The 57,204-nt window shown below is 60.5% G+C and carries 52 protein-coding genes (2 of these 52 running past the window's edge); 27 read left to right on the top strand and 25 right to left on the bottom strand.

Annotated features, from left to right (window positions below):
• The 3 genes from VE934_RS01595 to VE934_RS01585 form a co-directional block, all read right to left on the bottom strand.
• Nucleotides 1-506, bottom strand: partial view of an ABC transporter ATP-binding protein gene (locus VE934_RS01595; protein ID WP_324883640.1) — the 5' portion only. It extends 604 nt beyond the left edge of the window; 506 of the gene's 1,110 nt are visible here — the first part of the coding sequence; it begins with the start codon at nt 504-506; its stop codon lies off the left edge, out of view.
• A gap of 21 nt (nt 507-527) precedes the next feature.
• The gene (locus tag VE934_RS01590) at nt 528-1,700 is read right to left on the bottom strand and encodes an extracellular solute-binding protein (protein WP_414693791.1); all 1,173 of its coding nucleotides are present in this window, start codon (nt 1,698-1,700) and stop codon (nt 528-530) included.
• Nucleotides 1,701-1,779: 79 nt separating this feature from the next.
• Nucleotides 1,780-2,523: a FadR/GntR family transcriptional regulator gene (locus tag VE934_RS01585; RefSeq protein ID WP_414693795.1), complete on the bottom strand. Its 744-nt coding sequence runs from the start codon at nt 2,521-2,523 to the stop codon at nt 1,780-1,782.
• A 196-nt stretch (nt 2,524-2,719) separates the two neighbouring features.
• Between VE934_RS01585 and manD the strand changes: the two genes are divergently transcribed.
• Nucleotides 2,720-3,931 (top strand): D-mannonate dehydratase ManD, encoded by a 1,212-nt coding sequence (gene manD, locus VE934_RS01580; RefSeq protein WP_324883636.1) that lies wholly within the window; start codon nt 2,720-2,722, stop codon nt 3,929-3,931.
• Between the two features lie 70 nt (nt 3,932-4,001).
• Complete coding sequence (locus VE934_RS01575; protein WP_324883634.1) at nt 4,002-5,180, top strand: extracellular solute-binding protein; 1,179 nt, start codon at nt 4,002-4,004, stop codon at nt 5,178-5,180.
• Nucleotides 5,181-5,223: 43 nt separating this feature from the next.
• Here VE934_RS01575 and ssb read toward each other — a convergent pair whose 3' ends face one another.
• Both ssb and VE934_RS01565 read right to left on the bottom strand, forming a co-directional pair.
• On the bottom strand, nt 5,224-5,727 hold the full coding sequence (ssb, locus tag VE934_RS01570; RefSeq protein ID WP_324883632.1) for a single-stranded DNA-binding protein: 504 nt from the start codon (nt 5,725-5,727) through the stop codon (nt 5,224-5,226).
• Nucleotides 5,728-5,753: 26 nt separating this feature from the next.
• Nucleotides 5,754-6,944, bottom strand: coding sequence for an MFS transporter (locus VE934_RS01565; RefSeq protein ID WP_324883703.1), 1,191 nt, complete (start codon nt 6,942-6,944; stop codon nt 5,754-5,756).
• A gap of 160 nt (nt 6,945-7,104) precedes the next feature.
• Here VE934_RS01565 and uvrA point away from each other — a divergent pair, with 160 nt between their 5' ends.
• The 4 genes from uvrA (at nt 7,105) to VE934_RS01545 (ending at nt 14,351) form a co-directional block, all read left to right on the top strand.
• Entirely contained in the window at nt 7,105-10,203 is a 3,099-nt protein-coding gene (uvrA, locus tag VE934_RS01560; protein WP_324883701.1) for an excinuclease ABC subunit UvrA, read from the top strand.
• 169 nt (nt 10,204-10,372) lie between these two features.
• A complete protein-coding gene (locus tag VE934_RS01555; RefSeq protein ID WP_324883630.1) occupies nt 10,373-11,431 on the top strand; it encodes an alkane 1-monooxygenase in 1,059 nt (352 codons plus the stop codon).
• 106 nt (nt 11,432-11,537) lie between these two features.
• Nucleotides 11,538-11,978: an acyl-CoA thioesterase gene (locus tag VE934_RS01550; RefSeq protein WP_324883628.1), complete on the top strand. Its 441-nt coding sequence runs from the start codon at nt 11,538-11,540 to the stop codon at nt 11,976-11,978.
• Nucleotides 11,979-12,203: 225 nt separating this feature from the next.
• Nucleotides 12,204-14,351 carry a hypothetical protein gene (locus VE934_RS01545; RefSeq protein ID WP_324883626.1) on the top strand — a complete coding sequence of 716 codons (2,148 nt, stop codon included), beginning with the start codon at nt 12,204-12,206 and terminating at the stop codon, nt 14,349-14,351.
• Here VE934_RS01545 and VE934_RS01540 read toward each other — a convergent pair.
• A complete protein-coding gene (locus VE934_RS01540) occupies nt 14,323-15,261 on the bottom strand; it encodes a LysR substrate-binding domain-containing protein (protein WP_324883624.1) in 939 nt (312 codons plus the stop codon). The two genes, VE934_RS01545 and VE934_RS01540, sit on opposite strands and share 29 nt — an antisense overlap.
• 100 nt (nt 15,262-15,361) lie before the next feature.
• Here VE934_RS01540 and VE934_RS01535 point away from each other — a divergent pair, with 100 nt between their 5' ends.
• A complete protein-coding gene (locus VE934_RS01535; RefSeq protein ID WP_324883622.1) occupies nt 15,362-16,006 on the top strand; it encodes an NAD(P)-dependent oxidoreductase in 645 nt (214 codons plus the stop codon).
• 512 nt (nt 16,007-16,518) lie between these two features.
• Here VE934_RS01535 and pyrF read toward each other — a convergent pair.
• The gene (pyrF, locus tag VE934_RS01530) at nt 16,519-17,343 is read right to left on the bottom strand and encodes an orotidine-5'-phosphate decarboxylase (protein WP_324883620.1); all 825 of its coding nucleotides are present in this window, start codon (nt 17,341-17,343) and stop codon (nt 16,519-16,521) included.
• Nucleotides 17,344-17,426: 83 nt separating this feature from the next.
• On the opposite strand from pyrF, the gene VE934_RS01525 reads away from it, so the two are divergent.
• A complete protein-coding gene (locus VE934_RS01525; RefSeq protein ID WP_324883618.1) occupies nt 17,427-18,311 on the top strand; it encodes a DMT family transporter in 885 nt (294 codons plus the stop codon).
• A gap of 93 nt (nt 18,312-18,404) precedes the next feature.
• On the opposite strand, the gene VE934_RS01520 is transcribed toward VE934_RS01525, so the two are convergent.
• Genes VE934_RS01520 through tsaB form a run of 3 tightly spaced genes read right to left on the bottom strand, consistent with a single transcriptional unit; the run spans nt 18,405 to nt 20,515 of the window.
• Complete coding sequence (locus VE934_RS01520; protein ID WP_414693790.1) at nt 18,405-19,295, bottom strand: uracil-DNA glycosylase; 891 nt, start codon at nt 19,293-19,295, stop codon at nt 18,405-18,407.
• Nucleotides 19,296-19,305: 10 nt separating this feature from the next.
• Nucleotides 19,306-19,785 carry a ribosomal protein S18-alanine N-acetyltransferase gene (gene rimI, locus VE934_RS01515; protein ID WP_324883616.1) on the bottom strand — a complete coding sequence of 160 codons (480 nt, stop codon included), beginning with the start codon at nt 19,783-19,785 and terminating at the stop codon, nt 19,306-19,308.
• A 13-nt stretch (nt 19,786-19,798) separates the two neighbouring features.
• Nucleotides 19,799-20,515 (bottom strand): tRNA (adenosine(37)-N6)-threonylcarbamoyltransferase complex dimerization subunit type 1 TsaB, encoded by a 717-nt coding sequence (gene tsaB / locus VE934_RS01510; protein ID WP_324883614.1) that lies wholly within the window; start codon nt 20,513-20,515, stop codon nt 19,799-19,801.
• A 109-nt stretch (nt 20,516-20,624) separates the two neighbouring features.
• Between tsaB and dacB the strand changes: the two genes are divergently transcribed.
• Nucleotides 20,625-22,100: a D-alanyl-D-alanine carboxypeptidase/D-alanyl-D-alanine endopeptidase gene (gene dacB / locus VE934_RS01505; protein ID WP_324883612.1), complete on the top strand. Its 1,476-nt coding sequence runs from the start codon at nt 20,625-20,627 to the stop codon at nt 22,098-22,100.
• 40 nt (nt 22,101-22,140) lie between these two features.
• Nucleotides 22,141-22,416: a SemiSWEET family sugar transporter gene (locus VE934_RS01500; RefSeq protein WP_414693794.1), complete on the top strand. Its 276-nt coding sequence runs from the start codon at nt 22,141-22,143 to the stop codon at nt 22,414-22,416.
• Here the strand turns inward: VE934_RS01500 and VE934_RS01495 are convergent.
• The 4 genes from VE934_RS01495 to purE form a co-directional block, all read right to left on the bottom strand.
• Complete coding sequence (locus tag VE934_RS01495; protein ID WP_324883610.1) at nt 22,389-23,162, bottom strand: sensor histidine kinase; 774 nt, start codon at nt 23,160-23,162, stop codon at nt 22,389-22,391. The genes VE934_RS01500 and VE934_RS01495 overlap by 28 nt on opposite strands.
• Nucleotides 23,163-23,267: 105 nt before the next feature.
• Nucleotides 23,268-24,254, bottom strand: a complete 987-nt coding sequence (locus VE934_RS01490; protein WP_324883609.1) for an L-threonylcarbamoyladenylate synthase — start codon at nt 24,252-24,254, stop codon at nt 23,268-23,270.
• Nucleotides 24,254-25,468: a 5-(carboxyamino)imidazole ribonucleotide synthase gene (locus tag VE934_RS01485; RefSeq protein WP_324883607.1), complete on the bottom strand. Its 1,215-nt coding sequence runs from the start codon at nt 25,466-25,468 to the stop codon at nt 24,254-24,256. The genes VE934_RS01490 and VE934_RS01485 overlap by 1 nt, the downstream gene beginning before the upstream one ends.
• A complete protein-coding gene (gene purE / locus VE934_RS01480; RefSeq protein WP_324883605.1) occupies nt 25,465-25,971 on the bottom strand; it encodes a 5-(carboxyamino)imidazole ribonucleotide mutase in 507 nt (168 codons plus the stop codon). Before purE ends, VE934_RS01485 begins: the two co-directional genes overlap by 4 nt.
• A gap of 113 nt (nt 25,972-26,084) precedes the next feature.
• Here purE and trxA point away from each other — a divergent pair, with 113 nt between their 5' ends.
• On the top strand, nt 26,085-26,984 hold the full coding sequence (gene trxA / locus VE934_RS01475; RefSeq protein WP_324883603.1) for a thioredoxin: 900 nt from the start codon (nt 26,085-26,087) through the stop codon (nt 26,982-26,984).
• A 773-nt stretch (nt 26,985-27,757) separates the two neighbouring features.
• Here trxA and VE934_RS01470 read toward each other — a convergent pair.
• The gene (locus VE934_RS01470; protein ID WP_324883601.1) at nt 27,758-28,804 is read right to left on the bottom strand and encodes a homocysteine S-methyltransferase family protein; all 1,047 of its coding nucleotides are present in this window, start codon (nt 28,802-28,804) and stop codon (nt 27,758-27,760) included.
• Between the two features lie 218 nt (nt 28,805-29,022).
• On the opposite strand from VE934_RS01470, the gene VE934_RS01465 reads away from it, so the two are divergent.
• The 3 genes from VE934_RS01465 to VE934_RS01455 all read left to right on the top strand — a co-directional run bounded on the left by VE934_RS01465 (nt 29,023) and on the right by VE934_RS01455 (nt 33,204).
• On the top strand, nt 29,023-29,415 hold the full coding sequence (locus VE934_RS01465) for a rhodanese-like domain-containing protein (RefSeq protein ID WP_324883599.1): 393 nt from the start codon (nt 29,023-29,025) through the stop codon (nt 29,413-29,415).
• Nucleotides 29,400-31,292 (top strand): DNA helicase RecQ, encoded by a 1,893-nt coding sequence (gene recQ / locus VE934_RS01460; protein WP_324883597.1) that lies wholly within the window; start codon nt 29,400-29,402, stop codon nt 31,290-31,292. The genes VE934_RS01465 and recQ overlap by 16 nt, the downstream gene beginning before the upstream one ends.
• A 172-nt stretch (nt 31,293-31,464) precedes the next feature.
• Nucleotides 31,465-33,204, top strand: coding sequence for a diguanylate cyclase (locus VE934_RS01455; protein WP_324883595.1), 1,740 nt, complete (start codon nt 31,465-31,467; stop codon nt 33,202-33,204).
• A 36-nt stretch (nt 33,205-33,240) separates the two neighbouring features.
• Here VE934_RS01455 and VE934_RS01450 read toward each other — a convergent pair whose 3' ends face one another.
• The gene (locus tag VE934_RS01450; protein WP_324883593.1) at nt 33,241-35,598 is read right to left on the bottom strand and encodes an ATP-binding protein; all 2,358 of its coding nucleotides are present in this window, start codon (nt 35,596-35,598) and stop codon (nt 33,241-33,243) included.
• Nucleotides 35,599-35,772: 174 nt separating this feature from the next.
• Between VE934_RS01450 and VE934_RS01445 the strand changes: the two genes are divergently transcribed.
• Entirely contained in the window at nt 35,773-36,975 is a 1,203-nt protein-coding gene (locus tag VE934_RS01445; protein ID WP_324883592.1) for a threonine ammonia-lyase, read from the top strand.
• Nucleotides 36,972-37,376 (top strand): PaaI family thioesterase, encoded by a 405-nt coding sequence (locus tag VE934_RS01440; protein WP_324883590.1) that lies wholly within the window; start codon nt 36,972-36,974, stop codon nt 37,374-37,376. Before VE934_RS01445 ends, VE934_RS01440 begins: the two co-directional genes overlap by 4 nt.
• 4 nt (nt 37,377-37,380) lie before the next feature.
• Here VE934_RS01440 and VE934_RS01435 read toward each other — a convergent pair whose 3' ends face one another.
• Together VE934_RS01435 and VE934_RS01430 are read right to left on the bottom strand one after the other, a co-directional pair.
• Nucleotides 37,381-37,980, bottom strand: coding sequence for an MOSC domain-containing protein (locus VE934_RS01435; RefSeq protein ID WP_324883588.1), 600 nt, complete (start codon nt 37,978-37,980; stop codon nt 37,381-37,383).
• Entirely contained in the window at nt 37,971-38,459 is a 489-nt protein-coding gene (locus VE934_RS01430) for a glycine zipper family protein (protein ID WP_324883586.1), read from the bottom strand. The genes VE934_RS01435 and VE934_RS01430 overlap by 10 nt, the downstream gene beginning before the upstream one ends.
• Before the next feature lie 28 nt (nt 38,460-38,487).
• Between VE934_RS01430 and VE934_RS01425 the strand changes: the two genes are divergently transcribed.
• Nucleotides 38,488-38,655 (top strand): hypothetical protein, encoded by a 168-nt coding sequence (locus VE934_RS01425; protein ID WP_324883584.1) that lies wholly within the window; start codon nt 38,488-38,490, stop codon nt 38,653-38,655.
• A 19-nt stretch (nt 38,656-38,674) separates the two neighbouring features.
• On the opposite strand, the gene VE934_RS01420 is transcribed toward VE934_RS01425, so the two are convergent.
• Complete coding sequence (locus VE934_RS01420; RefSeq protein WP_324883582.1) at nt 38,675-39,958, bottom strand: O-antigen ligase family protein; 1,284 nt, start codon at nt 39,956-39,958, stop codon at nt 38,675-38,677.
• A 33-nt stretch (nt 39,959-39,991) separates the two neighbouring features.
• A complete protein-coding gene (locus tag VE934_RS01415) occupies nt 39,992-40,741 on the bottom strand; it encodes a glycosyltransferase family 25 protein (RefSeq protein WP_324883580.1) in 750 nt (249 codons plus the stop codon).
• Nucleotides 40,742-40,962: 221 nt separating this feature from the next.
• Between VE934_RS01415 and VE934_RS01410 the strand changes: the two genes are divergently transcribed.
• From VE934_RS01410 to VE934_RS01400, 3 genes are all read left to right on the top strand, one after another.
• On the top strand, nt 40,963-42,318 hold the full coding sequence (locus tag VE934_RS01410; protein WP_324883578.1) for a hypothetical protein: 1,356 nt from the start codon (nt 40,963-40,965) through the stop codon (nt 42,316-42,318).
• 11 nt (nt 42,319-42,329) lie between these two features.
• Nucleotides 42,330-43,910, top strand: a complete 1,581-nt coding sequence (locus VE934_RS01405) for a FecR family protein (protein WP_324883576.1) — start codon at nt 42,330-42,332, stop codon at nt 43,908-43,910.
• Between the two features lie 719 nt (nt 43,911-44,629).
• On the top strand, nt 44,630-46,501 hold the full coding sequence (locus VE934_RS01400; protein ID WP_324883574.1) for a phosphoenolpyruvate carboxykinase (GTP): 1,872 nt from the start codon (nt 44,630-44,632) through the stop codon (nt 46,499-46,501).
• 116 nt (nt 46,502-46,617) lie between these two features.
• Here the strand turns inward: VE934_RS01400 and VE934_RS01395 are convergent, their stop codons facing one another.
• Entirely contained in the window at nt 46,618-47,145 is a 528-nt protein-coding gene (locus tag VE934_RS01395; protein ID WP_324883572.1) for a hypothetical protein, read from the bottom strand.
• A gap of 137 nt (nt 47,146-47,282) precedes the next feature.
• On the opposite strand from VE934_RS01395, the gene VE934_RS01390 reads away from it, so the two are divergent.
• A complete protein-coding gene (locus VE934_RS01390) occupies nt 47,283-48,239 on the top strand; it encodes a LysR family transcriptional regulator (RefSeq protein ID WP_324883570.1) in 957 nt (318 codons plus the stop codon).
• Between the two features lie 15 nt (nt 48,240-48,254).
• Here the strand turns inward: VE934_RS01390 and VE934_RS01385 are convergent, their stop codons facing one another.
• Nucleotides 48,255-48,425, bottom strand: a complete 171-nt coding sequence (locus VE934_RS01385) for a hypothetical protein (RefSeq protein WP_324883568.1) — start codon at nt 48,423-48,425, stop codon at nt 48,255-48,257.
• Between the two features lie 174 nt (nt 48,426-48,599).
• On the opposite strand from VE934_RS01385, the gene VE934_RS01380 reads away from it, so the two are divergent.
• Nucleotides 48,600-49,454: a metallophosphoesterase gene (locus VE934_RS01380; protein ID WP_324883566.1), complete on the top strand. Its 855-nt coding sequence runs from the start codon at nt 48,600-48,602 to the stop codon at nt 49,452-49,454.
• Nucleotides 49,455-49,490: 36 nt separating this feature from the next.
• On the opposite strand, the gene VE934_RS01375 is transcribed toward VE934_RS01380, so the two are convergent.
• Complete coding sequence (locus tag VE934_RS01375; protein ID WP_324883696.1) at nt 49,491-50,072, bottom strand: helix-turn-helix domain-containing protein; 582 nt, start codon at nt 50,070-50,072, stop codon at nt 49,491-49,493.
• Nucleotides 50,073-50,407: 335 nt separating this feature from the next.
• The gene (locus VE934_RS01370) at nt 50,408-52,960 is read right to left on the bottom strand and encodes a GAF domain-containing protein (protein WP_324883563.1); all 2,553 of its coding nucleotides are present in this window, start codon (nt 52,958-52,960) and stop codon (nt 50,408-50,410) included.
• Nucleotides 52,961-53,167: 207 nt separating this feature from the next.
• Here VE934_RS01370 and VE934_RS01365 point away from each other — a divergent pair, with 207 nt between their 5' ends.
• Complete coding sequence (locus VE934_RS01365) at nt 53,168-53,494, top strand: hypothetical protein (RefSeq protein ID WP_324883562.1); 327 nt, start codon at nt 53,168-53,170, stop codon at nt 53,492-53,494.
• Between the two features lie 113 nt (nt 53,495-53,607).
• Here the strand turns inward: VE934_RS01365 and VE934_RS01360 are convergent, their stop codons facing one another.
• A complete protein-coding gene (locus tag VE934_RS01360) occupies nt 53,608-54,456 on the bottom strand; it encodes a M14 family zinc carboxypeptidase (protein WP_324883560.1) in 849 nt (282 codons plus the stop codon).
• Nucleotides 54,457-54,535: 79 nt separating this feature from the next.
• Here VE934_RS01360 and VE934_RS01355 point away from each other — a divergent pair, with 79 nt between their 5' ends.
• From VE934_RS01355 to VE934_RS01340, 4 genes are all read left to right on the top strand, one after another.
• On the top strand, nt 54,536-55,054 hold the full coding sequence (locus VE934_RS01355) for a flavin reductase family protein (RefSeq protein ID WP_324883558.1): 519 nt from the start codon (nt 54,536-54,538) through the stop codon (nt 55,052-55,054).
• A gap of 39 nt (nt 55,055-55,093) precedes the next feature.
• Complete coding sequence (locus VE934_RS01350; protein ID WP_324883556.1) at nt 55,094-55,606, top strand: BON domain-containing protein; 513 nt, start codon at nt 55,094-55,096, stop codon at nt 55,604-55,606.
• 3 nt (nt 55,607-55,609) lie between these two features.
• Nucleotides 55,610-56,506 (top strand): DMT family transporter, encoded by an 897-nt coding sequence (locus tag VE934_RS01345; RefSeq protein WP_324883554.1) that lies wholly within the window; start codon nt 55,610-55,612, stop codon nt 56,504-56,506.
• Nucleotides 56,507-56,713: 207 nt separating this feature from the next.
• Nucleotides 56,714-57,204, top strand: partial view of a helix-turn-helix domain-containing protein gene (locus VE934_RS01340; protein WP_324883552.1) — the 5' portion only. It continues 112 nt past the right edge of the window; the window shows 491 of its 603 coding nt (coding positions 1-491); it begins with the start codon at nt 56,714-56,716; the stop codon falls past the right edge of the window.

The following is a 57,204-nucleotide window of genomic DNA, read 5'->3' as shown; positions in this document are numbered from 1 at the left end:
GGCGGTTCGATCACGATGGCCCTGGCGATTGCCACCCGCTGCTGCTGCCCGCCCGAAAGCTGGCCTGGCAACTTGTGGCTGTGCATCCCCAGCTGGACCAGGTCCAGCGCTTTCTCCACTTTCTGGTCAATCTCGCGCTGCGGCGTGCCGCGCATCAGTAAACCGAACCCCACATTTTTCGCCACCGTCATGTGCGGAAACAGGGCGTAGTTCTGGAAAATCATTCCAAAACCACGCTGTTCCGGCGGCAGCAAGTCCAGCCGCACATCATCGAGCAGGATCTGGCCTTCAGAGAGAGCCATCAAGCCGGCGATGCAATTGAGCGCAGTGGATTTCCCACAGCCGGAGGGACCGAGCAAGGCGATGAATTCACCCCGCGCGATATCCAGTGTCAGGCCATCCAGGGCGGCGTGCAGGGGCACGCCGCCTTTTTTTCCTGCGCCAGGCCCACCGCCAAATCGGCGGGTGACCTTTTGCAGCTTCAGGGTACTAAAGTTCGGGTTCATTTGTTTACTGTGATCTCAAGGTCATTTGAATTTTTGCGCGCCCACTTCGAGGTCCCAGATCTTGAAAGCCTTCACCATGGCTTCTGCATCCAGGGGCTGGGCGTGTGGTCGCTTGGCGGTCCAGTCGGCATACTCGCTGCGGCCAAATTCCTTGATCACGTCCTGGCTCTCTTTGGGCGCCATCGTGAGGGGCACGTTTTTCACAGCGGGGCCGGGATAGAAGTAGCCTTTGTCCCAGGTCAGGGCTTGCTGCGCGGGCTTGAGCAAATGAGCCATCAGGTCCAGGACCACCGGCATCTTGTCGGCTGACACGCCCTTGGGGACCATCATGTACTGGGTATCGTTGATCCAGGTGAAGTCCTTGAAGGCGGCGACCTGGTAGTTCTTCGGAACAATGCCGAGGGCACGCGGATTGATGTCCCATCCGGTCACGCTAACCGTCATGTCACGCGAGCCTTGCCCGAGTTCTTTCATCACTGCACCGGTGCCGGTCGGGTAGTACTCGATGCAGGTGTTGAGTGCCTTGAGGAACACCCATGTTTTTTCCCAGCCATTGACCGGGTCCTTGGGGTTCTTGTCCCCCAGAAGATAGGGCAGCCCCATGATGAAGGTGCGCCCAGGACCCGAGTTGGCAGGTCGCGCATAAATCAGCCTGTTTGGATTCGCCTTGCACCATGAGAGCAATTCCTGCGGCGAGGTCGGCGGCTGTTTCACCTTGTCGGGGTTGTACTGAAGAAAGGGCCCACCGGTCATGAAGACCACAGCAAGTGCTTCCCCCTGGGTGAGGTCCTGCATTTTTCTGGCTGGAGGAATGTAGTTGTCCAGCACGCCGGGAAATTTCGCGTTCTGCTCTGGCAGCATGCGGTTCCACAGCTTCTGCTGGATGCCCGCAGCCAGAATGTCGGTGCCACCCAGTACGAGGTCAATGTCCGTGCGGTTGGCTGCCTGCATGGCCTTGAGCTTGCCCGGAAGCTCGGGGGCTGGCGCTTTGGTGAAAGTGAACTTCACGTTGGGGTTCACCGTCTTGTAGGACTCGATGGCGTCCTGCAACAGGGCCAGCGCGCCGCCCACGTCCACGACATTGATGGTTTGCGCCTGTGCTGGCAAGCTGGTCAACGCAGTGACTGTCACCAGCCCGGCGGCGCCCATAAAGCGGGTGGCTACCCGCGACAGATTCAATAAAGCTGACTTCATGTTTTATGTCTCCTTAAATATCAAGGCCAAGCGGGCCATGCGCTGAAAAAAATCGGAAATTGCGCCACGCATCAATGCTTCAGGCCCAACCCTTTACAAACTCGCCAACCACCCTGTCGATATGCGCATGCATGGCGTTGCGCGCACCCGCTGCATCGCGTGCGACCAGGGCGCTGAATACTTTTTGGTGATCCTGCAGACTGGCCTCTCGCAGATCGGGGGTATGAAAGTGCTCTTCGAGGCGCGCCCAGATAGGGCCGCGCAACTGGTCCCACAAGGCCGTGACCATGCTGACCAGCACGGCATTGCCGGTTGCTTCAGCAATGCGCACATGAAACATGCGGTCAGCATCTTCGTTGGCACGCTTGTCGTCGCAGTTGTCGCGCATGGCTGCCAGCGCTGAGTAAATCCGGTCCACATCAATGTCTTTGCGCAATTCCGCCGCTTGGGCCGCAATCTCACCCTCCAGCAGGCGCCGTGCGCGCAGCAGCTCGAAAGGGCCAGGACCGTCGGGCACATAGACCGGCTTGACGCTATCGGCAGGGCGGCACACGTAAATGCCTGAGCCTCCACGCACCTCCACCATTTCTTGCACTTCCAGCGCAATCACCGCTTCGCGCACCGATGTGCGACTCACCTGAAAGCGGTCGGCCAGATTGCGTTCAGACGGGAGGCGCTTGCCAACCGGGAATTCGCCAGAGGCTATGAGGGACAGGATTTGCTCAGCCAGCCGTTGATAGGTTTTTTCGTTGGCCAGCTCCGAAAGGGGCCCCGCCCCCTCTTCCTGAACCGATGGGGCGGACTCTGCAATCGCGATGGGCATGGAGGATGACATAAGCTTGTGGAATCAAAAAGTGGTAGACCAGTTTATAGACCAATTTGCTGAAATTGCGGATTTTGGTTTACCACTAGTGCGTTTTTTCCCGCAAAACTTCCATAATGCGTCCTCAAATGCCGAAAAGGCAGACTGAAATCTCCGAATTCCTTAAATTGGTCTAACCACTTAAACAATTGCTCGCATGAAAATCACCGCCGCTCGCGTCATCGTTTGTTGCCCAGGTCGCAACTTCGTCACATTGAAAATAGAAACCGACGAGGGCCTGACCGGCATCGGCGACGCCACGCTGAATGGGCGAGAGATGTCCGTTGTCAGCTATCTGACTGAACACGTCATTCCCTGCCTGATCGGCCGCGACGCGCACCAGATTGAAGACATCTGGCAATACCTCTACAAAGGCGCCTACTGGCGCCGCGGGCCGGTGACCATGAGCGCCATCGCAGCCGTCGACACAGCACTGTGGGACATCAAATCCAAGGCGGCAGGGCTTCCGCTGTACCAGATGCTGGGTGGCCGCAGCCGCAATGGCGTGATGGTTTACGGCCATGCCAATGGCAGCGACATCTCGCACACCGTGGAGGAGGTCCTGCGCTACAAGGAACTGGGCTACCAGGCCATTCGTGCGCAAAGCGGTGTGCCGGGGCTGGAAAAAGTTTACGGCGTAGGGCGCGGCAGCATGTTTTATGAGCCGGCTGATGCCGACTTGCCGAGCGAACACGACTGGAGCTCGGAAAAATACATGCTCCATGCGCCGCAGTTGTTTGACGCGGTTCGCCAGGCCGTGGGGCCAGACATTCACCTCCTGCATGACGTGCATCACCGCCTGACCCCCATCGAGGCGGGCCGGTTGGGCAAATCGCTTGAGCCCTTCCACCTGTTCTGGATCGAGGACGCGACGCCTGTTGAAAACCAGGACGCCTTCCGCCTCATCCGCCAACACACAACAACGCCGCTGGCAGTGGGCGAGATTTTCAACAGTATCTGGGACTGCAAGGACCTGATCCAGAACCAGCTCATCGACTACATACGCGCCACAGTGGTCCATGCCGGGGGCATCACGCATCTGCGGCGTATTGCGGATTTCGCCGCCATGTACCAGGTGCGCACCGGCTGCCACGGCGCCACCGATCTGTCACCGGTGTGCATGGGCGCGGCACTGCACTTCGACACCTGGGTTCCCAACTTTGGTGTGCAGGAGTACATGCGCCACACCGAAGAAACCGATGCAGTGTTTCCGCACAGCTACAGCTTTGACAAGGGCTATATGCATTGCGGCGAAACGCCCGGTCACGGCGTGGACATCGACGAAAAACTTGCCGCGAAGTACCCCTACAAACGCGCCTATCTGCCTGTGAACCGCCTGCAACACGACGGCACCTTGTGGAACTGGTAGCCACACGGCAGGAGAGCCAGTGACGGCATCACTTTCGGTTGATTTTTTTACAGAAACAGGAAAGGCTTTTATGACCATCACAACGGCTCTCAAAAAAAACCTCCACGGACACTCGCCCTTGCGCAGGGCTTGTCTTGCCGCACTTGTTCTGGCTTCAACCTGCCAGATTGCCAACGCTCAAGCCATCACCATCAAGGTGGTTGACGTTGGCGGGGCCTACAACCTGCTTCAAGGCGCGATTGAGTCCTACCGCGACAAACACCCCGAGGTGACTTTCAACCTGGCCAAAGCGCTCGCGCCCGAACTACCGGCCATGCTGCGCACCGCGCAGTTGGCGGGCAAGCCAGATGCCGATCTGGTGCTGGGTGGAGGTGATATTTTGGCCTCGGGTATCGAGCAAAGCCTTTGGGTCCCGCTGCTACCTGCGCACGCGGCAAAGTTTCCCAGCGCCATGGACAACTATTTCAAGGAATCGCGCAAGATGCAGGAGCTGGCTTCCAGCCAGGGTCTTGCCGTGGTGTACGCACTTGGCGGCCCTCTCCTTGAATACAACCCCGACAAGGTCTCCCAGATCCCGACCACACCATCCGAACTGCTTGTCTGGTGCCGGGCCCATCCTGGAAAGTTTTCATATGCCCGGCCAGCCAATTCAGGCCCGGGCCGCGCATTCATCATGGGTCTGCCCTACCTGCTGGGCGACAAGGATCCCAAAGACCCCGTGGATGGCTGGGCAAACACCTGGGCCTATCTGAAAGACCTCGACAAGTGCATCGATGCGTATTCGTCAACCACAGGCGCGTTGATGAAAGACCTGGGCGCTGGCGGCAAACACATGACTGTCACCACCACCGGCTGGGACATCCACCCCCGGGCGATGGGCGTGGTGCCCAAGCACTTCAAGGTTGCCGCTTTCAAGGGCATGACATGGATCAACGACGCGCAGTACATGATGGTCCCCAAGGGTCTGCCCCCTGAGCGCATGAACGTCGTGCTTGATCTGATGGCGCATTTGTTGACCCGTGAGCAGCAGGCCAAGGCCTATGACAAAGGGTATTTTTATCCCGGTCCAGCCATCAAAAATGTGCCCTTCAGTCTCGCGCCTCCCGAGAGCCAAAAAGTCATCAAGGAATTTGGCCGAGTGGAATACACCCTCTGGGGCCTGAACCAGCCGCACGCCCAGCCGCTCAGCGCACAGGCGATGGTCAAGGCATTCAAGATCTGGGATGAGCAGGTGGCCAAGCGCCCATAGACAAGGGCCGTTTGCATAGCCGCCGGATCATCCGGCGTGCAGGTCAGAACGGAATATCGTCGTCCATGTCGTCAAAGCCGCTGGCGGCTTTGGTGGGCGCTGCCGCCCTTGGCGCCAGCGCCGGTGCTGGGGCGCGGGGCGCTGCCGCCGGGCGCGAATACTGGCGCTCACCGCCGCCATCACCGTCGCTGTCTCCGCCCGGGCCGCCCATGCCTTCGCGGCTGCCCAGCATTTGCATTTCGCTCGCAATGATGTCAGTCGCGTATTTTTCAACGCCGTCCTTGTCGGTGTACTTGCGGGTTTTGAGCCGGCCTTCGATGTAGACCGAGCGGCCTTTTTTCAGGTACTCGCCTACGATTTCTGCCTGGCGGCCAAAAAAGCTGATGCGGTGCCACTCGGTCTCTTCGACCATTTCACCGGCTTTGTTTTTGTACTTGCTGCTGGTGGCCAGCGCAATATTGGCCACGGCATCGCCGCTGGGCATGTAGCGCACTTCTGGGTCGCGGCCCAGGTTGCCGACGAGGATGACTTTATTGACGGATGCCATGGCGTGTTCTCCTAATTTTTCACAGTTTAACTGGCTGGGCCTGACTGCCGCCCCGGCGCCTGCATTGGCCAGGCCACGACGAGCCACACGATCATCAAGCCGCCGCATGCCGCAAACAAGACCTCCGGGCCAGCGACTTTAACTAGTAAACCGCCCAGCGCGCCGCCCGCAAAAAACCCCAGCGACTGCAAGGTGTTGAAAACCCCAAGCGCTGCCCCGCGTGAATGCGCTGGCGCTATCCGTGAGGCCAGGCTGGGTTGGGTGGCTTCGAGCACATTGAAGCCGCAGAAAAACAGAAACAGCAGCACGCCCAAACCGGCGAGACTGGGCCCCCCGGAGGCGCCGGCCAGAACCATCAAACCAACTTGCACTAATGCAATCAGTCCGACGGCAGCCAGGAAAACCGCTCGCAAATAACCCCGCTTCTCCAAAGGGAAGAGGCTGAACCCCATCACGACAAATGACAGCAACACTGCGGGCAGGTAGACCTGCCAATGAAGGCTTTTTTCCAGGCCCGCCTGAACCAGCAGCGCGGGAAGAGCGACCCACATGGCGAGTTGTACCGCGTGCAGGACAAATACGCCGAAATCCAGCCGCAGCAGGGGGCCGTGCCGAATCACCTCTGCCAAACTGCCGCGCGAGCGGTGTGCCAGCTGCAACGGTTCGGGCGGCACCCACCAGATCACCGCCCCGATGCCTAGCAGGGCCAATGCGCCCGTGAATGCGAACAGGCCGCCCAGACCGATGCGCGCAGCCAGGGCCGGAGCCAGCACCAGCGACAGGGCAAACATCAGGGCAATGCTGGCGCCCACCATCGCCATGGCTTTGGTACGTACTTCATCCCGCGTGCTGTCGGCCAGCAGCGCCGTCACCGCCGCTGATATCGCGCCGGCGCCCTGCAGGGAGCGGCCAAGGATCAGCCAGTTCAGGTCCGGCGCCCAGGTAGCCACAAAACTGCCCAGCGCAAAAACGAGCAGGCCGAAAACAATCACTTTCTTGCGGCCCAGACGATCCGAGGCCATGCCAAAGGGGATTTGGAACAAGGCCTGCGTCAGGCCGTAAATGCCCATGGCCAGCCCCACCCGCGCGGGATCATCACCACCCGGGTAGCGCGCGGCCTCCAGCGCAAACACCGGCAGCACCAAAAACAGACCCAGCATCCGCAGCGCAAAAATCGAGGCAAGCGCCACGCTGGCGCGCCGCTCGGTGGCGGTCATGGGGTAGGAAGGCGGGGCGGAAGAGACGGAAGACACGGTCAACAAATAGGACAGGGGTGAGACGCGGCATAAAGCGCCTGAGGGTCACTATTGTCTTTGAATTGGCCCTTGCATCCGGCAAGTAGACGGGCGGGCACCAAAAACCACTCATCCGTCTATGATGGTGGGTTTTGCGGCGCCCCAAACAGTGAACTCTTCTACCGACGGCAAATACCTGCTGCCCGCCAGCGACGGCAAGCAGGCGAACGACCTAGACGCGGGCCGTTATCTGGCGCAGGCCCTGGCTGCGCAGCGGATCAGCATTCGCGGTGCGCGTACCCACAACCTCAAGAACATTGACCTGGATATTCCGCGCAACCAGCTGGTGGTGATCACGGGCCTGAGCGGCTCCGGCAAGTCCAGTCTGGCCTTTGACACCCTCTACGCCGAAGGTCAGCGCCGTTATGTGGAGAGTCTGAGCACTTACGCGCGGCAGTTTTTACAGCTGATGGACAAGCCCGATGTGGACATGATCGAAGGCCTGTCGCCAGCGATCTCCATTGAGCAGAAGGCGACCTCACACAACCCGCGCTCTACTGTCGGTACAGTCACCGAGATTCATGACTACCTGCGCCTTCTGTTTGCGCGCGCTGGCACGCCCTACTGCCCAGCCCACGACTTGCCGCTGCAGGCTCAAAGCGTGAGCGAGATGGTGGACCATGTGCTGGCGCTGCCGGAAGACACCAAGCTGATGATCCTGGCGCCCGTTGCGCGTGAGCGCAAAGGCGAATTTGTCGAGCTGTTTGCCGAAATGCAGGCCCAGGGTTATGTGCGTTTTCGCGTGGACGGTCAGGCGTATGAATTTGACGAACTGCCCAAGCTGAAGAAAGCGGAGAAACACAATATTGATGTGGTGATTGACCGCCTCAAGGTGCGGCCCGACATGCAGCAGCGCCTGGCTGAAAGTTTTGAAGCGGCGCTACGCCTGGCCGACGGAAAGGCTCTTGCGCTGGAAATGGATTCAGGCAAAGAGCACCTCTTCAGCGCCAAGTTCTCCTGCCCGGTGTGCAGCTATTCACTCAGCGAGATGGAGCCGCGGCTGTTTTCGTTCAACTCGCCGGTGGGCGCCTGCCCGAGCTGCGACGGCCTGGGCCACATGGAGTTTTTTGACCCGACACGGGTGGTGGCCTTCCCGTCGTTAAGTCTTGCCAGCGGGGCCGTCAAGGGTTGGGACCGCCGCAACGGCTACTACTTCTCGATGCTGGAAAGCCTGGCCAAACATTACAAGTTCGACCTGGACACGGCTTTCGAAAACCTGCCCGCTGACGTACAACAAGTCGTACTGCATGGCTCGGGCGAAGAAGAAATCAAGTTTAGCTATGTGATGGACTCCGGCAACTTTGCCGGCAAGAAGATCAACAAAAAGCACCCTTTTGAGGGCGTAATCACCAACTTTGAACGGCGCTACCGCGAGACCGATTCGGCCGCAGTGCGTGAAGAGCTGTCGCGTTACCGCAGCGTGCAGCCCTGCCCGGAGTGCGAAGGCACGCGCCTGCGCAGCGAAGCGCGCCACGTGTACCTGGTCAGTTCTGCCCCTGCTGACGGCACCGCGCCGGCCCGCAAGGCCATCTTTGAGATCAGCCGCGCCACGCTCCGCGAAAGCTTTGACTACTTCAACGCCTTGCGGATGGAAGGCGCCAAAGCCGAAATTGCGGGCAAGGTTGTGCGCGAGATTGGCCTGCGCCTGAAATTCCTCAACGACGTGGGTTTGAATTACCTGAGCCTGGACCGCAGCGCCGAAACGCTGTCGGGCGGTGAGTCGCAGCGCATCCGCCTGGCCTCACAAATCGGCTCCGGCCTGACCGGCGTGATGTATGTGCTGGACGAGCCCAGCATAGGCCTGCACCAGCGTGACAATGACCGGCTGATCGGCACCCTGAAACACCTGCGCGACATTGGCAACAGTGTGCTGGTGGTCGAGCATGACGAAGACATGATCCGCGCGGCCGACCATGTGATTGACATGGGCCCGGGCGCGGGTGTTCACGGCGGCCGCGTGATGGCACAGGGCAGCTATGCCGATGTGGTGGCTAACACCAACTCGTTGACCGGTAAATACCTCGCAGGAACCCTCGCGATTGCCGTACCCAAGCGCCGTACGCCCTGGCTGACGACGGTGGAGAAAGCGCCCTTCCGCGACCCAAAGAAGCCATCAAAGTTTGCCCCCAGCGCCGCAGGCTTGAAACGCGCAGCGCGCGAGGCAGCGCATCTGCTGACCCAGGGCGACATGCAGGCCATCCGCATCGTCGGCGCCAGCGGCCACAACCTCAAAAATGTCAGCGTTGATTTTCCAGTCGGACTGCTGACCTGCGTCACAGGCGTGTCCGGATCGGGCAAATCAACACTGGTGAACGACACCTTGTACGCCGCGGTGGCGCGCACGCTGTACCGGGCACACGACGAACCCGCCGCGCATGAAGCGGTGGAAGGTATCGAGCATTTCGACAAGGTCATCAATGTGGACCAGTCGCCGATTGGCCGCACACCACGCAGCAACCCGGCCACCTACACCGGCCTGTTCACGCCGATCCGCGAACTGATGGCCGAGATGAACACGGCGCGGGAGCGCGGTTACGGCGCCGGCCGCTTCAGTTTCAACGTGGCCGGGGGCCGCTGTGAAGCCTGCCAGGGCGACGGCGTTGTCAAGGTGGAGATGCACTTCCTGCCGGACGTCTATGTGCCCTGCGACGTCTGCAAGGGCATGCGTTACAACCGCGAAACGCTGGAGGTCCAGTACAAGGGCAAAAACATCGCCCAGATTCTGGACCTAACGGTCGAGGTGGCGGCCGAGTTCTTCAAGGCGGTGCCAACCATCTCGCGCAAGCTGCACACGCTGCTGGATGTCGGCCTGTCTTACATCAAGCTTGGCCAGGCCGCGACCACGCTGTCAGGAGGCGAGGCGCAGCGCGTCAAGCTGGCACTGGAGCTGTCCAAACGCGACACCGGCCGCACGCTGTACATCCTGGACGAACCCACCACCGGCCTGCATTTCGCCGACATCGATTTGCTGCTCAAGGTGCTGCATCAGCTGCGCGATGCGGGGAACACGATTGTGGTGATCGAGCACAACCTGGATGTCATCAAAACCGCCGACTGGCTGATCGACATGGGGCCCGAAGGCGGCGATGGCGGTGGCACCGTGGTCGGCGTGGGCACGCCAGAAGATATTGCCGCGAACCCGGCCAGCCACACCGGGCGTTACCTGCAGCGTTTGCTCTAAAAAGGGTCGCTCGCGCGCCTGACGCGAAGGTTTTGGCACTTCGCCCTTTAACCACGGGCAAAGTTTGCTACGTATTTCATAGCATCGCATCGCGGACTGCCGGCCGGCTTTGCCCCAGCACCCGCAAGAAAATTTGCCAGCCCCGGCGCGACGTGAGAAAGTCGCCCCCATGCGCCCTTCCGACCTGCGTTTCCTCCTGGCCTGGCTGCTGCCGCTGCTGACTATCGTCGGCATTTTTACGCACCCAGCACAGTCCGCTCTTTTGACCCTGGCCGTGTGGTGGGGCATTGCCCTGCTGGATGCTTTTGCGCCCGGCGCTCAACGTTCGCCCGCCCCCATGCCCTCCGGCGCGAGCCTCGTGTATTTTCAAACGGTGTTGCGTCTGTACGTGCTGCTGCAAATAGCGCTGATTGCAACGGGTGCTTATGCCGCCGTGCACGGCGACTGGCTGACCGTGATGGGCGTGGCGTTCAGCGTGGGTTTTGTCACTGGCTCGCAAGGCATCACCTTTGCGCACGAGCTGGGCCACAGCAAATCACGGGTTGACCGTTTTTGCGGCTGGCTGCTGATGAGCAGCGTTTGTTATGGCCATTTCATGGTGGAGCATTACAGGGGCCACCACCCGCGCGCCGCCACGCAGGATGACCCGGCGTCTGCCCGCCTTGGTGAAAGCCTGTACCGGTTTTTACCGCGCACGCTCTGGGGCAGTCTCGCCAGTGGCTGGCAACTGGAAGCCCAGCGTATTGCCCAGTTCAAATCCAGCTGGCTGCGCAGCCCGCTGGCCTGGAGCGCGCTTGGATCCTTGATGCTTTTTGTGCTTCCTGCCCTTTATCTACCTGCGCACACAGCTATTAAATTCATAGCATTTTTCGCGCTGCAATCTACGGTTGCCTTTTTGTTGCTGGAAGTCGTGAACTACATCGAGCACTACGGCCTGCGCCGCAGCAGCGAAGGCGGGCGTAGGGAGGCGTTTGGCGTGATGCACGCCTGGAATGCCGATCATGTGGTCAGCAACTCGCTGCTGGCCAACCTGCAACGCCACTCTGACCACCACATGCATGCCTGGAAACCGTATGCAACGCTGCAGGCCCTGCCCGGCCCACAACTCCCCACGGGTTACGCCGGCTGCCTGCTGCTGGCCATGCTCCCCCCGCTGTGGTTTTTCCTGATGCACAAGCGCATTGCCGCTCTGCCGGACGCTCCCGCTCGCCTCGCAGTGCATAGCTGACGCCCCAAACTGTTTGGCGAGCCAGGCCCTTATAGAGGGGCCGGGATCGGACAAAGCACGCTCCTAAAGTCCGGATAATGAGGGACTTATTTTTCAGGCAATTCCCATGTCCTCCATCACCCTGCGCTTTCTGGCCGAACCCAGCACCGTCAACTTTGGCGGAAAAGTCCATGGCGGCACCGTCATGAAGTGGATTGACGAGGCCGGTTATGCCTGCGCCACAAGCTGGGCCAAGCTTTATTGCGTCACCGTATCGGTGGGCAGCATCCGCTTTCAGCGCCCCATCATGATCGGTGACCTGGTAGAAGTGCAGGCTCGACTGGCCTACACAGGTCGCACCAGCATGAATATTGCGGTGGAGGTACGCGCCGGGGACATGAAAACCGGCGAGATGCATGTCATCACCGAATGCCTGGTGGTCTTTGTTGCTGTTGACCCTGACGGCCAGGCCATTCCTGTAACACCATGGCGGCCAGACACACCTGGGGACATTGCGCTGGCGCAACGGGTGAAAGCGCACCTGGATGCTGCGCGCAGCATGTCATAGCTCCAGGTCAAGGCCGGACGGCGTGCTGTCCTACAGGCGTGGCCGGTCATACCGCCGGGGGGCAGGTAAAGCTGCGGTTAGGCTTTACCGGTATCGCGTTGATGAGTGCCTCCATTGCCATTGCGCGCCCGGAATCCATGACTTCGCTTGCCCCTAATGCCTCTGTCGCTTTTACCCATCCGCCGATTTTTATCGTTTAACGCCCTCCTGAACTCTTTCATCTCAGTGCTGCTGATCGCAGCGTTGAGCGGCTGCGCGGAGCATCAGCCCACGGCCAGTGCACCAGAACGTGCAGACGCCCCTGTTGCCGACACGCCCCTGGCCGGGCCTGACCCGGGCCTGCTGATGCTCCTGGTGCCAGATGGCCAGAAGCTGTCTTCGCCCCACGTCACGGCCTGGATCGACGCGGCTTCTGAAGGCGGCGTGCGTCTGCAAGCGGTGACCGACCGCCAGTTCCTGACGCTTGGGCCAGAAGCCTTGAAATATGCCGGGCTGGTGTTGCCCGACGTGCTGCACCCCATCGCCAGTGAGGCCTTGCTCACGGCCATCCGGAACTACACCAACGCCGGTGGCAACACGCTGCTGGTGCACGACTTCGGCATCTTTGCGCTGGACGGCAATCAGAAGCCCACCTACCCCATTCCGCGGGCCAGGTTGAGCGACATGGCTGGCGTGGACTACGGGCTGTACGACGTGTTGCGCGAAAAAAGCACGGTCGTAGGGCCGGTGAGTGCCATGCGAAGCACGATGCGCGCCCTGCAGGTCCCGCCCGGCAAGTCAATCCCGCACGTGGCTGAAACCGCGCCTGAGGGGGCCGCGCCTGCCCCGTCGGCCGCAGCGTCCGCTCCCGAGCCGGCAGCCGGGACTGCGGCCGCCCCCCCGCTTGAAGCAGCCACGGCTTATATCCCGCAGAGCACGCCCCCCTCTTCGGCACCCGCCGACGAGCGCCAACCCGTGGCGTCCATGCCCGGCGATGTGCTGGAAACCTTCAGCGGTTACCTGCTCGGCGGGCTAAGTTATTCCAGCTTTGTCACGCGCGGTGCCTATTCAGGCAAAACGCTGGCAACATCGCCGCAGGCCGGGCTGGTTGCCGGCGTGAACAAGGTCGGCCGCGGGCAGGTGCTGTTTGTCAACTTGCCACTGACGTACCTCAAGGTGGTGCGTACCGACGGGCTGCCCTTGCACGGCTTTTTGCACTACTTTGCAAACAATGTTTTGCAACTGCCGCAGCTTTCAGCCGTGCCCAATGGCGTGGCCGGGCTCACGCTGGACTGGCATCTGGACTCGTTCACTGCGCAGCAACCAACCTTGACGCTGGAAAAACTCGGCATCTTTGACGACGGGCCTTTCTCCATTGACATGACGGCCGGCCCGGATGCGGTGACGGATGGTGACGGCAAAGGCTGGAACCTGGACAACAACCCCATCGCCCAGGACATCTTGCGGCGCTTTGCCAAAAAAGGCCACGCCATCGGCAGCCATGGCGGATGGAACCACGACTACTACGGCCTGAGTGCCGACGAATCCAACCGCGCCACCTTTCTGCCCTATCTGGAAAAAAACGTGGCCTCCATCCGAAACACAGTGAGCCATGGCTTGCGCCCGTATCTGGGCTTCACATCGGCAGTCCCGCCGGCGATTCCCACCATCCTGCTGCCTGTCGTTGAAAAAATCAGGAATTTCATCAACTGGGCCTTTGGTCCACCCATGCGGCAGTATTCCCCGCCAGTAGGTAACAACCCCACCTGGGCCATGGACTGGCTGGAGCAGCAAGGTGTGGTGGCGGTGTACTTTGGCGGCCACACCGGGCTGGGGCCTACCCGCCAATACCGCGAAGGCCAGTTGCGCAACCCGGGTTTGTGGGTTTTCCCGGTCACACCCGCGGGACGCTACGCCACCTTTGAAGAATTTCAGACCAACAAGGTGCCCAAGGAAGAGGTTATCAACTGGTATCGCGAGTCCGTGGACTTTGCGGTTAATCACAACACCACCCGCATGATCTACATGCACCCGAACGGCGCCAATGTCTGGCCTGATGTGCTGCAAGACCTGCTGGCTTATGCCAAAGCCAAGGGTCCGGAACAGTTTCGCTGGTACACCATGACGCGGCTGGCCGATTTCATGACCACCCGGCAAGCCGTTGCCTGGACCGAGCAGCGTGATGCGGCCGGTGTTTCCCGCTTTGAAGCAAGTCACCCCCACAGCCTGGACGAAATGGTCTGGCTGCTGCCCAAGTCACGTTATGTCGGCGAGCCTGTGAGCACGCAGGGCCACGTCAAGGTATCGGACCGGGGCACGCACTGGGCCGTCAAGGCCGGCAACACGCGCCGCGTGGCTTTCACCGCTACGGCGCTGGGCGGGGCGCCGCTGTAGAACTGCGGCTGAAGTAGCCGGTCAGCAGCTCGAGTGTGTGCCGCACTTTGGCGGGCTGATCACCCCGTCGCGGAGTAACGGCATAAACCGGGACATCCGTCAGGCGCCAGCCCGGCAGAATGGGCAACAGGCGCCCATCAACCAGCGCCTTGTGGTCCTCATCACTCACGGCCATCCCGACACCCCAGCCCGCTACACAAAGCGCATGTAATGCCGTGACTTGCGAAGCCTGCGCACGCGCCTCCAGTCTGAAGGTTTGACGTTGACCATTGGGACCTTCAAGCTCAAGTACATCGCCGCTGGCCCCTGACGACTTACTGGGGAGCCAGGACAGCCAGTCGTGCTGAAGCAAATCACCGGGCTCCGCCGGCCAGCCGCGCTCTGCCAGATAGGCCGGTGACGCGCACAATTGCCGCCCCATGCTGCCCAGCTTGCGCGCCACCAGTGACGAATCCGTCATGGCCCCGACCCGCAACGCGATGTCCACCCGCTGCTCAATCAAATCAATCAGGGTGTCGTCCAGCAGGAGACGAAGCTTCAGCTTGGGATAGCCGCGCAGCGGGGCCAGCGCGGCGGCCAGCAAGCCACCAAAACCCATAGGCGCAGCCAGCCGCAGCTCGCCTTCGGGTTCGTCCCGCAGCCGCACCAGCGCCTGCTCAGCCGACCGGGCGGCAGCCACCATGGCAGCGCAACCAGTGCGGTAGCGCTCGCCCGCCTCTGTCAGGGTCAGACGCCGGGTAGAGCGGTGCAGCAGGGCCAGTCCCAAGGACTGTTCCAGCTGCCGCACATGCTGACTCACTGCCGAGGGTGTCATGCCCAGCTGGCGTGCGGCAGTTGTCATGGACCCACACGAAACCACCTCGGCAAAAACTGCCATGCGCTTGAGTTGATCAATGAATTTTTCAGTCATTAGTTAGTTTTACTTCACAGTGTTAGCCAATTTTGCCGACTATTCACAGTTTTGTGAAGCAAGCAAACTTGCTGCTTCTGTAACCAACCAAGGAAATCTCATGAACATCGCACTCATTGGCGCCACCGGTTTTATCGGCTCACCAGTCCTGGCGGAACTGCTCAGCCGCGGTCACAAAGTCACCGTGCTGGCCCGCACGCCTGCCAAGCTCCCCGCCAAAGCCGGGCTGACGGCCGTCCAGGCAGACGCCCTCGACGCGAATCAGGTCGCCGAAGCCGTGACTGGCCACGACGCCGTGATCAGCGCCTACAACCCGGGCTGGAGCGAGCCGAAAATTCACGACGTGCATCTGCAGGCCAGCGATGCGATTGTTGAAGGCGTGAAAAAAGCGGGTGTCAAACGCCTGCTGGTGGTCGGCGGCGCGGGCAGTCTGTATGTGGCACCGGGCGTGCAGCTGGTCGACACGCCGGAATTTCCCCCCCAGTACAAGCAGGGCGCGCTGGCCGCACGTGAAGCACTGAACCGGCTCCAGAAAGAAAACACGCTCGACTGGAGTTTTGTCTCGCCCCCGATCGGCCTGGCACCGGGCGAGCGCACCGGCAAATACCGCCTCGGCGCGGATGAACTGCTGCCGGGCCAGGGCGGTCAACCAGCTGGAATTTCAGTGCCTGACCTGGCGGTATCGATTGTGGATGAGATCGAAGCGCCGCGGCATGTGCAGAAGCGGTTTACTGTTGCGCATTGATTTTTTAGCGTCACGCTTTCTCGCTCGCTCTGGACAGTAGGTCTGACTCCCCACTCCCACCCCTAGCCCCTCCCTCGCCCCGCCGGGCGATGGAGGGGGACTTCATTTGGCCGCGTGTGCTCACTGACACGTGCATGAATGACGGTCCCATGGTCCGAACCCGTTTTCGATCCCAGTTTCCCAAACCCTTCTGTATGCGCCGAGGAGCGCAGGTTCAGACGGATCAGGGCTGACACTTGTTTGAGCCGAAGGCGAGTTTGTGTCAGACCCCGGCTGAACCGAGCACCGCAGGTTGCCCGTAGCATCGCCGCGGGACGCAGACAGCAGGGTCGCCTTTATTTTGCTTCCTTTTCTTTGGCGACGCAAAGAAAAGGGAGTCGCCCGCCGGGGCGAGACCCGGCTTGTTGGCGAACCCAGGATGCACGAAGCTCACCAATATGGATCCCGGATCTGGCCTCCCCCGGACTCGATCCGGGGTCCGGGATGACAGGCCCGCGCAGGCAACTACAAGCTCAGCCCCGAGCAGCCTGCAACACATCTCGCGTCTTGATGGCCTCACGCCGGGCCGCGTCAGCAAAGTCATCCCCCGACGATGCATAAATGATGGAGCGCGACGAGTTGACGATGATGGGCGCGCCTGGCCGCCAACCGGCTTTAACAGTTGCCACCGCGTCGCCGCCCTGCGCGCCCACGCCGGGAATCAGCAGCGGCAAGGTGGGCGCCACGGCCCGCACACGTTCGATTTCTGCCGGGTAAGTGGCACCCACGACCAGACCGAGCTGGCCATTCAGATTCCAGGGGCCTTGCGCGAGGCGGGCGACGTGTTCGTAAAGAAGGGGCTGGCCTTCAATCGAAGCCAAGCGCTGATTCTGCAAGTCATCCCCGCCCGGATTGGAGGTGCGACACAAAAGGAACGCCCCCTTACCTTCATGTTTGAGATACGGCGCAACCGAATCAAAACCCATGAACGGCGACAGCGTCACCGCATCGGCGCCGTAGCGTTCAAAAGCTTCAATGGCATATTGCTCGGCAGTGCTGCCGATGTCGCCACGCTTGGCGTCCAGAATGATCGGCACTTGCGGGGCGACCCGGCGCATGTGCTCCATCAGGCGCTCAAGTCGGCCCTCAGCACGGTGGGCCGCAAAGTAGGCGATTTGTGGTTTGAAGGCGATGACGAGATCGGCCGTGGCATCGACAATCGCCGCGCAAAAATCGTAAATCTTGCTGGCGTCGCCCTTGAGCTTGCCCGGAAATCTGGTGGGCTCCGGGTCGAGGCCGACGCAGAGCATGGAGTTGTTCTGGCGCTCAGCCGCGCCGAGCATGTCTAGAAAAGTCATCACTTATTGTAAGAAGCCCGACAAGAACCCCGCCGCCAGCTTAAGGGCGACAATACGCCCGCACCGACCAGGAACCGCACCCCATGCAACTGACCCGTCAACAACTCATCATGCTGATCCTGCTGACGCTGGTCTGGGGCTTTAACTGGCCGGTCATGAAACTGGGCGTGGCGGACTTCCCGCCGCTGACATTTCGGGCCATATCGATCTGGCTGGGCGTACCGGTGTTGGGGCTGGCACTGGTCGTGATGAAGGTGCCATTTTTCATACCGCGTGAGCGATTTCGCGAGCTGTTCTGGCTGGCGTTTGCCAACATGTTTGTCTGGCATGTGCTGGTCATTCTCGCCGTCAAGCAGCTAAGCAGCGGGCGCGCGGCAATTCTGGGTTACACCATGCCGATTTTTTCAGCGCTGCTGGGTGCCTGGTTTTTTGGCAACCGCCTGAAGGCCCGCAGCTGGCTGGGTGTGGCCGCTGCTGCGCTGGGGGTGTCCCTGCTGCTGTGGCACGAGCTCACAGCCCTGACCGGCAGACCGGTTGCCGTGGTCTGCGCGCTGATAGGCGCTGCGACCTGGGCGCTGGGCACACACAAGCTGCGCAACACCACCATGCCGGTGGCAACACTGACCATTTCTTTCTGGATGACCGTGATGACAGGCGTGGTGCTGGGCGTGCTGAGCGCGCTGTTTGAGATGCCGCAGTGGAAGGCACCCTCCACCTCCACTTGGGGGGCCATCGCCTACAACGCGGTGCTGATCTTCGGCTTTGCCCACGCCGCGTGGTATTTTCTGGCGCGCAGCCTTCCACCCGTGGCCTCGACCCTGAGCGTGATGATGATCCCCATCCTCGGCGTGTTCTCGGGCGCGGTTTGGTTGGGCGAGGTATTGCACTGGCAGGACTGGGCCGCTGTGGTGCTGATGGTGGTGGCGATTGCATCGGTGCTGGCGCCTTCACGCGCAGCAGCCAAATAAAAGGGGCAACGTCAAGGCTCTCTTTACCAGCCGGGGCCGCGGAACCGGCTTTGCCGGGCCGCAGACGCAGCGGCCCCCTCGGGGGGCAGGGAGTTACGCGGAGCGAACGATCGTGGGGGCCACACTTAGAGCCAGGCACATATCGTCCCAGGCTTTGGCCTTGTCGGGCAGGCTGCGCAGCAGATACGCCGGGTGATAGGTGACAACCACCGGCACGCCCAGATAGCGGTGGACCTGACCGCGCAACTTGCCCAGTGGAATCTTCTCCACCTCAGGCACGCTAGCTTGCAGCAACGAATGCGCCGCGAATTTGCCTAGAGCCAAAATCATTTTGGGTTGCAGCAGCTCGACCTGGCGTTTCAAATACGGTGCGCATTGCGCCACCTCGGAAGGCTCAGGGTTGCGGTTGGCAGGCGGCCGGCATTTCAGCACATTCGTGATGAAAACGCTTTTTGACACGCCCGCTTTGGGCACGGCGTTATCGTTGCCGCGCTGCAGCCGCATGGCCTGCAGCATGTTGTCCAGCAGCTTGCCCGCCTGGCCCACAAAGGGTTCGCCGGCGAGGTCTTCGTTTTCTCCGGGAGCCTCGCCCACAATCAGCCAATCAACTGGCGCCAGAGGACCGACGCCAAAGACCGTGTTTTTGCGGCCTTGGCAAAGCGCGCAGGCGGTGCAACCCGCCACTGCCGCCTGGAGCGCAGGCCAATCCATGCGCTCAATGCCCAGAATGTCCCGAGGCGCGGACACGTCTTGCAGGGGCGGTGGGACAGAAACGCCCGCCGGCGCCGTTTGGGGCGCCATCACAGGTGGTTTTGAATCAAATCGGGCTTCCGCCCCTTGAGGACGGGCGGCATTAGCTATCGTATTAATAGCATTCGCAGCTTGAGTGGCGGCCGCCTCACTCGCCGCTGGCTGCGGCTGCCAGACGCGCACACCCATCTCGCGCAGCATGGCGCGTTGTCTTTTGTCCAGGTCCAGGCTCACAGCATCGGCCTCACAAAGCCAGACTCATGACAATGGCGTCCTCGCGTTTCGACTCGCCGTCGGGGTAATAGTCGCGCCGGGTTCCGACGTGGCGAAAACCATAACGCTCGTAAACAGCCCGTGCGCGGGTATTGCTGATGCGCACCTCCAGCCACAACCACTGCGCGCCCTGCCCGCGCGACCAGATCACCAGTGCGTCCAGCATCACACGGGCCCAGCCCATGCGCTGGTGCACGGGTGCCACGGTGATGTTGAGCAGATGTACTTCGTCCACGCCCTTCATGGCCACAAAGTAGCCCAGCAACTCGCTTTCGCCCGGGACACCGGCCGTGAGCAACTGCGCCTGGTAGCCGGCCTGAATCGAGTCGCCGAAATTGCCCGCCGACCACGGATGGGCGTACACAGCGTGCTCAACCCGCAGAACCGCCTCGAACGATGCCGGGGTCATGGCTTCGAACTGGGCTTCCAGGGGTTTGAGAACAGCGCTCATGGTTGGTAAAAAATTATCCGTTGGCCACCGCTGCGGCATCGGCTTTGATGCGTGCACGCTCTTCGGTGGTCAGTGCTACTTTATCCCGAATGTAGAGCGGCAGCGCATGTGCCGCAGCAACACTTTCGCCCCGGGCCAGCAAGGCCGGCGCCAGGCGTAGCAAAGCGGTCGCTGTGGGCAGCGCCGTCACGCGTTGCACCGTTTCCGGGATGGGGGGCAGGCGGCTCGCATACACCGCAAAGACATTGCCTGCCAGCACCTTGTCCTTGGAAAGCGCCAGGTTTTCTGGCCGGATCAGGGCACAAGCAGACGCGGCCGCCCACTGCCCCGCGTTGCAAACAAACTGTTGCACATAGATTTCGTCCATGCGGGCATCCAGCATCGCCGTAACCTGCAGATCCGCGGGGGCACCGGCCTCAAAACGCGCCTCTTCGGCCACAGCGAGAAGGGTATCAACCGGCAGCACGGGAATGCCGGCGCCCAGGGCCAGCCCTTGCGCCACGGCGCAGGCGGTGCGCAGGCCTGTAAACGATCCCGGTCCACGGCCAAAAGCCAGAGCATCAAGCTGATTAAGTGGCAGTCCAGCCTGCCCGAGCAACTCCAGAATGGCCGGGATCAGTGTGCTGGAGGCTTTCGCCCCACCCGGCCCGGTGTGCTGCCAGACACGCTCGCCATCGCTCACGGCAATCGCCATGCTGTCGGTGCTGGTGTCAAACGCAAGGAGTTTCATGAAGGGTAGGAGGTGATGGGCAGAGGTCGCGCCGACCCCGCATGTACTGATTATCCGGTTAAGGGCCGCACGTCCTGACGGGCGGACGCAGAGCACAGATAATCGTGTCATGGGTTTTTTGCATTTTTCTCGTGGCCTGAAGGCCATTGCCTTCCTGTCTGTGTTCTGCACAGCAGCCCACGCCCAGAAATCACCGCTTCCCCCAGCCGTTGAAAAGGCTCTTGCACGCGCGCAGGTCCCGCGTGAGGCTGTCACCCTGTTGGTGGTGGATGCCACGGGGGCGCAGCCGCCCCGACTGAGCCATCGCAGCACGGTTCCCATGAATCCGGCGTCTGTCATGAAGCTGGTGACCACTTACGCAGCGCTGGATGTTCTCGGGCCTCAGTTCACCTGGACCACCCGCGTGATCATGGATGGCAGCGTGGCGGACGGTATGCTGCGCGGCAACCTGGTGATCCGCGGCGGCGGCGACCCCAAGCTGGTGGTGGAGCGCCTGCAGGCCTTGCTGATGCAGGTGCAGGCCAGCGGCGTCAAGGTGATTCGCGGAGACATCGTGCTGGACCGCAGCGCCTTTCAGGTGCCCCTTCTGGACGCGGGCGAGTTCGACGGCGAGCCGCTACGGCCCTACAACGCGCGGCCAGATGCATTGCTGATCAACTTCAAATCGCTGGTCATGAGCTTTTCGCCGGACCTGGCTCAGGGACGCGCGCTTGTGCGTGTGGACCCCCCTATGGCCGGACTGGTGATTGACGACAGCGTCCCCCTCGTGCGTGTAGCGCGCTGCGGCGACTGGCGCAGTGAGTTGCGTGCCAGCGTTGAGAACCCCAATCGTCTGCAATTTGCAGGCAGCTATTCTTCGGCCTGTGGCGACAGGGTTTGGCCCACAGCGTACGCCGAGCCCGACAGTTACGCCGCCCGCGCCATTGAGGGATCCTGGCGCACGCTGGGTGGCCTGCTGACAGGCAGCGTGCGGGACGCCACCGCAGCAGAACTTGCCCTGCTGCGCGCCCGGGGGACGCTGTCAGGCGACAAGGCGCAGCTGCGACTGGATTCGCCGTCACTGCCGCTGCGCGACATCGTGCGGGACGTGAACAAGTTCTCAAACAACGTGATGGCGCAGCACTTGTTTCTCACGCTGGGCCGGCAAGCGCAGCCCGGGCCCAACCCGCAGGGCACGCCAGAGACCGGTCGCGCCGCACTGGGTGCCTGGTGGAGAAAATCGATACCGCAATTGCCCGCGCCGGTCGTCGATAACGGCTCGGGCCTGAGCCGCATCGAGCGTGTCAGCGCGGCCAGCCTCGCAGGCATGCTGCAGCACGCCGCGCAAAGCCGGGTTGCGCAGGATCTGCTCGATTCCCTGCCGATTGCGGGTACTGACGCCACCATGCGCGAACGCGCCAAAGTGGTGGCCGGCCAGGCGTTTGTAAAAACCGGCTCCCTTCGCGACGTGACCGCAGTCGCCGGTTATGCCAATGGTGCCAGCGGCGCGCGTTACATCGTGGTTGGCATCGTCAACCATCCCAATGCAGGCGCAGCCCGGCCAGCGCTTGACGCGCTGATTCAGTGGGCTGTGCAGGAGCGTTGACAGCCCGCGCTTGAACAATCACTTTGAAAAGAACGACAACATGATCGAATGGACAGAGCTGCTCGGCTATTTCGCCGCCTGCCTGACAACAATGAGTTTCTTGCCGCAGGCCTGGCACACCTTCAAAACGCGGGACGTCAGCGGCATTTCTTTGGGCATGTACAGCGTGTTCACGCTGGGGTCGGCTTTATGGCTGGCCTACGGAATCACCTTGCGTGCATGGCCCATCGTTGGCGCCAACGCAATCACGCTGATGCTGGCGCTGGCCATTCTCTTGATGAAGCACCGCTATGGGCGGCCGTCCAGCGTGAAATAGATAGTAGCGCCCTGATCTGGCGCCGCTTCTGCCCACACCTTGCCCCCATGGCGCATCACAATGCGCTGCACGGTTGCCAGCCCGGCGCCCAAGCCCGGAAAATCCGAGGACACATGCAGGCGCTGGAAGATGCCAAACAGCTTGTCCGCCTGGCTCATGTCAAAACCAGCGCCGTTGTCGTTGAAGAAATACGCGGTCGCGCCATCAGGCTCCACCCGGCTGCCGACAACAACCTGGGCTCTTTCCTTTTTGGAGGTGAACTTCCACGCATTGCCCGCCAGATGGTCGATCAGCTGCTTCAGCAGGGCGGGATCGCCCCGGGCCATAAGTCCAGCCTGCACCTCTACCTGTACCGCGCGCTCGGGCTCGGCTTCCTGCAACGCGGCAAAAGCGCTATGGGCCAGCGCACCCAAGTCGACGGTTTGCACAACCATCTCGGCGCGGGACAGGCGCGAAACCACGAGCAAGGCGCCCAACAGCTCGTTCATGTTGGCAACGCCCAGCCGGATGCGCTGTAAGTAGTGCTTGCCGCGTTCGGCATTGCCACTGGTAACGGCGTTTTCAAGCAAACGGCTGAAGCCGTCTATGGTGCTCAGCGGTGCCCGCAAATCATGCGAAACCGAATAGGAAAAAGACTCCAGCTCCTTGCTGGCGGCTGCAAGGTCAGCACTGCGCTGGCGCAGTTGCGCTTCAAGCGCTGCAATGGTTTGCCTTGCGGCGGCCAGATCTTCGGAGGGGTCGGCCATGTCAATTCCTGGGGCTTGCCGACATCAACATGATTTCATCCATGACCATCCTTTATTTGGCCTATCCAGCCATGGAACCACTATGCACCGCTGGTCGGCGGTCCGTCAAGCTGCGGAGGCACGCGCCAGCCGGTCCTGCACACCGTCCCACTCGGCCGCGGGCGGCGGCTGCTCTATCCAGATCAGCTTGACGCCTTTGGCGTCGAAATCGCGCAGCACGGCGAACAACTGCTGCGCCGTGGCGCCAGCGTCATCCGGCATGCGGCGGTATAAAACCTGCTCGGACTTGATGCGAACAATCGTGCGGGCATACACCGCGATGTGGGCCGCGTCGGCGCCAAGCAGGTCCAAACCGGCCTGAATGGCGCCAGCGTCCATTAAACGCACCTTGGCATTGGGTGCATAGTGCGCCTCCAGCGTGCCGGAAGCCCGCGGTGCAGCCTCCCCGTTTGCAGTCAATTCCTCATTGCCAAGGATCGCTTCGCCGCAAGCGGCTTCGAGCTGGTCCCGGGTCAGCACACCGGGGCGCAGCAGCACGGGGCGGCCGCGCGTGCAATCCACAATGCTGGATTCGATTCCGACCTCGCAAGGCCCGCCGTCGAGCACAAGCAAGTCGTCGCCCAGTTCTTCGCTGACATGGCGCGCAGTAGTTGGGCTGACGCGGCCAAAGCGGTTGGCGCTGGGCGCGGCCACCCCGGTGTTGCAGGCGCGCAGCAGGGCCTGCGCCACGGGGTGAGACGGGCAACGCAAGCCGATGGAGTCTTGCCCACCTGCGGCGGCCGTGCCCACACCGGGCCTGCGCGGCAAGATGACCGTGAGCGGGCCGGGCCAGAAAGCCTTGATCAAGCGTTGCGCAAAAGCCGGCACGCTGCTGGCATAAATATCAACCTGCTCCTGGCTGGCCACATGAACAATCAGGGGATGGTCGGCGGGGCGGCCCTTGGCCGCAAAAATGCCGGCAACTGCGCGGTCGCTGGAAGCGTCAGCGCCCAGCCCGTACACCGTCTCGGTTGGAAAACCAACAAGCCCGCCAGCCTGAATGCGGCGCGCGGCTTCAAGAACGGCTTCTGGATCGGTGCCGGGCAAAACCATCAAATGTCTTCAAGTCCGGGCAGACCCAGAATGCTTGCTGCCTTGCGCGCAGTGGCTTTCACACCAGCGATGTCGGCACCGGTGATGTTGAGATGCCCCATCTTGCGGCCGGGCCGAGCATGGCGCTTGCCGTACAAATGCAGATGCGTACCGGGCAAGGCCAGCACGGACTGCCAGTTGGGCGCGCGGTCCTGACCCGCGGAATCAAACCAGATATCGCCCAGGAGGTTGAGCATGATCGCGGGCGAATGCTGGCGCGGCTGAGGCAGCGGCAAGCCGGCCATGGCATGGACTTGCAGATCAAACTGCGAGACATCGCAGGCGTCCATGGTGTGGTGGCCGCTGTTGTGCGGGCGCGGCGCCATTTCGTTGACGACAAGACCGCCATGCTCACTGCCGTCGTCGATCACAAAAAATTCGACGCAGAGAACGCCGACGTAGCCAATATGATTTGCTATGGATTTAGTAGCTGTTCGCGCCCGTTCTGAAAGGGCAACAGGCAGATTTGACTCATAAGCATGGGTAACAGCGAGTATGCCGTCGCGGTGCACGTTGCGCTGGGGCGCAAAGCTGACCACGGCGCCTTCCCAGCCGCGCGCAACGATGACTGAGCACTCGGCCTTGAGGGGCAACAGCTTTTCCAGCACGCAAGGGGTGCCCTTGAAGGCGGCCCAAGCCACTGCCAGCTCGGCAAGGTCTTTGACGCGCACCTGCCCTTTGCCGTCATACCCCATCCGCGCGGTTTTCAGGATGCCCGGCAGCAGATCCGGGCTCACTGCCTTGAGCTGCTCTGCGGTCTCGATGACTGCGTGAGGCGCGCAACGCACGCCAGAGACGTTGGCGCAGGCTTCAAAATGCGCTTTTTCCTGAATGCGGTCTTGCGCAATGCCGACCGCGGCTGAGCCCGGCGCCACAGGCCGCTGCGTGGCCAGCGTGGCCAGCGCATCGGCAGGCACGTTTTCAAACTCGGTTGTTACGGCGTCACACAGCGCGGAAAGTTGTGCAAGGCCATGCGCGTCGCTGTAGCCGGTTTGAATGTGGTGGTGACTGACCAGCCCGGCAGGACTCTGCGGATCCGGATCCAGCACGGCCGTGACATACCCCAGGCGCTGCGCCGCATGAACAAACATGCGCCCCAGCTGGCCACCACCCATGACACCCAGCGTTGCGGGCTGCCCGGACGGCAATTGCGCATCAGGAAAAATGGGGCTCATGCGGGCGGCAGTGTCATGGCGCGCGCGGCAGCGGTTTGCTCGGCACGGAAAGCCTGCAGCTTGTCGGCAAGGCTCTTATTGTGCGTAGCCAGCATGGCCACGGCAAAAAGCGCCGCGTTGGCTGCCCCGGCATTACCAATGGCGAAGGTGGCCACCGGCACGCCCTTGGGCATTTGCACAATGCTGTGCAGGGAATCAACGCCTTGCAAATGGTTGCTGGCAACCGGCACACCGAGGATGGGGATGGCAGTCTTTGCGGCCAGCATGCCCGGCAGGTGGGCAGCGCCGCCCGCGCCGGCAATGATGGCCATCAGCCCGCGCCCGGCGGCTTGCTCAGCATAGGCAAACAGCTCATCCGGCATGCGGTGCGCCGACACCACACGTGCCTCGTGCGCCACGCCGAACTGCTGAAGGATTTGCACGGCATGTTGCATGGTGCTCCAGTCGCTGCTGGAGCCCATCACCACGCCAACAAGGGGCGCATTTTGATCTTGCGTTGTCATGTGTACCTTTAGATTGCCTGCCGCGACCGATTTTACGGGCCAGCGTGCTATCGTCCCATCCCGGCCTTTCAGCGGATTGAAAAGGCCGTTTTTACCCCCACTTCCCGAGCATCATGATCGACGTCACCATTGCCAATTTTGAAGAGGAAGTCGTTGCGGCTTCCATGACCACACCCGTCTTGATTGACTTCTGGGCGCCGTGGTGCGGCCCCTGCAAGTCACTCGGCCCCATTCTTGAGAAGGTCGAAACCGCCTACGCCGGGCGCTTCAAGCTGGTCAAGATCGACTCTGACCAGGAGCAGCAGCTGGGCGCCGCTTTCGGCATCCGCAGCATCCCGACCTGCATCCTGATGATGAACGGCCAGCCGGTGGACGGTTTTGCCGGCGCGTTGCCGGAGGGCAAGATCAAGGAGTTTCTGGACAAACACCTGCCGCCCGCCGAGGAACTGCCCGCACCTGAAGAAGAGATGACTGAGCCGGAGAACCTGGACCCGGCTGCCGTGCTGGAAAAGCTGCAGGAGGCCGTGGCGACCGACCCGGCCAACGACAACGCCCGTTTTGACTATGTCCGGCTGCTGCTGCAGCACGGTCAGGTCGACCGCGCCAAAGCTGCTTTTGCGCCTGTGGCCAACAAGGCTGGCGTCGTGCGCAAGCTCGAAGCCCTGCAGCACTGGTTCAACGCTATTGATTCAGGAGCCAGTTACGCGGATGAAATAAGGGCCAAAACCGAATTTGATGCCAAAGTAGCGGCCAACAAGAGGGATTTTGACGCCCGCTACGCCCTGGCGCAACTGGCGATGCGCCAGCAGCAATGGGTGCAAGCCATGGACGAGTTGCTGGAAATTTTGATGCGCGACAAGTCATGGAACGAGGAGCTGGCGCGCAAGACGTTTGTATCCATCCTGGAGATCATCGAGCCGCCGAAAGTGAAAGTCGCGGATGGGCAGATTCCACCGGATGATCCTACTGTTGCCACTTACCGGCGGCGGCTTAGCAGTGTTGTGTTGAGCTAGACGCCCAAGGCGTCATCCCGGGCGTGACCCGGGATCCATGTCTGCTTCCTACTGTCTTCACTTCTAGCTTTGGTGGTCAGCCTGCAAGCCGGGTCTCGCCCCGGCGGGCGAGGCACTTTTCTTTGCGTCGCCAAAGAAAAGTACCCCAAAGAAAGGCGACCCGATGGTCCGGGCCCCTCCGCTTCGCTACGGGCAACCTGTGGTGCTCGGTAAAAGCGGGGTCTCGCAGAACTCGCCTTCGGCTCAGACAGCTGCGAGCCCTCATCCGCTTTGACCTGCGCTCCTCGGCCCGACCCGACGGGCTTTGGGGACAAAGACAAACTCAAAACCAAAAACCAATTCGGGGAGGCAAGGACGCGCAAAGCGCGTCCTTGCCTGAGCCCGCTCCCGGTTCCGGCCCCGCCTGCGCTCCCCACCCCTTCTGTATGCGCCGAGGAGCGCAGGTTCAGACGGATCAGGGCTGACACTTGTTTGAGCCGAAGGCGAGTTTGTGTCAGACCCCGGCTGCACCGAGCACCGCAGGTTGCCCGCAGCATCGCTGCGGGACGCAGACAGCGGGGTCGCTTTTTCTTTTGCTTACTTTTCTTTTGGCGACGCAAAAGAAAAGTGAGTTGCCGCCGGGCAACCCCCGGCTAGAAGGCAATCTACCAAGACCCGAAGCAAAACAGGCTCTGACAGGCTCAGTTCGAACGTAACGGGCGATAGTAGTTAGCGAGCATGGATCCCGGATCTAGTCCGGGATGACAGACAGGGATGCGCGGAAGGACAGCCCTTTAAGCCGCTTCTTTATAGAAAAACCCGCGCTGAATCCCCCGAGGCGCCAGCGGCTTCACAGCCTCATGAATGGCACCAATATGCTCCGGCGTCGTGCCGCAGCAGCCACCCACAATATTGACCAGTCCCTCGTCAGCAAACTCGCGCAGCAGGCGCGAAGTCACGTCAGGCGTCTCGTCAAAACCGGTGTCGCTCATCGGGTTTGGAAGACCGGCATTCGGATAACAGCTGATGAAGGTATCACCAGCCACACGCGCCAGTTCCTGGATGTAGGGACGCATGAGCGCCGCACCCAGAGCACAGTTGAGGCCGATGGCCAACGGCTGCGCGTGGCGCACACTGTGCCAGAAGGCGGTCACGGTCTGCCCGCTCAGGATGCGGCCCGAAGCATCGGTGACCGTGCCGCTGATGATCAGGGGCAGGCGCTCACCGCTGTTGTCGAAGTATTCGTCAATCGCAAACAGCGCCGCCTTCGCGTTGAGCGTGTCAAAAATCGTCTCGACCAGCAGCACGTCGGCGCCACCTTTAACCAGAGCTTCGGTCTGCTCGTAATACGCTTTGCGCAGTTCTTCAAAGCTCGTGTTGCGTGCGCCCGGATCGTTGACGTCGGGGCTGATGCTGGCGGTTTTGGGTGTGGGGCCGAGCGCACCCACCACAAAACGGGGCTTGTCCGGCGTGGAAAACTTGTCGCAAGCAGCGCGCGCAATGCGGGCGGACTCGACATTCATCTCCACGGCCAACTCGGCCATGTCGTAGTCGGCCTGGGCCACAGTGGTGGCGCCAAAGGTGTTGGTCTCAATCATGTCCGCACCTGCTGCCAGGTATTTTTCATGGATGTCCTGAATGACATCCGGGCGGGTCAGACTGAGCAGCTCGTTGTTGCCTTTGACATCTTTGTGAAAGTTCTTGAAGCGCTCACCGCGGTACTGCGCTTCGTTGAGCTTGAAGCGCTGGATCATGGTGCCCATAGCGCCGTCAAGAATGGCGATGCGTTTTTCCAGAATGGCAGGGAGCGCGGCTCCGCGGGTGTAGATGGCTTGCTTCATGCATGCATTTTAGAGCGGCAACCATGGGCACACGGCTTGCCAGGCAATTTCCGGCGGAGCGGCTTTTGGAGCCCATCTCTTTTCAAGCAGGGGCCGCGGATCTGGCTTTGCCAGTCCGCAGGCGCAGCGCCCCCTCGGGGGGAAGCGCATTACACGAAGTGAAAATCGTGGGGGTCCCATTTTCCCCTGACAATAGAAGGTCGAAATCACGCCTGCCAATGAAACACCTCCAACCCAAAGAAGCCTGGGACTATCTGCAGCAACACCCCGACGCCTTGTTTGTCGACGTGCGCATGGAAATCGAGTCGTTGTATGTGGGCCGTCCCCCCGGCGTGGTAAACGTGCCGTGGTACGAGTATCCGGACCTGGTACCGGACCCACAGAAGTTTGCCTCCGCGGTCGCGCAAGAGGCCAGCAGCCGGGCGCAACCCGTCCTGCTGATTTGCCGCTCTGGTCAACGCACGCTGGACGCAGGCCAGGCACTTGAAGGCGCGGGCTTCACAAACGTCATCAACATCGTGCACGGGTTTGAAGGTGAGCTGGACGAGCAGTTTCAGCGCTCGACGCTGAGCGGATGGCGCTTTGACGGCTTGCCGTGGGAGCAGATGTAGTTTTGCCGCCGTCTGCTGCCCTCCAGTCACCTCAGGACGTCCTCAGCCTGGTCTTTGGCTACGGTGACTTTCGCGGTCCACAGCAGGCCATCGTTGACCATGTGGTCCGGGGCGGCGACGCGTTGGTACTGATGCCGACCGGGGGGGGTAAGTCCCTGTGCTACCAGATCCCGGCGATTGTTCGGCAACAGGCGGGGCACGGCGTGACGGTGGTGATCTCTCCGCTGATTGCGCTGATGCATGATCAGGTGGGGGCACTGCATGAAGCCGGCGTCTCGGCAGCGTTTCTCAACTCAACCCAGACGCAGGAGGAAAGCAGCGCACTTGAAAAGCAATTGCTGCGCAACGAGTTGACCCTGCTTTATGCCGCACCCGAGCGCATCAACACGCCGCGCATGAAGGGCCTGCTGGGCTCCTTGCATGAACGTGGCCTGCTCAGCCTGTTTGCGATTGACGAGGCCCATTGCGTGAGCCAGTGGGGCCATGACTTCCGGCCCGAATACCGGTCGCTGAGCCTGCTGCACGAAACTTTTCCGGATGTGCCGCGCATTGCGCTCACGGCAACGGCCGACGCGCTGACACGGCAGGACATGATTGAGCGGCTCAAGCTGGAGGAAGCTCGCGAATTTGTCAGCAGTTTTGACCGGCCCAACATCCGCTACACCATTGTTGAGAAAACCGATGCCACGCGGCAGTTGCTCAACTTCATTGAGACTGAACATGCGGGCGAAGCCGGCATTGTTTACTGCCAGTCGCGCAAGCGTGTGGAAGAAATTGCCGAAACACTTGCCGACGCTGGCATCAAGGCCATGGCCTATCACGCTGGCCTGGATAGCGCGCTGCGCCAGCAGCGGCAAGACCGCTTTCTGCGCGAAGAGGGCATGGTGATGGTGGCGACCATCGCTTTTGGCATGGGCATCGACAAGCCCGATGTGCGTTTTGTGGCGCACCTGGACATGCCAAAAAACATCGAAGGCTACTACCAGGAGACCGGGCGTGCCGGCCGGGATGGTCTGCCTGCCAACGCGTGGATGACTTATGGCCTGCAGGACGTGGTGAATCAGCGCCGGATGATAGACACCAGCGACGCCGCCAGCGAAGAGTTCAAACAAGTCATGCGTGGCAAGCTGGATGCGCTGTTAAGTCTGGCCGAAGACACACGCTGTCGTCGTGTCGCCTTGCTGCACTATTTTGGTGAAGAAAGCCAGCCTTGCGGCAACTGCGACAACTGCCTGAATCCGCCCGTCGTCTGGGACGCCACAGAGGCTGCCCGCAAAATGCTGAGCTGCATCTACCGCGTGCACCAGGCCAGCGGCATCAGCTTTGGCGCGGGCCAATTGATGGACATCCTGCGCGGGAAGACCACTGAAAAAGTACTGCAGCATGGCCACGACAAACTCAGCACCTTCGGCATAGGGACGGACCTGTCCGAAGTGCAGTGGCGCGGGGTGCTGCGCCAACTGATTGCCAAAGGCATGGTGCGCGTCGATCCTGACGCCTTCAACACCCTGCAACTCTTGCCCGATGCCCGCCAGGTGCTCAAGGGTGAGGTCCGTGTGATGCTGCGCGAGCAGGCGGCAGGGGGCAAGGCGGACCGACGCAAAAAAAGCACCAAGACCTCGGTCAAGGGCATGGCAGAGGCCGCACTCAATACCGGCGCGCTGGAACGCTTGACCCGGCTGAAAGCCTGGCGCGCCGAAATTGCGCGTGAACACAACCTCCCTGCCTTTGTGATCTTTCACGATGCCACCCTGCGTGCCATCGCCGAAAAGTCGCCTCACAGCCTTGGCGATCTGGAGGGCATCAGCGGGATTGGCGCAAAGAAGCTGGAAGCCTATGGCCACGAGGTTGTACGGGTTTGCGCTGCCGTTTTATAGTCAAATATCAAATCAGCCCAAGCGGTACGGCGATAGTTTGCTCACTTAAACATAGCAATTGCCGACCGGCCTGGATATCTGACCGGACCCTGCGGACCCCCGCGAGAACCAAGCCGTAACACTTTTACACGCCCTGCGGCACAATCCGCGCGTGGGAGTTTTAAAAAGTTTGATGTTGGGGAGGATATCTGCCGCCGCATTGCGCGCGGTGATGGTTCTGCTTTTTCTTCAAACTGGCTGGCTTGGCAATGCGGCCTGGGCCCGCACCGATTTGCTTTCACTGGGAAGCAATGGGAATGCCGTGTCTTTCGCGCCTTCTCTGGAGTTCTGGCTGGACCCCACCGGCCAGACGCCGGTCGAAAAGGTCGAAAGTGGTGCCGACGTCCTGCCCTTTGCCGAGGTCACGCCAGGCAACAAGTACCAGCTGGAAAACGGCGCGCTCTGGCTGCGCTTTGACGCGGTGGTGATGGACCCGCGGATTCGCTGGAAATTGGAGATGCCTCTGTCCGGCATCGACAAGGCAACGCTTTACTACCGTGACAGCCTGGGCCGATGGGTGGTGCAGCAAGCGGGCGACAGCCTGCCCATCAGTGCGTGGCCGCAAGCCAGCCTCTACCCGGTGTTCTCGCTGAACCACGAGGTTGGGCAACCCACCGCTTACTACCTTCGTGTTGAACATGCCCGCATCCCCTTTTCGACGCTCCCGCGGGTGATGGGCGATGCCCATCTGGCAACAGACCATCAGCAGGAGTACCTGTTGTTGGGTGCCTATTTCGGCCTGGCCACGCTGTTGATTCTGCTGGCGCTGGTCAACGCCATTCTTCATCGCGACCGGGGCTTTGCTACGTACGCACTGCATATGGCTGCCTTTTCAGGATCTCAGGCCGTGCTCAACGGCGTTGCCGGTCTTTACTTTTGGCCAGAACAACCTGAGCTGAACAATCCCGCCCTCGTCATGCTCCGGCTGATCGCTGCGGCATCCGCACTGCTATTCGTGCGGACCATTGCCACGCCAAAACGCTTCTCCCGGGCGCTGGACTGGTTCCTCCTTACCCTGGCCGGCCTGTTGCCGGTGCTCGCCCTCTTTGATATCGCCTACCCTACGACCGAAAGTTTTGCGCTGCTCAACATCATGGTCGCTGCCGGCATCGTTGCGTTGATCATGACGGTTGGCGTGTCACTGTTTGAGCGCGACCGTCACGCCCGCTGGATTCTTCTCGGGTTTCTGCCCATTGTTGTTGCGAGTGTATTTCCCATCCTGCGCAACTTCGGCGTCCTGAGCAGCGGTTTTCTCACCCAGCATGCGCTGTTGTTGGGCTCGGCCATTCAAGCACCCATTTTGTTCTACGGCTTGTTGCGGCGAGTGACGCAGGGCGGTGAATCCATCGTGCGCGCCACCACCCTGAGGACAACGGACCCATTAACGGGATTGGGTTCATCCAACGTCCTGCTCGTCAGTCTGCGGCAGGCCTTGAGCACGGGCGAGCGTTATCAGCAGCCTTGCGCATTGCTGGTCATCCACTTGAGTAATCTGCCCGCCCTGCAGCAAGAGTACGGTCGGGAAACAGGTGATCGAGCAATGGTGATGGCGGCCACTCGCATTCGCGCGGCGGCCCAGCCAAGCGACACCGTGGCCCGGGTGGGAGACAGCCACTTTGCCTTGCTGATGGAAGGCCCCATGACGCCCGATTCGGTGACCCAGGTTGCGACCCGGATTGTGGCCAGCGGCCTGCGCCCCTCATCCCAGCTGCCGGAGGCTGACCCCCTGCAATTTCACATTGGCATTGGTTACGTTGCAGAACCTGCACGCAGGGGCTCTACATCACCGCAGGAATACCTGGCGCGCATGCTTCTGGAGGTGCGGGAAATGAACGACGGCTCGCGCAAGGCGATCCGCCTGGTTCAGCTCTGACGCCTCGTTGGCGCTTCGCGGACCAAAGTCAGTCGGCTATTGCATGAACCCCATGGGCCGGGCTTCGCGCACCTCTGGTTTGATGCGGTGTTCCGCTTCAAGCTGACTTAAAAACTCATCGGCAGTGAACACCGTGACAAGTATGTCAGTCTGCCGCTTCACAGCAGCAAAGTCACCTGGGCACAGCTGCGTCAGACGGGCCAACCTCTCCTGCAGAGGGCCGGTAAGCGCTGTGCTGTCCCCGGCGAGCGCTTCAGTAATGAACATTTTTTCGCGTTGCTCTGCGGTCAAGGGCAGAAACTTGATCTTGAAGGTAAAGCGCCGCAGGGCCGCCTGATCCAGGCTCTCCATCAGATTGGTGGTACAGACGAAAATCCCGCTGAACCGCTCCATGCCTTGCAGCATTTCGTTAACCTCGGTCACTTCATAGGTTCGCTGCGCACCGCGTCTGTCCTGCAAAAAGCTGTCGGCTTCGTCGAGCAACAGCACCGCCTTTTCCGATTCTGCTTCAGCAAACATGGCCGCCATGTTGTGCTCGGTCTCGCCGACATATTTACTCATCAGGTCGCTGGCCTGCTTGATGATGAGCGGACGGTCCAGCGCTTTGGCCATGTGCTCTGCAAGAGCCGTCTTGCCCGTGCCTGGCGCCCCGTAGAAACATAAAGTGCCATGCCCGCGAGCCTTCAGCGCTTCGACGATACGTGGCACTTCAAAACGCGACTCCACATGGAGCATGTCCAGGTCATAACTGGTCACGCTGCGCCGCCCCACCGAATCAGCTTTGTTGCCAAGGGCAAGATCAGCATTTTTCAATTGCCGCTCGATCAGGGATTCCATCAAGGCCGGGTGACCGCCCGCCAGAATGTTCGCCATGCCTTCGGTGTCGGTGCTGGCACCGGGGGTGCTCGCGAGCTTGGCGAAACGCACCGCGGTGCGAATCTGTGCCGGCGTCAAACCATTCCGTGCGGTGAGCCTGGCGATAAAGGCGTCACTGACCTGTACCCCCTCCAGGGTCTTGCGCACCAGGCCTTCACGCGCGCCGGGTGGGGGCGATTTGAGTTCCACATGGTAGGCAAACCGGCGCCGGAAAGCTGGATCGATCTGCTCGATGCGGTTGGTCACCCACAAGGTAGGAACCGTGTTGGATTCCAGAATCTGGTTGACCCAGGCCTTGCCGCTGACAGACCCCGTAGCGGGCGCCGCCATCTGCTCGGAGCGCGCCATCAGCTGCGCCGCCTCGGTCGAAATGGTTGGGAATACGTCCTCGACCTCGTCAAACAGAAGGGCTGCATGGTCACTACCCTTCAAGAACACCTGCGCAATTTGCAGCGAGCGATACCGGTCGCGGCCGCTGAGCGAATTGCCGTCACGGTCGGCGTACTCAACTTCAAACAGGTCCAGCCCGGCAGCCTGGGCAACCACTTTGGCCAGCTCTGTTTTACCCGTGCCCGGTGGCCCGTAAAGCAGCACGTTCACGCCCATCTCTTTACTTGTCACCGCGTTGAGCAGCAGCGACACCAGCACAAGAGCGTCTTCACGCGCAAAGGCAAAGTCCGTCAGGCCAAGCTTGCTACGATCGACGGGCCGCGTAAACACCGCCATCAGTTCGTTCTGATCCCGGTACTCCCGCATCAACACGGGCGGCAGTTTTTCACTGACCTTCATCAGGTCGGCCAGATCGGTGATGTTGTGTTCAGAGATCAGGTTTTCGACCATGCCGATGCGCTCCAGCCGCGAGCCGGCGCGCAAGGCTTCTGCAACATCGATGGCCTTGACGCCAGCGACTTCGGCAATGGCCGCGTAAGCCTCCGGGGCGTTGTTGACCTTGAACTCAACCAGGAGTGAGCGCAGGTCGCGCTGATAACGCGCCAGCGTGCCATACAGAAGCAAGGCACGCTCCGCCTGGTTAAGCTGCAGCAAGTTGGCAAGCGCATCAATATTTTTTTCGACGAGTGTCGATTGCTTTTTCAGCGCGCTTGTCAGCCAGTCGCAGGTGGCAGTGAGGACTGACAGCAAGTCCTTGGGCTGGTCCTTGGCGTACTCGTCGAGGTAAAAAAACAAGGTGCCTTCTTCATATGGCCCGCGCCATGCGCCGTGGCGGTTCATGAAATCGGTATCGCTCAGGGACTCGTGACCGCGCCAGAGTTCATTGTCCTTACACCGCCGGCCCAGAAATTCGCGCAGACGCCGCAGGGCGGACAGGGGCCAGGCCAAGTGCCGCCCAGACAGGGAGAGCAGGCTGTTGAGGTCGCGGCGCACATTGAATTTGGCACCCTGGCGCGCAGCCAGCGTGAGTACAAAATGTGAGCACATCAGATCCAGTACTGGCGCGTCTTTCAAGCCAGGGGACAGCAACAGCTGACCATGCTTGTCAGCACTGGAACGCTTGCTCATAGAGGAACCTCCAGCCTGGAAGGCAACTTCATTTGCACATGTGCGCCAATTGACGTACACCTAACCATAACGCAGCTTGATGCGCGATGGAAGACGCTAATTGAACGGCCCCGTGTGAATTGCGCCACAGAATCGCGCCACAATCGTTGATCGTGTAATTCCCAAGGAGACGCCTTGCTCACATTGACCGATATTGAGGCAGCCGCCCTCCGCTTGCAAGCCCACCTGCTGGATACGCCCTGCGTAGCGTCCAAGACGCTTTCGCTCATCACGGGCGCGGAGATTTACCTCAAGTTTGAAAATCTTCAGTACACGGCCTCTTTCAAGGAACGTGGCGCGTGCAACAAGCTCGCGCAGCTATCCATCCGGGAAGGGCAACGTGGCGTGATTGCAATGAGCGCCGGCAACCACGCCCAAGGCGTGGCTTACCATGCGCAGCGCCTGGGCCTCCGCGCGGTGATCGTCATGCCGCGATTTACGCCGGGCGTGAAGATTGAGCGCACAAGGGGATTTGGCGCCGAGGTGGTGCTGCACGGAGACACCCTGGATCAATCGCGCAGTCATGCACTGGAACTGGCCAAAGCCGAGGGACTTGTGTTTGTTCATCCCTATGATGACGAGGCCATCGTCGCCGGTCAGGGTACCGTTGGCCTCGAAATGCTGCGCGCCGTGCCCGAGCTGGACACACTGGTCGTGGCGGTCGGCGGCGGCGGTTTGATTGCCGGCATGGCGACGGCGGCCAAAGCCATCAAGCCAGGCATTGAAATCATCGGTGTGCAAACCTCCCGCTTTCCGGCGATGGTTAATGCAATTAAGGGCACGCACCACCCACAAGGTAGCAGCACGATCGCTGAAGGAATTGCTGTCGGCACACCCGGCGTTATTCCGCAGGCCGTGATTGCGCGCTTGGTAGATGACCTCGTTCTGGTTGATGAAGGCGATATCGAGCAGGCCATGGTCATGCTGCTTGAAATTGAGAAAACGCTGGTCGAGGGCGCAGGGGCGGCGGGCCTTGCCGCGCTGCTGAAATACCCCGAGCGATTCAGAGGCAAAAAGGTCGGCCTGGTCCTGTGCGGCGGAAACATTGACCCCTTGTTACTTGCCGCCATCATCGAACGCGGGATGGTTCGCGCTGGCCGTCTGGCCCGCATCCGCGTGAGCGCGCGCGATGTTCCCGGATCGCTGGCCAAAATCACGGCAACCGTGGCCGATGCTGGAGCCAATATCGACGAGGTACATCACCAGCGCGCCTTCACGATGTTGTCGGCGCAAAACGTGGACATCGAGCTGGTGATTCAGACGCGTGGACGCGAACACATCGCGCAGGTGCTGGCGGTACTGAAAGACGCAGGCTTTGAAGCCGAGGAGCAGCTGTGACAGGCGAGATCTTCCAAAGCGCGTTGGTCGAGTACTTTGCCCCATGGGTCCAGGACCTCGGCTTGCAGGTTCACGGCGTCGACCATCAAGGCGTCACCCTTCGCCTGCCCCAAAACGCGCAGCTCGCACGTGTTGGCGGCATGGTCTGCGGTCAAGCCATGATGGCCGCCGCCGACACCGCGATGGTGTTGGCATTGATCAACCATTTTGGCGAGTTCAGACCGTGCACCACGGTCCAGATGAACACGAGCTTTTTGAAGCCCCTGTCAAATCAGGATGCGTTGGTGGAAGCGCGCGTGCTGCGCGCAGGCAAGTCGCTGGCTTTCGGCGAGATTGATATTCGTGGCGCTGATGACGGCAAAAGCGTGAGCCGGGCCACCGCCACCTACGCCCTGCTCTGAGCTTTTACCGAAGGTGTTTGCTCATCTTCGCGGCAAACAACTGGGCGATGCTCACACTCCGCCGTCCGTGAACAACCTCAAACCCGTCGCCCGCGCAGAGGCTTCCAGGCGTCAACACCGACAGATACATCCCGCAAAACCCGCTTTGCGCCATAAGTTTTGATGCGCGGGCAAAACCCATTGCCGCGTTGAACTTGTAGCACGGCTCCCGGGGAATGCGCACCATCAGTTCGCAATCGGGAAACTTCAATACGTCACCAGCCCAAAGACTGTTTTCGAGTACACCCTGCAGCGTGAGGTTTTCGCCGAAGCTTCCAAACGGCAAGCTGTCGTCAATTTCGGCCAGCCCTTCAGCCCGACGCGCGGCTTGCCAGAAAGGGTAGTGCTCGGCCGGATAGGCGTACACCGCTTTTTCCAGACCGCCATGGATTGAGAGGTCGGCCTGCTCATCTCCCGTGAGACCCAGGGGCAGTACAGGCACCTTGCCTTGCACAGGCAACTTGTTCATGCCCGTCAGAACACTGCGCCCACCGATTGGGACCCGTCGTGCCACGCCAAGCTGTACCGCAAGCAACTGACCGGAGGCCGACAAGGTCAGTTCCATCCGATCACGTCAAAGCCCTTGTCTGCGAGACATCGCTGTACAAAATTGCGATAGGTTCCGTTGGGGCGATCACCACGGACGGCCCCCTGAACTGCTCCCGCAGAGCCTCCAACCGCCGCCCCCGCTGCACCAGCGCGAACAACACCTTCCCCACCGCGACCCGTGATGAGCGCCCCCACCGCAGCAGCCACGCCTCCGGTGGCGGCACCGGCCCCTGCGCCACGAGCCACAGCGTTGTTTTTCTCTTCAGGCGTCAATCCGGCCAACGCGGCCCTTGCCATGCACGCATCAGCTTCGACGCGGCCTTGTGCCTCGCCCACACGATTCAGCGTCGCGTTGGGATACAAAACAGGCCGGGCAGCAGGGCTGTTGGTATCGGTGCTGGCACATGCCGCCAGCCCGCTCAGCACCAAGGTCCAGGCGGCTAGCAGGCTCGCGGCAGAATACGCTTTGCGCCACTGAACACGGTAAAATCCCAAAAGTTACCCCCAGTTTCCAGGAACCATCATGTCAAGCTCCCCTGAACAATCCACCAACGCCGCTCACAGCAGCCCGACGCCCGCCCAGGAACAGGACGCTGTAGAGGCCATCGTTCCCCTGATGCCCATCGTACTTCCGGTCGCCGGAGGTGTGCTGATGTTTCTGCTGGCTTTTATTGCCATTTACATGGCTTGAATACGAGGGCCTGACTAGGTTACTTTTTGGCTTCTTGGTGGGTCGAAGGCCGGTTCACCATCAGTATTCCCACGATAAAGGCGATCAAGTGGCCTTCCGGGAAAGTTCGGAAGTGCCCACTGAACATGCTAGTGACGCACCAAGCCACAAGACATCCGGCAGCCATTTGCCCGTAGATGTTTTTATTCTTGAGGCAGTGCTTCAAAATCAAGGCAAGTACAGCCAAGAACGCCAATAGCCCGACCACTCCATTTTCTGCAGCGATATGTAAGTATTGGTTATGGGGGTCCTCAAAGGGGATCGCACGCCAACCCGTGTATCTCGCTGCGGCAATGGCGCTGAAATTTTGCTTGAAGCTCCCCGTGCCACCGCCCAACAACGGCTTCTCCCAAATCATATCCAGTGTCGTACGGGCCATTAACATTCTTCGACCTAACGACGTTTCGTGCTCCACTGTGGAAAAGTTTTGCGTCTCTGTAATTCCCAGCTGCACGCGGTTATGCACGGAGGTTGAAAGGTTAAAAGCGAGCAAGCCGATCACGCCCGCAACAACAACGCCAAGCACCAGGCCTTTGAGGCCGCGCCACACAATAAAGAACCACGCCACAAGCACCAGGAACACCACATAGCCACTCCGGCCAGGTGTGACAAACGCGAGATTAGTCATAAACGCTGCTGCCAGCGCAATAAGTCCCACGCCCATCACGCGACTGGTTTGTCGCTGAGCAAACCATAACGCGAGAAATGAACATATCGCGAAAGCCATGCTTTGGGTGGCGTAGGATCTAAAGACATTGTCAGCCACGAGCGGCGCGCCGCCGGCGCGCATCTTTTTGAAGGGAATCACGCTATCTATAAGCGCCGCACTCCATGGCGCCTTCACCATATACGACACCACCAGACCGATAGCACAGGTGCTCAAGAACGCTATGAGAAAGCGTCGCTTGGGCGGATTCCCTGAAAAGACCATCGTCAACGGAAGGATGTATAAAATTTTTCGATCAGAAAAGACAGCCCTCCAAGCATCAGGTAATGAAGCTTCCGTGTAGCCAATACCTACAACTTGCCAGCATATATAAAAACAAATTGCGAGCCCAAGACCCACCGGGAAGTTTCTAGTGTCCAGATGCGAACGCTGAGTGCTTGCGCAGATGCAGCAAAAAAGCACCAAAAAGAACACAAACCCCAAGTTGGCTAGAGCGGTGGAAAATAGATTGGCACAAACGGCAAATATCGCGGTGTTTTGAGTCCATGTGATGAGCAGTGGCTGGGACTCGGTGCGCGAATGAAACAAGGCGGTCATCGATAAATAGCTCCGGGTTAATGGTCGGCGCGCCTACCTATGCAGCCGCCTCCGCCAGAGTTTCTTCCAGCGAAACTGCAGCGCTTGAAACCACAGGGGATGCGACTTGTCCAGCGCCGACGGGAACATTCCGTTGTGACTGCCTTGCTCCACTACAGGCGGCTCCAGCCAGAACATGGGTGTAGCCAGGGTGCGATCGATGTGTTCAAAGGTATGGTCTATCGGCAGCGTGATGCCGTTAGCATCAATCCAGTCCAATCGCCTTTTTGCCGTCGCCAGCGAAAGGATGTAGGAGTCGGCAAACTTGCCCTGATTGCGCGGATAAAGCCATTGTCCCGGCCGGATCTGCTCATGCGGCACGTAGTAGTGTCCGCCGCAGCCCAGAAAAGTGACGTGCGGATCGCCCAGCGCGATCTCCTCCTGCATCAGGCCGCTGAGCGCCGGCAAAAAAGCCTTTGAAAGAATCACGTCGTCTTCCAGAATCAGCGCGCGCGCTATGTTTCTTTGGCCCATCAAGTGATGGGCTTGCCAGTGTTTCAGGGCACACGATTGCTGCGCGGGCGAAAGTCCGTTTCCCCTGAACAGCCGCTGCCGCAGGGCTTCGGGAATGGCGGGAATGTCGAAGTCGAGCACAAACTCAAAGGGCAGGTCCAGAGCCTGCATCTGCGCCTCAATAAACTCCCGCCTTTCGACATAAGGAGTGGCATGAATGACAAAAATCGCATCCAGTCCCGGTGGCAAAGCCTGGCTGGGCTGCGGCAAGGCGGAGGGGTCAAGAGGCATGGGAACTTTGGATGTGGGAAAGACCGGCAGATTCAACAAGACCTGCAACTCTGAATTCTAGATGACACGTACCAGCGTGCCTGGGCCCACACCTCCCTGCTCGCAGCCGGAAAGCAACAATTTCGGGGCCTCTCGCGGGCAAACCGATTCTTTTGGTTACAAATGTCGGAGGGCATGCTAGCCTATTTCCTCATCAGTCCACGGACGGGTAAGGATTCGCAATGCTGAAAGCTGGCGTATGGGGTTCACTGCTGTGGCTGGCTTGCACGCTGGCGACGGCAGCGCCTGCCGATGAGGTCAAGGCCTTGCTGGAACAAGGAAAAGACCGGCAAGCCTACGAGGCAGGAAAAGCCGCGCCCGATTCGCTGGGAACGCCCCTGTTTGATTTTTACTTCGGTATCGCTGCTCTCAATGCAGGCGTTCCGGGAGAAGGGGTGTTGGCGCTTGAGCGCTACGTGCTGCAGTTTCCTGAAAATCGATCTGCACAGTTTCAACTGGCACGCGGGTATTTCATACTGGGTGAAGACCAGCGTTCGCGGGAAGAATTTTCCAGCCTGACTCCAGGGGCTTCTGGCGCAGAGCTGGACAACATCAACCAGTTTCTCGATGCGATCCGCGCCCGTGAATCGCGTTACAAGCCCACGTCCAGCGCCTTTGTGGAATTGGGCACCGGTCACGACACCAACATCAACAGCGGCATTCGCAGCGGCCAGGTGGCCGGCCTGCCGCTGGGGTTTATCGTTGCGCCTGGACAGTCGTCCGAGCGCCAGGCCGACTCGTTCAACAACTTGCTGGCTGGGGTGCAGGGGGCGTATCCCTTTGCGCCTGGCCTTTCCCTGTACGGCGGCGCCATGCTGATGGCACGCACCCATAGCCGTAAACAGAACGACGTGTTCGATCAACAGCTATTTGCCCTGCACGGTGGTGTTTCGATGCTCGCGGGCCGCAGCTTGTACCGGCTGGGTGTCGATTGGCTCAAACTTGAGGTGGACAACCAGAAGTACCTGTCAATCAACACTCTGGTGGGTGAGTGGCAATACCAGAACGACCAGAACAACCGCTTCGCACTGACGATGCAACATTCACAGCAACGCTACCAGAACATCATTACCTTTCTGGACATCAACAAAACCTCCGCCGTAAGCTCCGGCGCCGACATCCGGGACAGCAGCTTGACCAGCGTGTCCGCCGCCTGGACCCATACTTTGGCGCACCCCTGGAACCCGGTTTTTACGACCAGCGTGAATGCTGGCAGCGAAAGAAACCGCAAACACCGGCCCGACCTGTCACGCGATCTTTGGGGTGTCAGGCTTGCGGTCACGGCGCAACCTTTACCAAAATGGACGATCGGCAGTGGTCTGAGCTACCAAGGTAGTCGCTATGCCAGTGACTTTGCAGTTGGCATCCCGGCGCGGCGCGACCAGTATTACTCGCTTGATCTTTCAGCCGCTTATGCCTTCGACCGAAACTGGACGTTGCGCGGCGAATACCAGCATGTCGAGCAGCAGGCCAACATCGGGTTCTTTGACTTCACCCGCCCATCGTTGGCGCTGAAGCTGCGCTACGACTTTAAATGAAGGGAAACCCCATGAAAACCGGCCTGCCGCTTGTTTTGCTGACGCTCCTCAGCCTGAGCGCTGCCCAGGCTCAGCCTGCGGGCCGGGTTCTGGCGCTGGCCGGCGACGCCACCTTGTCGCGCGCCGGGCAACAGTTGCCGCTGCGGGCGGGTGCCATGGTGGAAAGTGGCGATGTGCTTGCCGTCGGAGAGCGCAGCGCCTTGCAGGTTCGCTTTACCGACGAGTCAGTGGTCGCTCTGCGGGCCAACAGCCAGTTCCGGATCGAAGACTATCGCTTTGACAATAACGCCGAGCAAGACCGTTCTGTCATGGGTTTACTCAAAGGCGGCATGCGCACCATCACCGGCCTGATAGGCAAAGCCAACCAGAAAAACTACATGGTCCGCACCGCTACTTCGACCATTGGCATACGCGGTACCCACTTCACCGTGGTGTCTTGCAGCAACGACTGCCGCAATGCCGACGGCACCCCAGTCCCAAATGGCACTTTCGGCGGGGTGACGGATGGGCGCGTCACGGTCTCCAACAGCAGCGGCCAGCAAGAGTTTGGTCAGCAAGATTATTTTCATGTGCCCAGCGCAGACTCCGCGCCGGTGCGCCTGCTCGCGCCACCCGCCATATTGAACGACCGCAGCTCGGGCGCACGCGGGCGTAGCGCAGCGGCTGCCCCGGCAACCGGCTCCAGCGGCACGGCGGCAGGCGGGGAAACCGCGGCTGAGAGTAATTCGGGCACCCAGACCTCGACCTCCCCGCAGCTAACGGTGCTGGCGGCGCCCACGACCCAGCTGACCGCGCCGCTGACCTTGGTCGTAGCGGCAGAACAGCCCGCCATTGCGAGCAACGCGACGAATGCCAGGATCTCAGTCATAGAGATCGATCCCAATTCGAACTTCTCGTGTTCCTTCGCCTGCATAAAGACCAACGCACAAAGCTTCACCCTGGCGGAGCTCAAGCTGGAAATCACCGATTCCAATATTCCCAAGCTGTTTACCGACGCGGCAAGCCTGGCGGCCGAGCTCAGGGCCGCCACCGCCCCTGCGCCGTCAGATCCGTTGTTCACCCTGGTCGGCAGCAGCGCCGCTGCGGCAGCGTACTGGGGCTACTCTCCCCCTCGTTCAAGCGACGCTTCACGGCTGGGCAACCACGTCGCTTTCGGTGACTCTCCCACAGTGGCTTTGCCCGGTTCCGGCACGGCCCAGTACAACTACGTGGGCGGCACGGTACCCACTGACAACTTTGGCCGGGTCGGCAACTTTTCCGGCGGCAACGCCCTGTTGATGGATTTTGGCGCCCGGCAGATCAAACCGATGGCGAACCTCACGTTGAGCTTTGGCACCAATGCCCAGCAGTCTACGCCGACGGTGTATGTGTTGCCGGCCTATGCCACCTTTTCCATGAACCCTGGCGCCCAGGTGTGGACAGGTGCCACTTGCACCAGCGGCTGCGTAGGAACCACCACTGGCACGGTAAACGGGATTTTTACCGGCGCCTCCGCGCAGGGTTTCATCTCTGCCGTAACGGTCACCAACACCCAACTGAACACCAGCAAGCCCAACGCGGCGGGCGCGGTTGCCGTCTTCGCCCGGCAGTAACTCGACACCGGGCGAAAGCAATTCGCCGGGAGGCAGTTAACCCCGACTGTTAGCGGTATACGGACGCCGCTCCGAAGGAAGACGCGCAGCATTCTCAGTACGTCTACAGGGCCGCGCACGGCCGACGACAAACACCGTCCTTAGCCTTAGCCGCAGCAAGCGAGCACAACCGCAGCGACGCCAAGCAACCTGTGGCCTTAACCGCGCCCGTTCCAGCGGAAGCCCGGCATCGGCCAAAAGAACAGCTCGGCAGGCAAGCTATGGAGCTGCGTAAACAGCACACCCAACCAGCCAGCCGAAAACTCACTATCGCTGCACATCCCCCTGTCATCACTGCCTGAACCCTTGCGCCCTTGAACCCCCGAACTGACTGCGCATAACCCTATGCTGTTTATGCATGAGATTTGCCTGTAACTCGCCTGTAACCGACGGCGAACTTCTTAAAATGACTTTTCCGGTCGACTCGTGGACGCCGAAAGAACAATTTATCCCTCGTTTTTTCTGGCGCTGCGCCGCAGCACATCCAGCTGCAGCCCCGCCCACCGACAGGCATTGGTTTTATGGCGGTTTCTACCCTGTTTCTGGCCCATCGCAACCGGACACCGCATCGCAATCAGCGTCATTTCGACAGATGTATCGATGCCACAGCCCCTGCCGCACGGCGCTGACTGCCATCCGACGTTTATCGAAATCACGCTTTTTAACTTTGGAGCTTTTCGATGAACCACCCCGCCATGCAAGGGCTAGCCTTTGATGCCCCCAGCTATGTCAAAAATGCCAGGCTGATCGCCTGGGTTGCCGACATGGCGGCACTGTGCAAACCTGACATTATTTATTGGTGCGACGGTAGCGAGGCCGAGTATCAGCGCCTGTGCCAGCAGCTGGTAGACGCCGGCACCTTCAAAAAGCTCAACGAAACCAAACGGCCCAACAGCTTTCTGGCTCACAGTGACCCCAGCGATGTGGCGCGTGTGGAAGACCGCACCTATATTTGCTCGGCCAACAAGGAAGACGCCGGCCCCACCAACAACTGGATGGCACCTGAGGAAATGCGCGCCACGCTACAGCCGCTGTTTGATGGCTGTATGAAGGGCCGGACCATGTATGTGGTGCCTTTCAGCATGGGCCCGCTCGGCTCGCCGATTGCGCACATCGGCATTGAGTTGTCAGACAGCCCCTATGTCGCCGTCAACATGAAAATCATGACGCGTATGGGCAAGGCGGTTTTTGACGTATTGGGAGTCAACGGCGAATTTGTACCTTGCGTCCACACCGTCGGCGCCCCGCTGGCTGAAGGCCAGAAGGACGTCAAGTGGCCTTGCAACAGTACCAAATACATCGTGCACTACCCCGAAACGCGCGAGATCTGGTCTTATGGCTCAGGCTACGGGGGCAACGCCTTGCTCGGCAAAAAATGTTTCGCGCTTCGCATCGCTTCCAACATGGGACGGGACGAAGGCTGGTTGGCCGAGCACATGCTGATTCTTGGCGTGACGAATCCCCATGGCAAGAAATACCATGTGGCAGCAGCCTTTCCTTCGGCCTGCGGCAAAACCAATTTCTCCATGCTGGTTCCGCCGGCGGGTTTTGAAGGCTGGAAGGTCACAACCATTGGCGATGACATTGCCTGGATCAAGCCGTCAGCCGACGGGAAGCTCTACGCCATCAATCCTGAAGCTGGCTATTTTGGCGTGGCCCCGGGCACCAACTTCCACACCAACCCGAACTGCATGGCGAGCTTGGACAAGAACGTGATCTTCACCAACGTGGCGCTCACTGACGACGGCGACGTGTGGTGGGAAGGCATGGAAAAGGACAGCGGCAGCCTGCCTGCTCACCTGATCGATTGGCAGGGTAAAGACTGGACGCCGCAAATCGCCAAGGACACCGGCGCCAAGGCCGCCCACCCCAACGCCCGCTTCACAGTGGCGGCGATCAACAACCCGGCGCTGGACAGTGCGTGGGACGATCCCAAAGGTGTGGTGATTGACGCCTTCATTTTTGGTGGGCGCCGTTCAAGCACCGTTCCGCTGGTGACCGAAGCCCGCAATTGGGTTGAGGGCGTCTACATGGCGGCGACCATGGGCTCGGAGACAACTGCAGCTGCCACAGGCCAGGCGGGCATTGTGCGTCGCGACCCGTTTGCAATGCTACCGTTCATTGGCTACAACATGAGCGACTACTTCCAGCACTGGCTGAACGTGGGCAAAAAGCTCGAAGCCACCGGCGCCAAGCTTCCCAAAATTTACACCACCAACTGGTTCCGTAAAGGAGATGACGGAAAGTTTGTCTGGCCAGGTTATGGGGAAAACATGCGCGTGTTGAAATGGATGATCGACCGCCTGGAAGGTAGCGCGCACATCAGTCAGGGGAAAGAGCACCTGATTGGTGTGAGTCCTGACTATGCCGACTTGAACTGGACCGGTCTGAGCTTTAGCGCCGAACAATTCGATAAAGTAACCAGCATTGACAAGGCTTCATGGGCTGAAGAGCTGGCGTTGCACACTGCCTTGTTCGAGCAACTGAAACACCATCTGCCTGAAGAACTTGGCGCAACCAAGGCCGCGCTTGAGACGCGCCTCGCGGCTTAAGGGCCGGCAACCTTGACGGTTGCCCACAGAGGCAATTGGCCATAAAAAAAGCCACCCTTTTGGGTGGCTTTTCGCATGTGGCCTGCCGCACCAGACTGCAGCTTGTTGCTGAGCCCTTAGATGTAATAACGGTGATAGGCTGGCAAAGGACGGTCTGCCGGCTGCATGGTTGCAACCTTGTCCTGGCGACCGACTGGCCTCATGGCAGGGATGGTTAGCTCTGCCCTGGCTTCGTTACCCACCATGGCTGCGCGCAAATCAGCCATGACGCGGGGGTCGCTCTGCGCAGTTTCCCAGAGACGCGCATCGGCCCGCGCCTGCGCCATGTTTCGTGACCACGCATCGAGCGATGCGACGAAGCGCCGCGCCAGCTGACGTGCTGCACCAGCGAACAGTGCCGTCGCGGCAAACGCCACAGCCCACAACCCCATCCAGACGACCAGCAAATGTCCTTCTGCGACGCTGTCCATGACCTGGTCGGCGACGACCATGGCCGAAGCCACGATGGCCGACAGCAGAAGCAGGGCCAATCCGCGTGAACCGGAGACACCGCGTCGCGCCAGTTTGACGGCATCAATAGCCGACTCAACGCGGGCTGCGCCAACGTGTTGCGTGGAGTAGTTGATATTGACGAAGCTTGTCATGAAGGATCCCCTGATGAGTGCCGCCACCGGTATTGATTGGGCACAGGAGAATATTAGGGTTAATACTAACTTTGTTCAACTTTATGTTTATGATGATAGTCATTCATGACAGTGATTAATCAAACTCTGTAATCCCGGTGACCCAACCCAATTTCCGCACGCTCGACCTGAACCTCCTCCGGGTGTTTGATGAGGTGATGGCGGAGCGAAGCCTTACGCGCGCTGCGCGTAATCTGTCCTTGACCCAGCCGGCCGTCAGCAACGCGATGCGGCGCTTGCGGGAGACGCTGGGAGATGAGCTGCTGCAGCGCAGCGGTCAGGGCATGGCTCCCACGCCCCGCGCGCTGACCATCTGGCCAGCGGTGCGCGAAGCCCTGCAGCAATTGCAACAGTCGCTGACCCCCAATGAGTTTGCACCCGCCACGGCCACCAGCACGTTTGTGCTTGCCATGGCCGATGCGACGGCCGCCGAATTGATGCCCGGGCTGGTTGAAACGCTGGAACGCGAGGCCCCCGGGGTGGCCATGCGGGTGGTGCCTTTGAGCACGAGAGACCCCAGGCGTCTGCTCGACGATGAAAGCTGCGATCTGGCCGTGGGGTATTTCCCCTCGGTGCTCGCCGATTTGGCGGTCAACGCGCAAAGCGGAGAACTGCCCCCGTTTTTGCACCAGCGGCTTTATGACGGCGAGTATGTGTGCGTGATGAGAAAGAACCATCCACTCGCCAAGGGCCCCATGACCCTGAACCGCTTTTGCGCAGCCCGCCACATGCTTGTTAGTTTTTCCGGGCGTCCCTATGGTTTTGTTGACGAGTCGCTGGCTTCGCTGGGGCGCAAACGCCAGGTGGTGTTGACCGTTAACCAGTTTTTTACGGCTGGGCGTGTGGTTGCCACATCCAACCTTCTGACCGTGTTGCCGCGCCATTTTGTTCGCGTGACGGGTATGGCTGAAGAGCTGGTGCTGCGACCTCTTCCCTTCGAAGTGTCGACGGTCCACGTGGACGCGGTATGGCACCGTCGCTCGCAAATGCGCAGCGCCCACATCTGGTTGCGCGACGCGGTGCTGCGCGCAGCAACCAAAGCGTTCGCGCAGTAGCTTTTTAGACCCGCTCTAGCGGACGACGCTCAAATAAGCGTAAGCAGCGCGACGCAGTTGGCGGGCCTGCAGCGGGTTACGGCCTGCACGCGACTCGGCGCGCTCCATCAACTGGCGCGCGACGCCGGAATTTGCTCCATGCCGACGGGCAAACAGGCGGGCTATGCGGGAGATGAGATGGAACATTTTTGAAGTCGCCTCACAGGCGAAAAGTTGTGATGTATTGAATGTAAGGGTTTTCCCTAGTCTTGCAAGCCTAACGCGGCCCGATTCCCATGCGCAAGATGCATGACTCTCTGGCAGCCCGGGCATCGACAAGGCTGCCGGAGACGTTGCGCCAGCCTCCTGCACAATCTGCGGGTGAACATTCAGCTACTTTCTGATCTCCACCTGGAATCCAACCCCCGTTACCAGCCGCGGCCGGTTACGGGAGCAGACCTGCTGGTGCTTGCCGGAGACATCGGTTCTTACCAAAACGGGTCCCTGCTGACTGAACTTGGAATTCCCGACTTTGGCCTTGGCCGCTTTTCTCCCCTGCCTGTATCCCGTGGGGGCGCTGCATGGCCCACTCCCGTGCTTTTCCTGCCCGGCAATCATGAATACGATGGGCAGGATTTCGACGAGGCCCGTATGCGGTTACGGGAGGTCTGTGCGCGCCTTGGGCTGGGCTGGCTGGAGCGCGAAACCATGGTGCTGAACGGAGTTCGCTTTGTGGGCAGCACCTTGTGGACTGACTTTGATGCCCTGGGCGCCGGTGAGGCCCGCGCGGGCGATTGGAGCCTCGGCGAGCAACTAAAAGCGCGGGAGAAAGCCTTCCGCGCCGCCAACTTTTACCTGAACAAAAATCATGCTTTTCGGGAAGGCCATCCCATTCTGGCCGAGGCCGTACGTGAGGAAGGCTTGAAGAGCCAGGCCTGGTTGCGACGGACGCTCGCAGTGCCCTTCGAGGGCCCTACGGTGGTGGTTACTCACTTCGCGCCCAGCCTGCTTAGTTCAGACCCACGCTACGGTCTGATGCCCGGGACCGCCGGGTTTTGCAATTCACTGGACGATGAGTTTTTGCCGCAGGCAGATTTGTGGCTTCATGGGCATTTGCACTGCCCTTGCGACTATGTCAAGAATGGCTGCCGCGTAGTGGCCAACCCACTGGGTTATGCGCGAAAAGGAGAGCAGGAAAAATTTCGACCCGACTTGCTGATCACGGTCGAGACTTAGCCGCAAGCCACCCCCGCCCAAACGCCATCAGCGCATCTAGCGGGCGCCAAGTCCGTTAAAACAGGTTCCCACGATCAACTCGATCATCTCCTCGTCGCTGTGTTGCTCGCCGGCCTTCAGAAACTCCAGCACGGGGTCACAGGCGCGGGCATACAGCGTGTACAACACCAGAAGCGGCGGTGTTGCTGGATTAAGGGCACCCTCTTTCTGGGCCTGCTCTATCCACTCGCCAAGCTGGTCGCTGACCTGCATCAACCCATCCAGGTAGGCCTTGTTTCCCATGAGGGTGAGCCTCAGGCTGGAATTGTGGTGCGGCAGGGAAGGCATCTCGCCCGCCAGCTGCAGTTCAAGCATCCAGCGCACCATGGCTTTGAGCTGCTCCAGCGCAGGGGTTTCGGCGGGACGCGTTGCCAAAAAAGCCTGGGCGCGCCTCACCACGCGAACCATGGCAGCCGCTGCCAAATCTTCTTTGCTGGGAAAATGTTTATACAGGCTGGCCTTGGCGATGCCTACCTCCGCAGCCACTTGGTCGACCGTCATCAGATCGAACCCTTTTTCGGCAAGCAGGCGGTTGACGGCCTGGACAATAGCGTCTTCACGCGCTGCAAGCATCTGCATCTTGAACGAAGCCTTGGGCGGAGCACCGTCCTTGGACACGCCCGCAGCCGGCGGCCGCTCCCTGAGAGATTGGATAGTCATGCCCGCATTTTACCAATTTCGGATGACCGCCTGAAGTTGCGGTCTTATTTCAGCCCCAGCGATCAAATTATTACCGATTGGTAACAAACGGTTTGTTCCGAATCGTTTGTCACGCCTCCCGCCTGCCTGTATCTTGTATGTCCCCTGCGCTTCCGTTTCGGGAGAAACCGCCAGGCGATGTTCTTGCACGCGTGGCCGGGGCTTTAGTTCGGAGAAGCGCATTCCCTGCGCGAAACACTGTTGCGCCCCGCGAATTAATCCGGCCGGTTGCCCAGGGTGAAGTAAAAGGTTGAGCCACGAGTGGGCTCGGATTCGGCCCATACCTTGCCGCCATGACGCGTGATGATTCTGTGCACAGTCGCCAGGCCAATGCCAGTACCCGGAAACTCAGCTACCGTGTGAAGCCGCTGAAAGGCCCCGAAAAGCTTTTGCGAGTACGCCATGTCAAAGCCCGCACCCTGATCCCGTATGGCGTAAACAGTCTCGCCGCCCGGGTGACGCTGCTGCTCAAACGCAATATGCGTGTGAGCGCCCTGCTCGCTGAACTTCCACGCATTTCCGAGCAGGTTGTCGAGCACCTGAAGCAACAGGCGCCGGTCTCCCTCCACCACCATGCCGGGCGCGATGGCAAGTTCCGCTTTTCGATGGGGCTCGCGCTCAGCGTAGCCCTGGAGCACCGTCTGTGCCATGGCGCTGAGATCCACACTTCCCCATTGCAGACTGGTCCGCGACACCTGCGCAAGGGATAAAAGGGCGTCAATCAGCTCCCCCATTTGCGCGACGCCGGCGCGGATCCGGTTGAGGTAGTGCCGCCCACGTGCGCTGGCTACGCCATCGCCAAAATCCTTGTCCAGAAGTCCACTAAACCCGTCAATCGCACTGAGGGGCGTCCGCAGGTCATGTGATACCGAATAGGAGAACGCTTCCAGCTCGCGATTGGCCTCTTCCAGCTGCGCTGTGCGCTGCCGCACCCGATCCTCCAGCTCGGCGTTCAGGCGTAAAACTTCTCCTTGAGCCTGCTTTCGCTCAGCGCGTGACCTCAGGTTGCCGATGCCAAACGCCAGGTTATCAGCCAACTCCTGCAACAACTTGATTTCATCGGGGCCAAGCTTTTCGATGGTGCCTGAATACAAGCCCAGGAGACCAAAGGTGCGATGGGCATCGCGCAGGGGCAAAAACACGGCACTCCGGTAGCCTTGGCGCATGGCTTCTTCGCTCCAGAAGAACTTGTTGGCCCCTTTCGTGATGTCCTCGCTGACTTTGACCACGCCGCTCCGAATGGCTTGTCCGGCCGGGCCGGCACCGGTCGGCTTGTCGGCATCCCAACTCAACTTGATGGACGAGAGATACCCGCCCTCATGACCGGCATGCGCCACCGGTTCAATGGCAAGTTCGAAGTCTTCACGCGCATACCCGACCCATGCCATGCGGTAGCCACCCACATCAACCGCCAGGCGGCAGACCTGCAACAACAGTTCGCCCTCGTCATCCATGCGCGTCAGCGTTGCGTTGCATCGGCTTAGCATCTGCAGGGCCCGATTCGTGCGCGCGAGCTCCAGAGCAGCCAGTTTGCGGTCAGTGATGTCGCGGGCCGTACCAACAATACGTACCACCTCGCCTTCAGGGTTCATGACGGGGTAAGAGTGATCATGAACCCACCGAAACGCACCATTCGAATCAACAATCCGGTATTCCAGATCTGATCGCGCGCCGGCGATCAGCGCCTTGTGTGTCGCCTCTTGCGCCTCCCTGTCGTCTGGATGAATATGTTCCAGATACGCAGCGGGTTCACCATATAACTTCTCGGCGCTTTGCTGCCAGACGGTCTCGCAGGCGGGGCTGATGTACAAAAACCGGCCACTGGCAAAATCGCGATCGTAGAAAACCTCCTCAATGTTTTCCACCACTTCCTGAAAGCGCGCCTGGCTACCAAGCAAGGCCTCTTCAGAGCGCATTCGCTCAATCGCAATTCGTGCGAGCCGGACCGCGGTGTCCATCAAAACCACTTCCTTTGGCTCTGGTCGGTGCGGCAAGCGTCGGTAGATGGCAAAAGTTGCCAGAACGTCTCCTCCAGCCGACAACACAGGCGTTGACCAACAGGCGGCAAGGCCGAACCCGTGCGTCAGTTCGCGGAAATCAAGCATCAGGGGATCGGTGGCCGTGTTTTCGACGACCACCGGCCTCTTTTCAAATGCCGCCGTGCCGCAAGCACCCACGCCAGGGCCAATCTGCAATCCGTCAATGGCGTTGTTAAATCGCTCAGGCAGGCTGGGCGCAGCGCCGTGACGCAGGCGGTCCCCGTCCAGCAACAGGATGGAGCACAGGCTTGTGGGAGACTGCCCTTCTATCAAATGGACAATGGCCTCCAGCGAGCTGGACAATGACTTGCCGCCGGCAATCAGCTCCAGCACCGCCTCCTGGCCCTTAGCAAATTCTTCGGCAAGGGTGCGCTCTGTGATATCGGTAAATACCGTCACCCCGCCGACCAGCTTCTGCCCCGGGCCATACAAAGGCCGTATGTTGACCCGCAACACGCGGTCGCTGACATGGGGCATGCGCAGCAGCAAGTCCCAGTTGGCGATGGTCTCGCCGCGGATTGCGCGACTCAGCGGCCTGTCGGCTTTCGCATACGCCGTGGCGCCGTCCAGCGTCAGCAACTCGTGCTGCTGACGCCATGAGCCCAGCGTGGCCCCATCGTCCATCCCCGGAAAGAGCTTTCTTGCAGCGGCGTTGAACAGCAAAAAGCGGCCGTCCACGTCGACCGCAATCACGCCCTCACTCATGCTGTTGACGATCAGGTCAAGCAAGCGGTCCCCCCTGCAAACAAAACTGCATGCTGCATCGCCATGGTTATACACCTTGCGCCCCAAGGCGTCACCGGGCAACCCCCAAGGCCATGGCCGTCTTTTAGCCGTGCGACCTTGCCTCCTACAGTGCGCAGGCAGGTCTGCCGACAGCCTGACCCGGGTCTGCAAACCAGACTCACTGTTTGCCCCCATTGTTGAAAGACCTCCATGACAAATCCAGCCAACCGCGCCACAACACCCGCAGCCACCACTGCAGCGGATCATCAATCAGATCTGCCCGGCACGAGTGAGGGAATGCCATCCAGGACGCCGGTAGACGGGCGTCAGCGTGCGGGCCAGCCCGTGACGCCGCGCGATGCATCTGACGAGGCGAGTCTTGAACTTCCGCATGAGCGTGACCAGGCCACGGATATGACGAACAAAAGCCCGGATCCCTTGATCAAGCAGGCCAGCATTGATCTCAAGAACAAGTTGCAGGACACGGACAAAAGGCCGCCCATGAACAAGACCTACGACGATCTCAAGAAGTCTTGAGCGCCAGCAACATCCGACATTTGCTACTGTATTTATAGCGCTTGGCGCCCGTAGATAAGGGGCTAGAGGCCAATTTGTCTTAAATTCCGGCACATCGGCGGGTTTGGTCTGCCTCAGGGCACCCGCGGCGAGCGTTCCGGCACCGAGGGCCCCACACGCTCGCTCGTCCAGCGCAACAGGTCCAGCCACATCTGCCGCATCTCGGCGTCCAGAGGTGTACGCATGGAATTGGGCAACTCGATGGTGACCACGGGCACACCTTTGTGCACGCCGCCATAGTTTCCGAGTGATCCCGGAAAGATGCCGACCTGGTCCAGATAGAGGCGACCCAAGCGCGATGGCGGCACCGACGGCCCATCGAAATCAAGCACGCCATAGGGCGCGTGAATGCTGACGATCAGGTTCGGCTTGAAGCGCTGCATTTCTTCATGCAGAAATTTCGACTCGGGCTCCGACAGTGGCTTGTGGCCCGGCCAGCGGCGTGGGTCTTTTCCGGTGCGCTTTTCCCAGTAGAGTTTTGCGTCGCGATCCCAGTGCGGCGTGGGGAAATTGCGGTTCAGGTCCACGCCGCTTGCATTGACCCTGCGCGGTGGCGTGGCCAGCAGGCCGTCGGGATTGAGCGCGGGAATGAAGCGCCAGTGAATGGCCTGTGACCACGGGCCCGTGGTTTGCTCGGCCAGATGAATCCAGTGCAGCGCCACCGACGCCGAAGACAACTCATCGCCGTGAATCGCGCCGACCACCAGCACGCGCTGCTGGGCGTCGGCCGGTTTCACATCGCGCATCCATATTGTCTGTCCCTTAACCGACCTTGCAGTCGTGGGCTCCAGCAGCGCTGCTTCACACAAGCTCCGTTTTACGTTGGGAAGCTTGCGGGCAAATTCGTCACAGGGCCCTGCCGCCTGCGCGTGCGTCACGGTCAACAGCAGAGCGATCAATCCAGCTGAACAAAATGTACGCATGCGGGAATTTTACGGCCCGGTTTGTGCGGTCTTGTGCACCCGGGCCGCTGGTGCAAAGCGCTTCAGGTAAATTACACCCATGTCATCCGCCCCGCGCCTCAACAAAGCCAGCAGCCCCACTTTTTCGCAGCGCGAGTTCCGGGCCGCGCTTGGCATGTTTGCCACGGGCGTGACCATCGTGACCACGCGGGACCCGTCAGGAGAGCTGGTTGGCTTGACGGCCAACTCCTTCAACTCGGTCTCCCTGGAGCCGCCGCTGGTTCTGTGGAGTCTGGCGCAGGCGGCAGGGTCCATGCCCGCCCTGAGCACCGGATCTCACTACGCCATCAACATCCTCGCTGCGGATCAAAAGGAGCTGGCCGAGCGCTTCTCGGCCAGGCGCGACGGCCGGTGGGTCGGTGTCGAATGGACCGAAGGCAAAAGTGGCTCTCCATTGCTGACGGGCGCTGCCGCCACATTTGAATGTTTTAACCGTAGCCGATACGAAGAAGGTGACCACGTTATTTTTGTCGGCGAGGTAGAGCGCTGCTCGCACCGTGAGGGCGCGGCACCCCTGCTGTTTCACGGCGGCAAGTTCTACACCGAGCACCCGCTGTAACCCGGGAAGAGCTCCATACACACACGCGGCGCGCCCGGTATGAAAGGACTCTTCCTGCTTGTCGGTGCGCTTGTCACCCTACCTGCCATGGCCCAGTCACATAACCCTCTGGAGAAGAAAAACTGGTTCGGTGACCCGTTTTTTCAGGTCTCTAAAGGCCTCGCCGCATGTCCGGCTCCCGAAGGACCCATGCTGACCTTTGAGGAGCAACGTCTACAGGCCCACTGGCGCGCTGAGCGTGGCACCAGCTGCTGGCTGGCGGGGAAATGCAAGGACAGCAATGCTTATCGCTACGACAAAACCCTGGCCCCACAGGTGGAGGCTGCACTCAAGGCGCTGCCTGAGCTTGCGGTCAGCAGTGTCTGGGTCACTGTGCAGCGACGCTGGGTTTTTCTGGAGGGTTGCGTGGCTTCACCAGAGCACGCGCTGAAGCTTGAACAAGCCGTCAAATCTGTTCCTGAAGTCGAGGCCGTAGTACCGGCACTGATGATCGGGGCCCGTGGCAAACCGCCTTATGCCCTGGCGCCGCGCAAGGGCTCACGCCACCACTGATTAATGACTGCGCGCAAAAATCATCTGGACACGGTTGCCATCCTGCTGTTGCTGGCCTGCTGCCTGTTTTGGGGTTTTCAGCAGGTGCTGGTCAAGGCTACGCTGGCGGAGGTGCCGCCGGTGTTTCAGGCGTCCATCCGGTTTGCGGGTGCCACTCTGCTGCTGTGGGCGTGGTGCCGCTGGCGTGGCATCAAGCTGCTCGCCGCCGACGGCTCGCTTGGGGCGGGATTGCTGGCGGGAGGATTGTTTTCTATTGAGTTCGCCTTTCTGTATGTGGGCCTGCAACACACCAGCGCCTCACGGCTGACCGTGTTTCTCTACACCTCACCCTTCTGGGTGGCAGCGCTGCTGCCCCTGTGGGTGAAGTCCGAAAAGCTGCGCGTTGTTCAATGGGTGGGCCTGGCCTGCGCGTTTGCGGCCGTGGGTTTTGCATTGCGCGAGGGCTTCAGCGCTGGCGGGGCCTCCACCTGGGTTGGGGATGTGCTGGCCCTGGTGGCGGGCATGTTCTGGGGGCTGACCACGGTGGTGATACGCGCCTCTTCACTCGCCAAGGTGTCGGCCGAAAAGTTGTTGTTCTATCAGGTCGCCGTGAGTGCAGGGGTTCTTCCGTTTGTGTCGATGGCTTTGGGCGAACAATGGGTGTGGACGTTCAGTCCGTTTTCCATCACCTCGCTACTGCTGCAGACCGTGGTTGGCGCCTTCGCCAGCTACCTGACCTGGATGTGGATGCTGGGCCATTACCCGACCACCAAAATTTCGGTGTTTGTTTTTCTCACGCCTCTGTTTGCCCTGCTGTTTGGCGCGCTGTGGCTAAAGGAAGCCGTTACGCCCAGCCTGCTGGCGGCGCTGCTTCTGGTGGCTGTGGGCATTATCCTTGTCAATCGCAAGCCCGTTACATGAGGTGTCGCTATTGATTTGATAGCTATGCATACCCGTCTTTCATGGGCAAAAGCATGTTTTGGTTAAGAGTCCCCCACCTGCACGTGCCAGGGCTTGATGCGCTCTAGCGCCGGCAGTCACTGCGAAGGCTGCCGATGCCGCCACGTATCAGACCCGACAAATAGGCGCTCTTGCACACATTCGCACATGCGTGCTAATATTCGCCCCATGGACGCCAAAACACAGAAAAGCGAGATGACGCGGGCCGCGATTGTTGGCGCGGCGCTCGACCTTGCTTCGGCTCAGGGACTGGAAGCCATCACGCTGCAGGCCGTTGCCGACACGCTGGGCCTTTCCAAGAGTGGCGTGTTTTCGCGCATCGGCTCGCGTGAGGCCTTGCAGAAGGCGGTGATTGAGGAGTTTGGCAGGCGGTTTGTCGTGGCCGTGTTTGTTCCCGCCATGCAAACACCCAAAGGCCTGCCGCGCCTGAATGACATCGTGCAGCGCTGGATTGTGCGTACCCGGGATGTGGATGCCCACAAGGGTTGTATTTACAGCGCAGGCGCTTTTGAGCTGGATGACTGCGAAGGCGAGTTGCGTGATGTGCTCTTTAACGAGGTAACACGCTGGCGCGCCACCCTGCGGCGCACAGTTATTCAGTGCATAGAGGCTGGACACCTGAAAGCCGACACGGATGCGAGCCAGCTCGTGGGGGAACT

The sequence above is a fragment of the Polaromonas sp. genome (assembly GCF_035638815.1).
Lineage (GTDB): Bacteria > Pseudomonadota > Gammaproteobacteria > Burkholderiales > Burkholderiaceae_C > Polaromonas.
Note: the sequence above shows the minus strand (reverse complement) of the source record. Positions and strands in the feature narration are given on the sequence as shown.

What these genes read in the sequence shown, in the direction of transcription:
- VE934_RS01590 (WP_414693791.1), bottom strand. Translation starts at nt 1,700, where the DNA reads ATGAAGTCAGCTTTATTGAATCTGTCGCGGGTAGCCACCCGCTTTATG.
- VE934_RS01585 (WP_414693795.1), bottom strand. Translation starts at nt 2,523, where the DNA reads ATGCCCATCGCGATTGCAGAGTCCGCCCCATCGGTTCAGGAAGAGGGG.
- manD (WP_324883636.1), top strand. Translation starts at nt 2,720, where the DNA reads ATGAAAATCACCGCCGCTCGCGTCATCGTTTGTTGCCCAGGTCGCAAC.
- VE934_RS01575 (WP_324883634.1), top strand. Translation starts at nt 4,002, where the DNA reads ATGACCATCACAACGGCTCTCAAAAAAAACCTCCACGGACACTCGCCC.
- ssb (WP_324883632.1), bottom strand. Translation starts at nt 5,727, where the DNA reads ATGGCATCCGTCAATAAAGTCATCCTCGTCGGCAACCTGGGCCGCGAC.
- VE934_RS01565 (WP_324883703.1), bottom strand. Translation starts at nt 6,944, where the DNA reads ATGACCGCCACCGAGCGGCGCGCCAGCGTGGCGCTTGCCTCGATTTTT.
- uvrA (WP_324883701.1), top strand. Translation starts at nt 7,105, where the DNA reads ATGGTGGGTTTTGCGGCGCCCCAAACAGTGAACTCTTCTACCGACGGC.
- VE934_RS01555 (WP_324883630.1), top strand. Translation starts at nt 10,373, where the DNA reads ATGCGCCCTTCCGACCTGCGTTTCCTCCTGGCCTGGCTGCTGCCGCTG.
- VE934_RS01550 (WP_324883628.1), top strand. Translation starts at nt 11,538, where the DNA reads ATGTCCTCCATCACCCTGCGCTTTCTGGCCGAACCCAGCACCGTCAAC.
- VE934_RS01540 (WP_324883624.1), bottom strand. Translation starts at nt 15,261, where the DNA reads ATGACTGAAAAATTCATTGATCAACTCAAGCGCATGGCAGTTTTTGCC.
- VE934_RS01535 (WP_324883622.1), top strand. Translation starts at nt 15,362, where the DNA reads ATGAACATCGCACTCATTGGCGCCACCGGTTTTATCGGCTCACCAGTC.
- pyrF (WP_324883620.1), bottom strand. Translation starts at nt 17,343, where the DNA reads ATGACTTTTCTAGACATGCTCGGCGCGGCTGAGCGCCAGAACAACTCC.
- VE934_RS01525 (WP_324883618.1), top strand. Translation starts at nt 17,427, where the DNA reads ATGCAACTGACCCGTCAACAACTCATCATGCTGATCCTGCTGACGCTG.
- rimI (WP_324883616.1), bottom strand. Translation starts at nt 19,785, where the DNA reads ATGAGCGCTGTTCTCAAACCCCTGGAAGCCCAGTTCGAAGCCATGACC.
- tsaB (WP_324883614.1), bottom strand. Translation starts at nt 20,515, where the DNA reads ATGAAACTCCTTGCGTTTGACACCAGCACCGACAGCATGGCGATTGCC.
- dacB (WP_324883612.1), top strand. Translation starts at nt 20,625, where the DNA reads ATGGGTTTTTTGCATTTTTCTCGTGGCCTGAAGGCCATTGCCTTCCTG.
- VE934_RS01500 (WP_414693794.1), top strand. Translation starts at nt 22,141, where the DNA reads ATGATCGAATGGACAGAGCTGCTCGGCTATTTCGCCGCCTGCCTGACA.
- VE934_RS01495 (WP_324883610.1), bottom strand. Translation starts at nt 23,162, where the DNA reads ATGGCCGACCCCTCCGAAGATCTGGCCGCCGCAAGGCAAACCATTGCA.
- VE934_RS01490 (WP_324883609.1), bottom strand. Translation starts at nt 24,254, where the DNA reads ATGGTTTTGCCCGGCACCGATCCAGAAGCCGTTCTTGAAGCCGCGCGC.
- VE934_RS01485 (WP_324883607.1), bottom strand. Translation starts at nt 25,468, where the DNA reads ATGAGCCCCATTTTTCCTGATGCGCAATTGCCGTCCGGGCAGCCCGCA.
- purE (WP_324883605.1), bottom strand. Translation starts at nt 25,971, where the DNA reads ATGACAACGCAAGATCAAAATGCGCCCCTTGTTGGCGTGGTGATGGGC.
- trxA (WP_324883603.1), top strand. Translation starts at nt 26,085, where the DNA reads ATGATCGACGTCACCATTGCCAATTTTGAAGAGGAAGTCGTTGCGGCT.
- VE934_RS01470 (WP_324883601.1), bottom strand. Translation starts at nt 28,804, where the DNA reads ATGAAGCAAGCCATCTACACCCGCGGAGCCGCGCTCCCTGCCATTCTG.
- VE934_RS01465 (WP_324883599.1), top strand. Translation starts at nt 29,023, where the DNA reads ATGAAACACCTCCAACCCAAAGAAGCCTGGGACTATCTGCAGCAACAC.
- VE934_RS01455 (WP_324883595.1), top strand. Translation starts at nt 31,465, where the DNA reads ATGTTGGGGAGGATATCTGCCGCCGCATTGCGCGCGGTGATGGTTCTG.
- VE934_RS01450 (WP_324883593.1), bottom strand. Translation starts at nt 35,598, where the DNA reads ATGAGCAAGCGTTCCAGTGCTGACAAGCATGGTCAGCTGTTGCTGTCC.
- VE934_RS01435 (WP_324883588.1), bottom strand. Translation starts at nt 37,980, where the DNA reads ATGGAACTGACCTTGTCGGCCTCCGGTCAGTTGCTTGCGGTACAGCTT.
- VE934_RS01425 (WP_324883584.1), top strand. Translation starts at nt 38,488, where the DNA reads ATGTCAAGCTCCCCTGAACAATCCACCAACGCCGCTCACAGCAGCCCG.
- VE934_RS01420 (WP_324883582.1), bottom strand. Translation starts at nt 39,958, where the DNA reads ATGACCGCCTTGTTTCATTCGCGCACCGAGTCCCAGCCACTGCTCATC.
- VE934_RS01415 (WP_324883580.1), bottom strand. Translation starts at nt 40,741, where the DNA reads ATGCCTCTTGACCCCTCCGCCTTGCCGCAGCCCAGCCAGGCTTTGCCA.
- VE934_RS01410 (WP_324883578.1), top strand. Translation starts at nt 40,963, where the DNA reads ATGCTGAAAGCTGGCGTATGGGGTTCACTGCTGTGGCTGGCTTGCACG.
- VE934_RS01405 (WP_324883576.1), top strand. Translation starts at nt 42,330, where the DNA reads ATGAAAACCGGCCTGCCGCTTGTTTTGCTGACGCTCCTCAGCCTGAGC.
- VE934_RS01400 (WP_324883574.1), top strand. Translation starts at nt 44,630, where the DNA reads ATGAACCACCCCGCCATGCAAGGGCTAGCCTTTGATGCCCCCAGCTAT.
- VE934_RS01395 (WP_324883572.1), bottom strand. Translation starts at nt 47,145, where the DNA reads ATGACAAGCTTCGTCAATATCAACTACTCCACGCAACACGTTGGCGCA.
- VE934_RS01385 (WP_324883568.1), bottom strand. Translation starts at nt 48,425, where the DNA reads ATGTTCCATCTCATCTCCCGCATAGCCCGCCTGTTTGCCCGTCGGCAT.
- VE934_RS01375 (WP_324883696.1), bottom strand. Translation starts at nt 50,072, where the DNA reads ATGCAGATGCTTGCAGCGCGTGAAGACGCTATTGTCCAGGCCGTCAAC.
- VE934_RS01365 (WP_324883562.1), top strand. Translation starts at nt 53,168, where the DNA reads ATGACAAATCCAGCCAACCGCGCCACAACACCCGCAGCCACCACTGCA.
- VE934_RS01360 (WP_324883560.1), bottom strand. Translation starts at nt 54,456, where the DNA reads ATGCGTACATTTTGTTCAGCTGGATTGATCGCTCTGCTGTTGACCGTG.
- VE934_RS01355 (WP_324883558.1), top strand. Translation starts at nt 54,536, where the DNA reads ATGTCATCCGCCCCGCGCCTCAACAAAGCCAGCAGCCCCACTTTTTCG.
- VE934_RS01350 (WP_324883556.1), top strand. Translation starts at nt 55,094, where the DNA reads ATGAAAGGACTCTTCCTGCTTGTCGGTGCGCTTGTCACCCTACCTGCC.
- VE934_RS01345 (WP_324883554.1), top strand. Translation starts at nt 55,610, where the DNA reads ATGACTGCGCGCAAAAATCATCTGGACACGGTTGCCATCCTGCTGTTG.